General features: G+C 68.0%; 50 protein-coding genes and 1 other RNA gene (2 of these 51 running past the window's edge). 32 read left to right on the top strand and 19 right to left on the bottom strand.

The genetic code is table 11. The features are described from left to right. Nucleotides 1-1321, bottom strand: the 5' end (the start) of a protein-coding gene (gene pepN / locus ASF34_RS13360) for an aminopeptidase N (protein ID WP_056161603.1). It extends 1322 nt beyond the left edge of the window; the window shows 1321 of its 2643 coding nt (coding positions 1-1321); the start codon lies at nucleotides 1319-1321; its stop codon lies beyond the left edge, outside the window. Between the two features lie 167 nt (nucleotides 1322-1488). Here pepN and ASF34_RS13365 point away from each other — a divergent pair, with 167 nt between their 5' ends. Further along, nucleotides 1489-1929, top strand: coding sequence for a VOC family protein (locus tag ASF34_RS13365; RefSeq protein ID WP_018045183.1), 441 nt, complete (start codon nucleotides 1489-1491; stop codon nucleotides 1927-1929). A gap of 54 nt (nucleotides 1930-1983) precedes the next feature. On the opposite strand, the gene ASF34_RS23140 is transcribed toward ASF34_RS13365, so the two are convergent. Beyond that, nucleotides 1984-2160 (bottom strand): hypothetical protein, encoded by a 177-nt coding sequence (locus tag ASF34_RS23140; protein ID WP_018045182.1) that lies wholly within the window; start codon nucleotides 2158-2160, stop codon nucleotides 1984-1986. A gap of 167 nt (nucleotides 2161-2327) precedes the next feature. On the opposite strand from ASF34_RS23140, the gene rnpB reads away from it, so the two are divergent. From rnpB to ASF34_RS13415, 11 genes are all read left to right on the top strand, one after another. Beyond that, nucleotides 2328-2721: RNase P RNA component class A (gene rnpB / locus ASF34_RS15360), an RNA gene on the top strand. A gap of 418 nt (nucleotides 2722-3139) precedes the next feature. Beyond that, on the top strand, nucleotides 3140-4207 hold the full coding sequence (gene rsmH, locus ASF34_RS13370) for a 16S rRNA (cytosine(1402)-N(4))-methyltransferase RsmH (RefSeq protein WP_018045181.1): 1068 nt from the start codon (nucleotides 3140-3142) through the stop codon (nucleotides 4205-4207). Further along, complete coding sequence (gene ftsL / locus ASF34_RS13375; protein WP_018045180.1) at nucleotides 4204-4680, top strand: cell division protein FtsL; 477 nt, start codon at nucleotides 4204-4206, stop codon at nucleotides 4678-4680. Before rsmH ends, ftsL begins: the two co-directional genes overlap by 4 nt. Before the next feature lie 4 nt (nucleotides 4681-4684). Then, nucleotides 4685-6517: a peptidoglycan D,D-transpeptidase FtsI family protein gene (locus ASF34_RS13380; protein WP_018045179.1), complete on the top strand. Its 1833-nt coding sequence runs from the start codon at nucleotides 4685-4687 to the stop codon at nucleotides 6515-6517. After that, nucleotides 6514-7983: a UDP-N-acetylmuramoyl-L-alanyl-D-glutamate--2,6-diaminopimelate ligase gene (locus ASF34_RS13385; RefSeq protein ID WP_056161605.1), complete on the top strand. Its 1470-nt coding sequence runs from the start codon at nucleotides 6514-6516 to the stop codon at nucleotides 7981-7983. Before ASF34_RS13380 ends, ASF34_RS13385 begins: the two co-directional genes overlap by 4 nt. Nucleotides 7984-8242: 259 nt before the next feature. Next, nucleotides 8243-9706, top strand: a complete 1464-nt coding sequence (locus ASF34_RS13390) for a UDP-N-acetylmuramoylalanyl-D-glutamyl-2,6-diaminopimelate--D-alanyl-D-alanine ligase (protein WP_056161607.1) — start codon at nucleotides 8243-8245, stop codon at nucleotides 9704-9706. A 126-nt stretch (nucleotides 9707-9832) separates the two neighbouring features. Then, nucleotides 9833-10915, top strand: a complete 1083-nt coding sequence (gene mraY, locus ASF34_RS13395; RefSeq protein WP_018045176.1) for a phospho-N-acetylmuramoyl-pentapeptide-transferase — start codon at nucleotides 9833-9835, stop codon at nucleotides 10913-10915. 135 nt (nucleotides 10916-11050) lie between these two features. Then, nucleotides 11051-12409 (top strand): UDP-N-acetylmuramoyl-L-alanine--D-glutamate ligase, encoded by a 1359-nt coding sequence (murD, locus tag ASF34_RS13400; protein ID WP_056161609.1) that lies wholly within the window; start codon nucleotides 11051-11053, stop codon nucleotides 12407-12409. Between the two features lie 107 nt (nucleotides 12410-12516). Further along, on the top strand, nucleotides 12517-13620 hold the full coding sequence (locus ASF34_RS13405; protein WP_274533757.1) for an acyltransferase family protein: 1104 nt from the start codon (nucleotides 12517-12519) through the stop codon (nucleotides 13618-13620). A 166-nt stretch (nucleotides 13621-13786) separates the two neighbouring features. Further along, the gene (locus tag ASF34_RS13410; RefSeq protein WP_056161613.1) at nucleotides 13787-15013 is read left to right on the top strand and encodes an O-antigen ligase family protein; all 1227 of its coding nucleotides are present in this window, start codon (nucleotides 13787-13789) and stop codon (nucleotides 15011-15013) included. Between the two features lie 184 nt (nucleotides 15014-15197). Further along, a complete protein-coding gene (locus ASF34_RS13415) occupies nucleotides 15198-18857 on the top strand; it encodes a PAS domain S-box protein (RefSeq protein ID WP_056161615.1) in 3660 nt (1219 codons plus the stop codon). A gap of 10 nt (nucleotides 18858-18867) precedes the next feature. Here ASF34_RS13415 and ASF34_RS13420 read toward each other — a convergent pair whose 3' ends face one another. The 3 genes from ASF34_RS13420 to maiA form a co-directional block, all read right to left on the bottom strand. After that, complete coding sequence (locus tag ASF34_RS13420) at nucleotides 18868-19191, bottom strand: hypothetical protein (protein WP_018045172.1); 324 nt, start codon at nucleotides 19189-19191, stop codon at nucleotides 18868-18870. Nucleotides 19192-19251: 60 nt separating this feature from the next. Then, nucleotides 19252-20583: an NAD(P)/FAD-dependent oxidoreductase gene (locus tag ASF34_RS13425; RefSeq protein ID WP_018045171.1), complete on the bottom strand. Its 1332-nt coding sequence runs from the start codon at nucleotides 20581-20583 to the stop codon at nucleotides 19252-19254. A 116-nt stretch (nucleotides 20584-20699) separates the two neighbouring features. Further along, the gene (gene maiA, locus ASF34_RS13430; protein ID WP_056161616.1) at nucleotides 20700-21344 is read right to left on the bottom strand and encodes a maleylacetoacetate isomerase; all 645 of its coding nucleotides are present in this window, start codon (nucleotides 21342-21344) and stop codon (nucleotides 20700-20702) included. Between the two features lie 184 nt (nucleotides 21345-21528). On the opposite strand from maiA, the gene dgcN reads away from it, so the two are divergent. From dgcN to coaA, 5 genes are all read left to right on the top strand, one after another. Next, entirely contained in the window at nucleotides 21529-22551 is a 1023-nt protein-coding gene (dgcN, locus tag ASF34_RS13435) for an N-acetyltransferase DgcN (protein WP_056161618.1), read from the top strand. Further along, complete coding sequence (dgcA, locus tag ASF34_RS13440; RefSeq protein ID WP_056161620.1) at nucleotides 22548-23537, top strand: N-acetyl-D-Glu racemase DgcA; 990 nt, start codon at nucleotides 22548-22550, stop codon at nucleotides 23535-23537. The genes dgcN and dgcA overlap by 4 nt, the downstream gene beginning before the upstream one ends. 156 nt (nucleotides 23538-23693) lie before the next feature. After that, nucleotides 23694-24470, top strand: a complete 777-nt coding sequence (hisF, locus tag ASF34_RS13445; RefSeq protein ID WP_026176174.1) for an imidazole glycerol phosphate synthase subunit HisF — start codon at nucleotides 23694-23696, stop codon at nucleotides 24468-24470. 101 nt (nucleotides 24471-24571) lie between these two features. Next, nucleotides 24572-24895 (top strand): phosphoribosyl-ATP diphosphatase, encoded by a 324-nt coding sequence (locus ASF34_RS13450; RefSeq protein WP_056161621.1) that lies wholly within the window; start codon nucleotides 24572-24574, stop codon nucleotides 24893-24895. Nucleotides 24896-24924: 29 nt separating this feature from the next. After that, nucleotides 24925-25917: a type I pantothenate kinase gene (coaA, locus tag ASF34_RS13455; RefSeq protein WP_147832479.1), complete on the top strand. Its 993-nt coding sequence runs from the start codon at nucleotides 24925-24927 to the stop codon at nucleotides 25915-25917. A 15-nt stretch (nucleotides 25918-25932) separates the two neighbouring features. Here coaA and thpR read toward each other — a convergent pair whose 3' ends face one another. Then, nucleotides 25933-26475: an RNA 2',3'-cyclic phosphodiesterase gene (gene thpR / locus ASF34_RS13460; RefSeq protein WP_056161623.1), complete on the bottom strand. Its 543-nt coding sequence runs from the start codon at nucleotides 26473-26475 to the stop codon at nucleotides 25933-25935. Between the two features lie 4 nt (nucleotides 26476-26479). Beyond that, on the bottom strand, nucleotides 26480-27148 hold the full coding sequence (locus tag ASF34_RS13465; RefSeq protein ID WP_443136538.1) for an arylesterase: 669 nt from the start codon (nucleotides 27146-27148) through the stop codon (nucleotides 26480-26482). Nucleotides 27149-27247: 99 nt separating this feature from the next. On the opposite strand from ASF34_RS13465, the gene ASF34_RS13470 reads away from it, so the two are divergent. The 4 genes from ASF34_RS13470 to ASF34_RS13485 all read left to right on the top strand — a co-directional run bounded on the left by ASF34_RS13470 (nucleotide 27248) and on the right by ASF34_RS13485 (nucleotide 32002). Then, on the top strand, nucleotides 27248-27943 hold the full coding sequence (locus tag ASF34_RS13470; protein ID WP_056162066.1) for an ABC transporter ATP-binding protein: 696 nt from the start codon (nucleotides 27248-27250) through the stop codon (nucleotides 27941-27943). Nucleotides 27944-27982: 39 nt separating this feature from the next. Continuing rightward, on the top strand, nucleotides 27983-30553 hold the full coding sequence (locus tag ASF34_RS13475) for an ABC transporter permease (protein ID WP_056161627.1): 2571 nt from the start codon (nucleotides 27983-27985) through the stop codon (nucleotides 30551-30553). Between the two features lie 300 nt (nucleotides 30554-30853). Beyond that, nucleotides 30854-31621: a Bax inhibitor-1/YccA family protein gene (locus ASF34_RS13480; RefSeq protein ID WP_027172050.1), complete on the top strand. Its 768-nt coding sequence runs from the start codon at nucleotides 30854-30856 to the stop codon at nucleotides 31619-31621. Between the two features lie 123 nt (nucleotides 31622-31744). Beyond that, nucleotides 31745-32002, top strand: coding sequence for a hypothetical protein (locus ASF34_RS13485; RefSeq protein WP_244478991.1), 258 nt, complete (start codon nucleotides 31745-31747; stop codon nucleotides 32000-32002). A gap of 8 nt (nucleotides 32003-32010) precedes the next feature. Here the strand turns inward: ASF34_RS13485 and ASF34_RS13490 are convergent, their stop codons facing one another. Next, nucleotides 32011-32385: a DUF2794 domain-containing protein gene (locus ASF34_RS13490; protein WP_018045158.1), complete on the bottom strand. Its 375-nt coding sequence runs from the start codon at nucleotides 32383-32385 to the stop codon at nucleotides 32011-32013. Between the two features lie 479 nt (nucleotides 32386-32864). Between ASF34_RS13490 and bluB the strand changes: the two genes are divergently transcribed. Together bluB and ASF34_RS13500 are read left to right on the top strand one after the other, a co-directional pair. Further along, nucleotides 32865-33521: a 5,6-dimethylbenzimidazole synthase gene (gene bluB, locus ASF34_RS13495; RefSeq protein WP_056161629.1), complete on the top strand. Its 657-nt coding sequence runs from the start codon at nucleotides 32865-32867 to the stop codon at nucleotides 33519-33521. 188 nt (nucleotides 33522-33709) lie between these two features. Further along, complete coding sequence (locus tag ASF34_RS13500; RefSeq protein ID WP_026176170.1) at nucleotides 33710-34225, top strand: L,D-transpeptidase; 516 nt, start codon at nucleotides 33710-33712, stop codon at nucleotides 34223-34225. Nucleotides 34226-34233: 8 nt separating this feature from the next. Here the strand turns inward: ASF34_RS13500 and ASF34_RS13505 are convergent, their stop codons facing one another. After that, nucleotides 34234-34452 (bottom strand): DUF1674 domain-containing protein, encoded by a 219-nt coding sequence (locus tag ASF34_RS13505; protein WP_018045155.1) that lies wholly within the window; start codon nucleotides 34450-34452, stop codon nucleotides 34234-34236. 86 nt (nucleotides 34453-34538) lie between these two features. On the opposite strand from ASF34_RS13505, the gene ASF34_RS13510 reads away from it, so the two are divergent. Together ASF34_RS13510 and ASF34_RS13515 are read left to right on the top strand one after the other, a co-directional pair. Then, the gene (locus ASF34_RS13510; RefSeq protein WP_056161631.1) at nucleotides 34539-35936 is read left to right on the top strand and encodes an RsmB/NOP family class I SAM-dependent RNA methyltransferase; all 1398 of its coding nucleotides are present in this window, start codon (nucleotides 34539-34541) and stop codon (nucleotides 35934-35936) included. A gap of 50 nt (nucleotides 35937-35986) precedes the next feature. Further along, nucleotides 35987-37087: a hypothetical protein gene (locus ASF34_RS13515; protein WP_244478992.1), complete on the top strand. Its 1101-nt coding sequence runs from the start codon at nucleotides 35987-35989 to the stop codon at nucleotides 37085-37087. 9 nt (nucleotides 37088-37096) lie between these two features. Here ASF34_RS13515 and ASF34_RS13520 read toward each other — a convergent pair whose 3' ends face one another. Then, nucleotides 37097-37651: a hypothetical protein gene (locus ASF34_RS13520; protein WP_056161635.1), complete on the bottom strand. Its 555-nt coding sequence runs from the start codon at nucleotides 37649-37651 to the stop codon at nucleotides 37097-37099. A 385-nt stretch (nucleotides 37652-38036) separates the two neighbouring features. Between ASF34_RS13520 and ASF34_RS13525 the strand changes: the two genes are divergently transcribed. From ASF34_RS13525 to ASF34_RS13535, 3 genes are all read left to right on the top strand, one after another. After that, entirely contained in the window at nucleotides 38037-39821 is a 1785-nt protein-coding gene (locus ASF34_RS13525; protein ID WP_056161637.1) for a heparinase II/III family protein, read from the top strand. A 74-nt stretch (nucleotides 39822-39895) separates the two neighbouring features. Further along, entirely contained in the window at nucleotides 39896-41494 is a 1599-nt protein-coding gene (purH, locus tag ASF34_RS13530; protein WP_056161639.1) for a bifunctional phosphoribosylaminoimidazolecarboxamide formyltransferase/IMP cyclohydrolase, read from the top strand. Nucleotides 41495-41551: 57 nt separating this feature from the next. Continuing rightward, nucleotides 41552-42922, top strand: coding sequence for a DUF2252 domain-containing protein (locus ASF34_RS13535; protein ID WP_056161641.1), 1371 nt, complete (start codon nucleotides 41552-41554; stop codon nucleotides 42920-42922). Nucleotides 42923-43065: 143 nt separating this feature from the next. Here ASF34_RS13535 and ASF34_RS13540 read toward each other — a convergent pair whose 3' ends face one another. From ASF34_RS13540 to ASF34_RS13570, 7 genes are all read right to left on the bottom strand, one after another. Then, on the bottom strand, nucleotides 43066-44805 hold the full coding sequence (locus ASF34_RS13540; protein WP_082494167.1) for an MFS transporter: 1740 nt from the start codon (nucleotides 44803-44805) through the stop codon (nucleotides 43066-43068). Nucleotides 44806-45190: 385 nt separating this feature from the next. Further along, on the bottom strand, nucleotides 45191-46885 hold the full coding sequence (locus tag ASF34_RS13545) for a cation acetate symporter (RefSeq protein WP_056140331.1): 1695 nt from the start codon (nucleotides 46883-46885) through the stop codon (nucleotides 45191-45193). Next, the gene (locus ASF34_RS13550) at nucleotides 46882-47190 is read right to left on the bottom strand and encodes a DUF485 domain-containing protein (protein WP_018045146.1); all 309 of its coding nucleotides are present in this window, start codon (nucleotides 47188-47190) and stop codon (nucleotides 46882-46884) included. The genes ASF34_RS13545 and ASF34_RS13550 overlap by 4 nt, the downstream gene beginning before the upstream one ends. A gap of 246 nt (nucleotides 47191-47436) precedes the next feature. After that, nucleotides 47437-49386, bottom strand: coding sequence for an acetate--CoA ligase (gene acs / locus ASF34_RS13555; protein WP_056161645.1), 1950 nt, complete (start codon nucleotides 49384-49386; stop codon nucleotides 47437-47439). Between the two features lie 168 nt (nucleotides 49387-49554). After that, nucleotides 49555-49815, bottom strand: coding sequence for a hypothetical protein (locus ASF34_RS13560; RefSeq protein WP_018045144.1), 261 nt, complete (start codon nucleotides 49813-49815; stop codon nucleotides 49555-49557). Between the two features lie 113 nt (nucleotides 49816-49928). Further along, nucleotides 49929-51221 carry an ABC transporter substrate-binding protein gene (locus ASF34_RS13565; RefSeq protein ID WP_056161646.1) on the bottom strand — a complete coding sequence of 431 codons (1293 nt, stop codon included), beginning with the start codon at nucleotides 51219-51221 and terminating at the stop codon, nucleotides 49929-49931. A 141-nt stretch (nucleotides 51222-51362) separates the two neighbouring features. Then, a complete protein-coding gene (locus tag ASF34_RS13570) occupies nucleotides 51363-53999 on the bottom strand; it encodes a sensor histidine kinase (RefSeq protein ID WP_156465718.1) in 2637 nt (878 codons plus the stop codon). A 484-nt stretch (nucleotides 54000-54483) separates the two neighbouring features. Between ASF34_RS13570 and ASF34_RS13575 the strand changes: the two genes are divergently transcribed. From ASF34_RS13575 to ASF34_RS13585, 4 genes are all read left to right on the top strand, one after another. Continuing rightward, complete coding sequence (locus tag ASF34_RS13575) at nucleotides 54484-54972, top strand: phasin (protein ID WP_026176167.1); 489 nt, start codon at nucleotides 54484-54486, stop codon at nucleotides 54970-54972. Between the two features lie 269 nt (nucleotides 54973-55241). Then, nucleotides 55242-55502 (top strand): DUF2798 domain-containing protein, encoded by a 261-nt coding sequence (locus tag ASF34_RS13580; RefSeq protein ID WP_056161650.1) that lies wholly within the window; start codon nucleotides 55242-55244, stop codon nucleotides 55500-55502. A gap of 218 nt (nucleotides 55503-55720) precedes the next feature. Beyond that, entirely contained in the window at nucleotides 55721-55888 is a 168-nt protein-coding gene (locus ASF34_RS23145; RefSeq protein WP_018045140.1) for a hypothetical protein, read from the top strand. 141 nt (nucleotides 55889-56029) lie between these two features. Further along, the gene (locus ASF34_RS13585; protein ID WP_018045139.1) at nucleotides 56030-56362 is read left to right on the top strand and encodes a hypothetical protein; all 333 of its coding nucleotides are present in this window, start codon (nucleotides 56030-56032) and stop codon (nucleotides 56360-56362) included. A gap of 73 nt (nucleotides 56363-56435) precedes the next feature. Here the strand turns inward: ASF34_RS13585 and ASF34_RS13590 are convergent, their stop codons facing one another. Both ASF34_RS13590 and ASF34_RS13595 read right to left on the bottom strand, forming a co-directional pair. Then, the gene (locus tag ASF34_RS13590) at nucleotides 56436-57089 is read right to left on the bottom strand and encodes a L,D-transpeptidase (protein WP_056161651.1); all 654 of its coding nucleotides are present in this window, start codon (nucleotides 57087-57089) and stop codon (nucleotides 56436-56438) included. Nucleotides 57090-57199: 110 nt separating this feature from the next. Then, a protein-coding gene (locus ASF34_RS13595) for a transglutaminase-like domain-containing protein (protein WP_018045137.1) crosses the window boundary here: on the bottom strand, nucleotides 57200-57671 show its 3' portion. The gene runs 335 nt beyond the window's last position; only the last 472 of its 807 coding nucleotides appear in the window; its start codon lies off the right edge, out of view — the gene reads right to left on this strand; the stop codon is at nucleotides 57200-57202.

The raw sequence follows: 57671 nt of genomic DNA on the forward strand, positions 1-57671 counted from the left end.
CCGACAGGTCGCGCCCGGTCTCGGCACTGAACGCGGCGAGGAAATCCTCCACCGTGGCGGCCCGCCCGTCATTGTCGGCGAAGTAGCGGTCCATCCCGGCCCGGAAGGCGGCGGCGCCGATCAGGCTACGCAGCATGCGCACGATCTCCGCGCCCTTCTCGTAGACGGTGGCGGTGTAGAAGTTGTTGATCTCGGCATAGGCTCGGGGCCGGACCGGATGGGCCAGCGGCCCGGCATCCTCCGGGAACTGGCGGGCACGCAGCGTCCTGACCTCACCGATGCGATGGACCGCGCGCGAGCGCATGTCCGACGAAAATTCCTGGTCGCGGAAGACCGTGAGGCCCTCCTTCAGGCAGAGCTGGAACCAGTCGCGGCAGGTGACGCGGTTGCCCGACCAATTGTGGAAATACTCATGGGCGATGATCCGCTCGATCGCCGCGTAATCGGCATCGGTGGCGGTGTCGGGCGAGGCGAGGACGTATTTGTCGTTGAAGATGTTGAGGCCCTTGTTCTCCATGGCGCCCATGTTGAAATCGGACACCGCCACGACGTTGAAGACGTCGAGATCGTAGGCGCGGCCGAACGCCTCCTCGTCCCAGGTCATGGAGCGGGCGATGGCGTCGAGGGCATAGGAGGCCCGGTCCGACTTGCCCGGCTCCACGTAGACGGCGAGGGAAACGGGGCGGCCCTCCATCGTGGTGAACTCAGCGGACACCCGGTCGAGGCGGCCGCCGACGAGGGCGAAGAGATAGGCGGGCTTCGGGTGCGGATCGTGCCAGATGGCATAATGCCGGCCCGGGCCGGCGGGCCCGGCTTCCGTCAGGTTGCCGTTGCCGAGAAGGACCGGCGCTTCGTCGGCATCGGCTTCGATCCGGGTCGTATAGACCGACATCACGTCGGGCCGGTCGAGGAAGTAGGTGATCCGGCGGAAGCCGTCGGCCTCGCACTGGGTGCAGTAGACGCCGCTCGACCGGTAGAGGCCCATGAGCTTGGTGTTGGCGGTCGGGTCGACCCGCGTCTCGATCGCCAGCGTGAAGGGCTGTCGCGGCGGCTCATGCACCGTCAGCGCCGAGGCCGTGGCGGAATAGGCCGCCGGATCGAGGATTTCGCCGTCGAGCGACAGCCGCGTCAGCGTGAGATCGTCACCGTCCAGCACCAGGGGCGCGTCGGAGCGTCCGTCCGGGTTCGGGCGCAGGGCCAGGGTCGCGACGATCCTGGTCTCGCGGGGATGGAGCCGGACGTCGAGTTCCACCGTGTCGATGAGGTGGTCGCTCGGCCGGTAATCTTCGAGACGGATCAGGGTCGGGCTTTCGGTACGCATGCGGTCGGTCCTGATCGGGAGCGAGGATTGAGAACGGCTCCGTGTCGCCGGTCCGCCCGGCTTCCACCCTCGGGGCGTGAGGGGGCGGGAGCGTCGGGGGCATCGCGGCGTTGACGTCCGGCATAGCCGGGCCACATAGGCGGCATCAACCGGAGACGACCCAGCTCATGGAATACCTGCACACGATGGTCCGCGTGGCGGATCTCGACAAGGCGCTCGCTTTCTACGTGGATACGTTCGGCCTGCGCGAGACCCGCCGCGTGGAGAACGAGAAGGGCCGCTTCACCCTCGTCTTCCTCGCGGCCCCCGGCGATTACGACACGGCCCTGGAGACGAAGGCGCCCCAGGTGGAGCTCACCTACAACTGGGATCCGGAGACCTATTCCGGCGGGCGCAATTTCGGTCACCTCGCCTATCAGGTGGACGACATCTACGCCTTCTGCGCGCGCCTGCAGGACAAGGGCGTGACCATCAACCGGCCGCCGCGCGACGGCTACATGGCGTTCGTGAAGTCGCCGGACGGGATCTCCATCGAGATCCTGCAGAAGGGCGAGGCGAAGGCCCCGCAGGAGCCTTGGGCCTCCATGGAGAATACCGGCTCCTGGTAGGACGGCGCAATCGCGGGGCGCGTCATAGCGCGCCCCGCGCACCGGGTCATGAACCTATGCGCCGCCCAATTCATTGGCCGGCGTGATGCCGAGTTCGGCGAGCTTGGCGGAGACGGCTTCGATCGGCCGCTTGAGCTTCAGGCTGATGATGGAGACCGGCACGCGCTCGCGCGCCAGCGTCCGGAGTTCGGATACGTTTTCGAGCGTCCAGGCCGAATCGCTCGTTGCCATGGTCACCTCCTCACGTTGGCGGGCCGCCGCGACGGGCGTGGCCCATCGGGTGAGCTAGGGCCGCCTGGATCGTCGAGCAAGCCGCCGAACAAAATCCCGCCATGGCGCCCGGATGGTCATCCGGCTCCTTGACCTCGGGCGCGATGGCGGCGCACATCCGCGCCGGATCAGTCGGCCGGGCGGCCGCTCCGGTGCGAACCGGGGAGGAAAGTCCGGGCTCCATGGAGAGACGGTGCCGGATAACGTCCGGCGGGGGCGACCCCAGGGACAGTGCCACAGAGAGCAGACCGCCCTGCTTCATGCAGGGTAAGGGTGAAAGGGTGCGGTAAGAGCGCACCGCGGACGCGGCAACGCGGACGGCACGGCAAACCCCACCGGGAGCAAAACCGAATAGGGGCGACACGCTCGGTCCGACAGGACGGGGCAAGCCCTCTCTCCAGGCTCGTCGCCCGGGTTGGTTGCTCGAGGCGTTCGGTAACGATCGTCCCAGAGGAATGGCCGCCACGTCCGGGAGTTCGCTCCCGGGCCCTACAGAACCCGGCTTAAAGGCCGGCTGATCCGCTTCCCGCCGGCACCCGGCGAGCGTCGTTCCACGCATCGAATAGGCTGCATAAAACCGACGAAACTTACCGTCGGTTAACCTTGCTGAGGTCTGATCGGTCTCGACGGAGCCCATGCGGGTCCGCGCGTTGACGGTGCTCAGAGGCTCATGTTACCCGGAATCACTTCGTCAGCGGCGATTTTGGGAACGGCGGACGCACAGGGCGCTCGTCTGGGGCGAAGTGCGGGCCGCGTCCGCGACGTCCCGTCTTCCTTTGCCGTTCCGTCTCTTCCGGCCGCCTCGGAGCGGTCGATGCCCGCCGCAGGGACGCATGCGTCACATCCTTTCTTCCGTCGCCGTCCGGCGTCCTCGACCCGTTCCGCTTCGGCGCGCTTCGCCCCGGTCCGTCTCGCACGTCGCCATCGACCGGTTCGCGGCATGACGGTCCTTCATGACGGCGCCCCCGACGGCCCGGCGGCGACCCCGCCCCACATTCCCGTGCTGCTCGCGGAGGTGGTGGCCTCGCTCGGGCTGACCGGCGCGTCCCTGGCCGTCGACGGCACCTTCGGTGCGGGCGGCTACACCCGTGCGATGCTGCAGGCCGATCCGGGCGTTCGCGTGCTGGCCATCGACCGCGATCCCAACGCCATCGCCGGCGGCGCGGCCCTCGTGGCCGCCTCCGAAGGGCGCCTGACCCTGGTGCCGGGCCGGTTCGGCACGCTCGACGCCCTCGTCCGGGACCAGGGTACTGAGACGGCTGACGCCGTCGTCCTCGATATCGGCGTCTCCTCGATGCAGATCGACCAGGCCGACCGCGGCTTCTCGTTCCGCAACGACGGCCCCCTCGACATGCGCATGGAGCGCGCCGGCCAGAGCGCCGCCGACCTCGTCAACGGCGCCGAGGAGGCGACGCTGGCCGACATCATCTACCATTACGGCGAGGAGCGCCGCTCGCGGGCCGTGGCCCGGGCCATCATCGAGGCGCGGCGGAAAGGCCCGATCGAGACCACGGCGGCGCTGGCCGAGGTCGTGTCGAGCGTGGTCTGGGCGGACCCCGCCAGCGGCATCCATCCGGCGACGCGGACCTTCCAGGGGCTGCGCATCGCCGTGAACGACGAACTCGGCGAACTCGTCCAGGCGCTTCATGCCGCCGAGCGGATCCTCCGGCCGGGCGGGCGCCTCGCCGTGGTGACCTTCCATTCGCTGGAAGACCGCATCGTCAAGCAGTTCTTCTCCGCGCGCAGCGGCCGGGCGGCCCAGGCCTCCCGCCACCTGCCGAGCGCCGATGCGCCGACCCCGCGCAGCTTCACCATGGTGACGAAGGGGCCGGTGACGGCGTCGGATTCCGAGATCCATGCCAACCCGCGCTCGCGCTCGGCCAAGCTCCGGGCCGCCGAGCGCACCATGGCGCCCGTCGCGCCGCCGCTGGCCGCCATCGAAGCGCTGGCGGCCCTTCCCGCCCAGCGCGGTCACCTCGTCTCGAAGAGCGGTGGAGTGCGTCGGTGATCCGTCTGCTGAACGTCCTCGCCATCCTCGGCCTGATCGGCTCGGCGATCTACGCCTACTCGATCAAGTACGACACGCTGTACCAGGCCGGTCAGGTCTCGAAGGCCAAGAGCCAGCTCCACAAGGAGCGGCAGGCCATCGCGGTGCTGCGGGCCGAGTGGCAGCTCCTGACCCGCCCCGACCGCCTGCAGGCGGCGGTGGAGCGCCATCTCGCCCTGGAGCCCATCGGCGTGAACCATCTCGGACGCCTCTCCGACCTGCCGATGCGTCCCGACCGCGGCGACGAGATCGGCCGCCTGCTGGCCGCCACCGCGACGCCCAAGGAGAAGTCGGCGGCGAAGTCCTCCGACGAGCCGAGGACGACCGGTTCGATCACCACGCGCACCACGACCACCAAGCCGACGACCACCGCGTCGGCGACCAAGACGACCACCGTCCAAACCACCAGAACGCCCAATACGGTTTCGAGGTAGTCCCGTGTCAGACGAGACCGTTCACGATCACGCGCCCCACACCGCCGAAGAGGCCGGGGACGCCCACCACCCCGAGAGCGCTCCGCAGCCGGCGCCAGCCGCGCGTCCGACCTGGACGGTGATGGGCGTGGTGCGGGCGATGTTCCATCTGGCCATCGAGCGGTCCTATGCCCGCGTCGGCCTCGTCGGTCTCGGCTTCGCGGTGGTGTTCCTCACCATCGCCGGCCGGCTCGTGGCGATGGCGGCCTTCCCCCAGGCCGATAACGGCGACAACCGCGTCGCCGCCGCGGCCACCACCGCGATCCGGCCCGACATCGTCGACCGCAACGGCGAGATCCTCGCCACCGACATCCGCACCGTCTCGGTCTTCGCCGAGCCGAAGAACATCTACGACAAGGACGAGGCGGTGGAGCTCCTCACCGCCGTCCTGCCCGAGCTCAACGCCACCGACCTGCGCGCCAAGCTCTCGACGAAGAAGGGCTTCGTCTGGGTCAAGCGCGAGATCACCCCGAAGCAGCAACTCGAAGTGCATCGCCTCGGCATTCCGGGCGTCGGCTTCCTGCCGGACCACAAGCGCGTCTACCCCAACGGCACGGCGGCGGCCCATATCCTGGGCGTGACCAACCTCGACAATATCGGCATCGCCGGCATCGAGAAGTACATCGACAATACCGGCCTGAAGGACCTCAACAGCCTCGGCTTCGTCGCCAAATCCACCGACCTCCGGCCGGTCCAGCTTTCCATCGACCTGCGGGCGCAATTCGCCCTGCGCGACGAGCTCGCCTGGGGCCTCGACCACTTCAAGGCCAAGGCCGCGGCGGGCATGATCCTCGACGTGACCACCGGCGAGGTGATCGCGCTCGCCTCCCTGCCGGATTTCGACCCGAACAACCCGGCCGAGGCGAACAATCCCGACCGGATCAACCGGATGAATGTCGGCGTCTACGAGATGGGCTCGACCTTCAAGGCGATGACGCTGGCCATGGCGCTCGATTCCGGCAAGTACAACGTCAATTCCACCTTCGACACCCGCGGCGGCGTGCTCACCTGGGGCCGGCAGAAGATCCACGAATATCACGGCACCAACCGCACCATCACCATGCCGGAGGTGTTCACCCACTCCTCCAACATCGGCTCGGCCAAGATGGCGCTCGGCATCGGCGTGCCCGGCCACAAGGCCTTCCTGAAGAAGATGGGCCTCACCGACCGGATGCGGACGGAACTGCCCGAGAGCGCGGAGCCCATCGTTCCCTCGCGCTGGACCGAGATCAACACCATCACCATCGCCTTCGGACACGGCCTTGCGGTCGCCCCCCTCCAGGCGGCGGCGGCGGTGGGCGCCATCACCAACGGCGGCAACCTCATCGTGCCGACCTTCCTCAAGACCACCGAGGCCGAGGCGCTGAAGAAGGCGACCCGCGTGCTCAAGCCCGAGACCAGCGAGGCGATGCGCTTCATCATGCGCCTCAACGCGGTGGAGGGCTCGGCCAAGAAGGCCTCGATCCCGCTCTACTACGTGGGCGGCAAGACCGGCACCGCCGAGAAGGTGATCCACGGCCGCTACGTGAAGAACCGCCTGTTCACGACCTTCATGGCCGCCGCGCCCATGAACAACCCGAAATACCTGTTCGTCACCATCATGGACGAGCCGCAGGGCCTGCCGGAATCCGGCGGCTACGCCACCGCTGCCTGGAACTCGGGCGTCGTCACCGGGCGGGTGATCGAGCGCGTCGCCCCGATCATCGGTCTGCCGCCGCAATTCGATCCGCCGGTGAAGCCGTTCCCCCTCATGGTGAAGCTCGGCGCGTATCACGCGACGATGCTCGACGGGCGATGAGCGGCATGACCCTCGGCGAATTGTTTCCCGAGGCCGACCTTGGTGCTGCGGCGGGAAACGCCGCGCATGACATCACCGCCGATAGCCGCCGGGTCGTTCCCGGCGGCGTCTTCGTGGCGGTGCCGGGAACGCGGGTGGACGGCAAGGTCTTCGCGGCCAAGGCCTTCGCGGATGGCGCCGTCGCCATCCTGGGGGAGGGCGATCGGCCCGCCGACCTGCCGGCAGAGGCTCTCTGGATCGCCGTTCCCGACGTGCGACGGGCCCTGGCGCTCGCCGCCGCGCGCTTCTCCGGCCGCCAGCCGCAGACCGTGATCGCGGTCACCGGGACCAGCGGCAAGAGTTCGGTGGCCGATTTCGTCCGTCAGATCCTGTCGCGTATGGGATTCGCTTCGGCGAGCCTCGGCACGGTCGGCATCGTCACCGATCGCGGCGCGCAATACGGCTCGCTGACCACGCCCGATCCGGTCTCGCTGCACGAGACCCTGGCGCGGCTGGCGGATGACGGCATCACCCATCTCGCCATGGAGGCGTCGTCCCACGGGATCGAGCAGCGCCGCCTCGACGGCGTGACGCTCACTGTGGCCGGTTTCACCAATCTCGGCCGCGACCACCTCGATTATCACGCCACCATCGAGGAGTATCTCCAGGCCAAGCTGCGGCTGTTCACGACGCTCCTGCCGGACGGCCGGCCCGTGATCGTCAATGCCGATGGTCCCTACGCCGACCGGGTCATCGAGGCCGCGCGCGCTGCCGGGCACGATGTCCTGACGACCGGCATGAAGGGCGATGCCATCCGCCTCGTCGACGCCCGGACCGAAGGCTTCGCCCAAGTCCTGACGATCCGGCTCGGAGACGAGCCGGGGACGCACCGGGTCGACCTGCCCCTCGTCGGCGCCTTCCAGGTGGAGAACGCGCTCCTCGCCGCCGGCCTCGTCGGCGCCGCCATCGGACGCGACCGCATGGCGGACATTCTCGCCACCCTCGAACACCTCACCGGCGTGCCCGGCCGCATGGAGCGGATCGGCGAGGTCAACGGCGCCCTCTGCCTCGTGGATTACGCTCACAAGCCCGAAGCCCTGGAGAGCGTGCTCGACGCGCTCCGCCCCTTCGCGACAGGTCGCCTGACCTGCGTCTTCGGCTGTGGCGGCGACCGCGACACCGGCAAGCGCCCGCTCATGGGCGCCATCGCGGCACGCAAAGCCGACCTCGTCATCGTCACCGACGACAATCCGCGCAGCGAGGATCCGGCCTCGATCCGCGCCGCCATCCTCGCCGCCTCTCCCGGCGCCATCGAGATCGGCGACCGGGCCGAGGCGATCCGCACCGCCATGCGCGGGCTCCGGCCCGGCGACGTGCTGGTGGTGGCCGGCAAGGGTCATGAAACCGGCCAGATCGTGGGCGCACAGGTGCTCCCGTTCTCGGATCACGAGGTGATCCGGTCTGCGATCGCGGAGGTGGGGGCGTGAAACGGTCGTCGGTCGATCCGATGCGAAGGGTGTGCGTCCCCCTCTCCCCGCAGGCGGGGAGAGGGCTTCCTGCACCTCGCCGTGCAGGAAGCGAGCGGAGCGACGGTGAGGGGGGATCTCCGGAGGAGACTCGTCCGTCGTCGCCCCCTCACCATCGGCTGCCGCCTCGCCGTGCTCCCCGACAGGGTGGAGACACGGCCCTCTCCCCGCAGGCGGGGAGAGGGGATGCGTCCGACCGTTCATTACGAGTGACTCGCCGATGACGACGCCCCTCTGGACCCCCGAGGCCCTGGAAGCCGCCACCGGCGGCAGCCTGCTCGGCAATCCGAAGCCGATCACCGGTGCCTCCATCGACACGCGGACGCTGCAGCCGGGCGACCTGTTCTTCGCCATTCGCGGCGAGGCGCGGGACGGCCATGATTTCGTTCGCGATGCCCTGGCGCGCGGTGCCGGAGCGGCCGTGGTCGCCGCCGACCGGGCCGAGGAATTCGCCGGGGCGGGCGGCGTCCTTGCCGTGTCGGGAGCGGGCGAGGATCCGATCCTCGAGGCCATGCGTGCCCTCGGTGCGGCCTCGCGCCGGCGCACGGATGCCGGCATCGTCGCCGTCACCGGCTCCGTCGGCAAGACCGGCACGAAGGAGGCCCTGCTCCACGTCCTGTCCGCGCAGGGGCGGACCCATGCGTCCATCGCCTCCTACAACAACCATTGGGGCGTGCCGCTGACCCTGGCGCGGATGCCCGCCGACAGCGATTACGGCGTGTTCGAGATCGGCATGAACCACGCGCGCGAGATCGTGCCGCTGACGGCCATGGTCCGGCCGGACATCGCGCTGATCACCACCGTCGAGCCGGTGCATATCGAGCATTTCGCCTCGCTCTCGGCCATCGCCGATGCCAAGGGCGAGATCTTCTCCGGCCTGAGCGCCGGCGGGACCGCGATCATCAACCGCGACAACCCGAACTTTTCGCGCCTGCTCGCCCATGCCCATGCCTCGCAGGCGGGGCGGGTCGTCACGTTCGGCGAGCACGAGGAGGCCGATGTCCGCGCCCTTCGCATCGTCATGCGGCCCGATCTCTCCGTGGTGGACGCATCGGTGATGGGTATCCCCGTGACGTACCAGCTCGGAACGCCCGGCCGGCACACGGCGATGAACTCGCTGGGCGTCATGGCGGTGGTCCATGCCCTGGGCGCCGACCTGGCGCGAGCCGCCCTGTCCCTGGCCGCGTTGAAGCCCCCTGTCGGGCGCGGCGAGCGCACGGCGCTCAAGCTCAAGGACGGCGAGGCCTTCCTGGTGGACGAAAGCTACAACGCCAACCCGGCCTCGGTGCGCGCGGCCCTGGCCACCCTGTCCGGCATCGAGACCGGATCGCGCGGGCGCCGCATCGCGGTCCTCGGCGACATGCTGGAGCTCGGAGCGGCGGCGGAAGAGCACCATCGCTCCCTCGCCTCGGCCGTGGAAGAGGCCGGGATCGATCTCGTCTTCACCGCCGGCCCGATGATGCGCCACCTGTTCGAGGCGCTGCCGGTGAGCCGGCGCGGCGTCTCGGCCGGAGCGTCGTCGGATCTCGTCGATCCGCTCCTGGGTGCCCTGCGCGCCGGAGACGCCGTGATGGTCAAGGGATCGAACAGCATCCGCATGGGCCGCATTGTCGAAGCCCTCAAAGCCCGCTACGCGGGCGCCGTGGACCGCGCCGAGTCGGCGCAGGCCGCGATCCGCCAATAGACCTCCGTGTCAGGCCCGGCTCGCCGGGAGAGCCCGCGAGCCGGGCGGCATGGCGGGGATGGAAAGGCGCGCGGCCTCCTCCAACCCCGACGATCCATTCCCAGACAAACCGCGACCGGGTGTCGGATGCTGTATCTCCTGTCGGACCTGAGCGGCACGCTCTCGCCCCTCAACGTCTTCCGCTACATCACCTTCCGTACCGGCGGCGCGCTGTTCACGGCGGGCTTGTTCGTGTTCTGGTTCGGGCCGCTCATCATCTCGCTGCTGCGCCTGCGCCAGGGCAAGGGGCAGCCGATCCGCGAGGACGGGCCTCAGACCCACCTGACCAAGCGCGGCACGCCGACCATGGGCGGGCTCATGATCCTGGCCGGCGCCATCGTGGCGATCCTGCTCTGGGCCAATCCGCGCAATCACTTCGTCTGGGTGACGCTGGCCGTGACCCTCGGATTCGGCGCCATCGGCTTCTACGACGACTACCTCAAGGTGACGAAACAGTCGCATAAGGGGTTCTCGGGCAAGTTCCGGCTGCTGCTCGAAGCCTCCATCGCCATCTCGGCCTGCACCCTGATCTCGTATTATTCGGCGCCCGCGCTCCAGAACCAGCTCGCCTTCCCGGTCTTCAAGGATGCGCTCCTCAACCTCGGCTGGTTCTACGTCCTGTTCGCCGGCTTCGTCATCGTCGGCGCCGGCAACGCGGTGAACATCACGGACGGCCTCGACGGCCTCGCCATCGTGCCGGTGATGATCGCCTGCGGCACGTTCGGGGTCATCGCCTATCTCGTCGGCAACGTCTTCACCGCCAACTACCTCCAGGTGAATTACGTCCGCGACACCGGCGAACTCGCCGTCGTCTGCGGCGCGGTGATCGGCGCCGGGCTCGGCTTTCTATGGTTCAACGCCCCGCCGGCGCAGATCTTCATGGGCGATACCGGGTCGCTCGCCCTCGGTGGCCTCCTCGGCACCGTGGCTGTCGCCACGAAGCACGAGATCGTGCTGGCCATCGTCGGCGGCCTGTTCGTCCTGGAGATCATGTCGGTGATCATCCAGGTCGCCTCGTTCAAGCTCACCGGCAAGCGCGTCTTCCGCATGGCGCCGATCCACCACCATTTCGAACAGAAGGGCTGGAAGGAGCCGCAGGTCGTGATCCGGTTCTGGATCATCGCCGTGATCCTGGCGCTGGCCGGCCTCGCGACGCTGAAGCTGCGCTGAGCGTCGTATGATGGTCCGCCACAACCGGTCTCCTCCCGCCGATCACCTCGTCCCGAGGCCCGCTCGCGCGGGCACCTCAGGATGAGGTAGAGGGAGGGGGACAGAGATCAGAGCATTGGCGAGTTCGAGACCCGCATGACCCCCGCTACCACCTTCGCCAGCCGCACGGTCGCCCTGTTCGGCCTCGGCGGCTCCGGCCTCGTCACGGCGGTCTCGCTCCAGGCCGGGGGCGCCCGCGTCGTCGCCTGGGACGACAGCCCCGAGAGCCGGGCCAGGGCGCGCGAACGGGGCATCGGCGTCGCGGATCTGCGCAGCGCCGACTGGTCGGGCTTCTCCGCCCTGATCCTGGCCCCCGGCGTCCCGCTGACCCATCCCGCGCCGCATTGGACCGTCGATCTCGCCAAGGCGGCCGGTATCGAGATCGTCGGCGACGTGGAGCTGTTCTGCCGTGAGCGAGCCAAGATCGCCCCCGATGCGCCGTTCGTCGCCATCACGGGCACCAACGGCAAGTCCACCACCACGGCGCTGATCGCGCATATCCTCAGCGACGCCGGCCTCGACGTTCAGATGGGCGGTAATATCGGCACGGCGATCCTGTCGCTGGAGCCGCCGGCTCCGGGGCGCTACCACGTCATCGAACTGTCCTCGTTCCAGATCGACCTGACGCCGTCCCTGAATCCGAGCGTCGGCGTGCTCCTCAACATCACGCCCGACCATCTCGACCGGCACGGGACGATGGAGAACTACGCGGCGATCAAGGAACGGCTGATCCGGGGCTCCGCTCTCGCGGTGGTCGGCGTCGACGACGAGCCGAGCCGCGCCATCGCCGACCGGCATCGGGGACCCCTCGTACGGATCGGTGTCGCGCGCCAGGACGTGGACGGGCTGACCGTCCGCGACGGGATCGTGGCCGGGCGCTCCGGCGAGGCCATCGCGGATGTCGCCGGCATCGGCTCGCTCCGGGGCGCGCATAACTGGCAGAACGCCGCCGTCGCCATCGCCGTGGCCCAGGCTCTCGCCGTGACCGACGGGCGGATCGCATCGGCACTCGTGAGTTTCCCCGGCCTGCCGCACCGGATGGAGGAGGTCGGCCGGAGCGGGCGGGTCCTGTTCGTCAACGATTCCAAGGCCACCAACGCGGATTCCACCGAGAAGGCCCTCACGGCCTTCCGCGACATCCACTGGATCCTCGGCGGCAAGCCGAAGGAGGGTGGCATCGACCTGCTCGCGCCGCTCTTCGACCGCGTCGCCCACGCCTACCTCATCGGCGCGGCCAGCGACGCCTTCGCCGCGACGCTGGAGGGGAGGGTGCCCTATACGCGCTGCGGCACCCTGGACGTGGCGACGAAGCAGGCGGCGGAGTCCGCTGCGAGATCAGAACCGTCGGAGCCGGTGGTCCTCCTCTCGCCGGCCTGTGCTTCCTACGACCAGTTCAAGAGTTTCGAAGATCGGGGCGACCAGTTCCGCGCGCTCGTGCGGGGGCTGATCGGATAATCCGACGCCGGACCCTATTTTCCGGCATCTGTTTTATCGGGATTTAACCGCCTCGGACCGACCATCCGCCGCGATCGGCATCATGCCGCCGGCGAGGCCGACCTCCTGTGAAACAGATCGCTTCCGTTCAGATCCTGCGAGGATTGGCGGCTCTCATGGTCGTTTTCGGCCATGCCCAGCATCACACTCTCGTCCAGTCGATGAAGCTCGGCGGTTCGTTCGAGCGCGTCCACCTGCTGCCTTGGGGTGCGGGTGTCGACATCTTCTTCGTCATCTCCGGTTTCATCATGGTCTACGCGTCCGAAGACCTATTTAGCCGCGAGGGTGCGTCGCGCGAGTTCCTTGCCCGGCGCGTGGCGCGGATCGTCCCGCTCTATTGGATGTTCACGGCGCTCTACATTCTGTTCCTCATGGTCGGGCTCGCGGGCACGACCAAGGACTTTCCAGGCTGGCAAAACGTCGTCGCATCCTTCGCCTTCTGGCCCGCCTACGCCGTGGGTCATGCGGCTCCCATGCCGGTCCTCGAACTGGGATGGACGCTGAATTACGAAATGTTCTTCTATGGTGTCTTCGCGGTCTTCATCGGCCTGCGACGCAACCAGGCCGGTATCGCTGTCGCAGCCCTGCTCGGCGGCCTCGTTCTCGCGGGAGCTGTCATGCAGCCGAGCGCCGCCGCCCCGTTCTTCTGGTCCCGCCCCATCGTTCTCGAATTCGCCCTCGGCATGGGGATCGCTCTGCTTCTCCGCCACGGCGTGGTTCTATCGGGACTGATCCGGGGAGCCTTTCTCGTCGGCGGGGTCGCAATCCTGATCGCCGACCCGATCGACTCGTCGCATCAGGCCGTCGATTGGACGACGCCCAACGACGCCTGGCGAGTGGTCGGCTGGGGACTTCCCGCCGCCTTGATCGTCGCCGCCGCCGTCCTCGGCCGTCAGGGGCAGACCTCGCGTCTCTCGAAGCTCGGGGTCCATCTCGGCGATGCATCGTATGTGCTCTATCTCAGCCATCCTTTCGTGATCGTCGGGATCCGTAAGGCCATGCAATGGACCGGCTTCGAGGAAACGACGAGGGCGTGGCCGATGCTGGCCTTCACCGTCGTATCGTGCTGTGTCTTCGCAGTGATCGCGCACAGGTTCGTGGAACGGCCGATGACCCGCGCGATCCAGGCAATCCTGGTCCGCCCCCGGCCTCCCGGGACAGCGACGGCCTGACGCTCGGGCGACCGCTCTCGGCGTGCGAGGGACGGTGAGACCGTCGGTTTAAGTCTTCGCTGACGGGGAGTGCCTCATGCTGAGGCCGGGCGCGTATCCTGAGGCGGGTTGGACGGGCGGAATGGCGGCAGGCGGGAGATGGAGCGCGGATGAGGCGGGCGTCGCTATGGCGTCGGCCGATTCTCGCCGTGTCTCGTCGGGCCCGCTCCACACCCTCGGCTACGCGCTGTTGGCGCTCGTCATCTTCTTCACGTGCTTCACCTTCATGAAGCCGTCGCCCTATGATTTCCTGGCATTGCCGACGATCGCGTTGTGGTTCCTGCTGGGGATCAGGCTCTACCGCTCGACGATCCTCATCGTCGCACTTCTGCTGACCTATCTGTCGGCCATCGTCATCGCGTTGATCCCCTATCTCGACGAGACCAATTCGGTCGAGTGGACCTATCAGGCCATCTATCTCGGGCTGACCGGCATTTTCTTCGTGATGTTCTTCTCGGACGAGACCTCCGAAAGGGTCGGTTTCGTCCTCAAGGCCTATCTCGCGGGAGCGCTCTTCGCCGCGATCTGCGGCATCTTCAGCTATTTCGACGTGCTCGGCGAAGATGTGCTGTTCAAGATGGACGGACGCGCCTCGGGCGTGTTCCAGGACCCCAATCTGCTCGGATCCTTCCTCATCCTGTCGGTGCTGTATCTCATCCGCAGGATGCTGGTGGGGGAGACGCGGCGGAACTTCCTCTCCGCGACGGCACTGCTCGTCCTGCTGGCCTGCGTCTTCCTTTCGTTCTCGCGCGGTTCCTGGGGAGCCTGCCTCCTCGGCATCTGCCTGACGATCGGCCTGACATGGGCAACCTCACCATCGCGGGCCATTCGGCGGCGCATCGCCCGGCTGTCGGCCCTCACCGTCCTCGTCGGCGCGCTCCTGATCGGCGGCCTCCTGTCGATGGAGGGTGTCTCGGAGCGCTTCACCGATCGGGCGCAGGTCACGAAGGATTACGACGAAGGCGAGACCGGACGGTTCGGCAACCAGCGTCGCGGCATCCCGATGCTCATCGATCGCCCCCTCGGTTTCGGGCCTCTGAGATGGCGCGTGGTCTTCGATCTGGAGCCGCACAATTCCTATATCGGCGGGTTCGCGAATGGGGGATGGCTCGGAGGTTTCGCGTTCGTCTCCATCGTCCTGACATCCATCTTTGTCGGGTTTCGCCTGTGCCTCAAACCGTCGCCCTATCAGGGGCTCGCCCAGATCGTGTTTCCGGCCCTTCTGATGTTCTTCCTCCAGGCATTTCAGATCGATATCGAGAAGTGGCGTCACGTTTACATGATGCTCGGGATGCTATGGGGGCTCGAGGCCGCACGTATTCGCTGGGTGTTTCAACAGCGATCGACCACCTGACATCTCACGCTGGGGCCATCGCCGTGGCGTCGACGTCTCGCCGGCGAAGGAAATGATGCTGTGTGCCGTCGCAAATGAGGCGGCGGAGGGCGAAATTCTCACGCGAGACATAGAACGTTATCCTAGCGGCCTGCATATGTGATGCTCCGCAAGGCTGCCACCGCAGCGCAACGAGGCCCGATCCTTGATCACGCCGTCTCATGAAGCCGAGCGCGTCGCCGCGCTTCACGGCCTGGGTATCCTCGATACGCCCCCCGAAGAGCATTACGAGGCGGTGTCGCGCACGGCCAAACGCCTTTTCGGGGTCGAGAAGGCCTATGTCGCCCTCATCGATTCCGACCGGCAGTGGATCAAGTCGGACTGTGACCTCGCCAGCAAGGAGATGCCGCGCCTCGAATCGTTCTGCCATCACACCATCGCCGGTGGCGACATGCTCGTGGTGCCGGATGCGCGCCTCGATCCGCGCTTCGCCGGGAACCCCTTGGTGACCGGCCCCGATCCCATCGTCTTCTACGCCGGCGTGCCACTGTGCCTCGAATCGGGTTTCCGCGTCGGCTCGTTCTGTCTCATTCACAGCACGCCGCGCCCGTTCAGCGCGGAGGATGAAGCGGCTCTGCACGACCTCGCGGCCACCGTCACCGCCCATCTTCGCCTCGCGGACGCCCATGTGAGGCTGGTCCGCGAGGCCGAGGAACGCGCGGCCCATCAGGCGACGATCGCCGACCAGCGGGAAGAGTTGCAGCAGCGCCAGAGCGCGCTCGCCAGCGCGCATCACCTGCTCGCCATGGCGGAGGAGGTCGCCGGGATCGGCCATTGGCGCGTCCGGCTCGCCGATGGCCAGACCTTCTGGTCCACGGGCATCTACGGGATTGCCGGGCTCGATCCCGCGACCTCCGCGCCGACATTCGACGGGGCCCTCGATCTGCATCATCCCGACGACCGTGAACTGGTTCGGTCCAGCATTTCCGATGCGCTGGAGCGGAAAGGTGCTTTCGCCTTCGAAGCGAGGATGGTTCGTCCGAATGGGGAGGTCCGAACGATGGTCGTTCGCGGCATCTGCGAATGCGACGTGGCAGGTCTGGCCGTCGGGCTGGTCGGCACCGCCATCGACGTGACGGACGCCCGCAATTCCGACGCCGCCCTGCGGGAGCGGACGAGCCAGTTCCGCCGTCTCGTGGACGCGGTGAGCGATTGCGCCTTCGTCACCCTCGACCGGACCGGGCATGTCGCCAACTGGAACAGCGGGGCCGAGCGGATCACCGGCTATTCCGCGAAGGATGCCATCGGTCGCCACGTCTCTCGCTTCTATACCAGGGAGGGGCTCGAAGCGGGGGCGCCGCGCATCGCGCTCGCCACCGCCGCCTATGAGGGGCGGCTCAAGTTCGAGTGCTGGCGGGTTCGCCGCGACGGCTCGCAATTCTTCGCCAGCGTCGCCATCGATGCCATCCGCGACGACGAGGGGGCCGTGGTCGGCTATGCCGAGATCACCCGCGACATCACCGAGCGCCGCGCGGCGGAACTCGAACTCCAGCGCAGCGAGGATCGCTACCGCACCCTCGCGGAGGCCCTGCCCGCCCTGATCTGGACGACCCGCCCGCCGGACGGGACGGCGACCTATGTGAATCCGGCCTTCACCGATTTCTACGGTGATATCGGTCCCCAGCGGAGCGAGCGCACCGCGCGCAACCATCCCGACGATGCCGAACGCATGGAGGTCGCGTGGCGGAACGCCCATGCCTGGGGGCGGACCTTCACGGTTGAGGGACGCCTGTGCCGCCATGACGGCGTCTACCGCTGGCATAAGATCGTGATGATCCCGATCCCGACCCATGACGACCGGGCGCCCGATGCCGCCGAATGGCTCGGCACCGCCCTCGACATCGACGACATCATCACCGCACGCCAGCGGTTGGAGGAGACCACCGACCTGCTGCGCATCGCCCAGGACGCGGCCGATGCGGGCACCTGGGATCTCGACCTCTGGACGGATACCATCACCCTCAGCCCGAAAGCCGTCGGCCTGTTCGGCCTCCCCTGCGAGGGCGCCCGGGCCATGCCCGTCCAGGACTGGATCCCGCTGGTCCATCCCGATGACCGGCAGGCGGTCCGAGAGGAAGCAGCCAACGCGATCCGAAACCGGACCAACTACGTCGCCGAGTACCGCATTGTCGTGGACGCGGAGGAGCGCTGGATCTCGACCTGCGGTCGCGTGCTCTACGACGCGGCCGGCGCGCCCTATCGGATGGTGGGCCTGCATTTCGACATCACCGAGCGCAAGACGGTGGAGGCCGCGTTGCAGGCGGCCACAGTCAGGGCCGAGCAGGCCAGCGCTGCGAAAAGCGAATTCCTCGCCGCCATGAGCCACGAGATCCGGACGCCGCTCAACAGCATCCTCGGCTATGCCGACCTCCTGCTGGAGGAGCCGAGCCGGACGCCGGACGACAGGCACCGCCTCGAACTGATCGGAGGGGCGGGCGCCGCGCTTCTCACCATCGTCAACGACGTCCTCGACTTCTCGAAGATCGAGGCGGGGCAGTTCACCCTGGAACTGCTCCCCTTCCCGTTGCGCGACCTCATCGAGAATACGGTGGAGATCGTGCGCGGCAGCGCGCTCAAGAGCCCCGTGACCATCCTCTCGCGGCTCGACCCCGCGCTGCCGCCCTGGGCATTGGGGGATGCGAACCGGCTCCGGCAGGTGCTGCTCAATCTCCTCAACAACGCGGTGAAGTTCACCCCTGCGGGTTCCGTCACCCTGAACGTCAGACAATGCGGCGAGGAGGCGGGCGGCCCCGTCCTGCGCTTCGAGGTGGTGGATACCGGTATCGGCATCTCGGAGGAGGAGCAGATCCATCTGTTCCAGCGCTTCAGCCAGGTCGATTCCTCCATCAGCCGTCGCTTCGGCGGCACCGGACTCGGCCTCGCCATCTGCCGCCGTCTCGTCTCGATGATGGATGGGGAAATCGGGGTCACGAGCCGTCCCGGCGAAGGATCGACCTTCTGGTTCACCCTCGCCCTGCCGCGCGCGGAGGCGGCGAGCGGCCCCGCTGAGGCCGGGGAGGGGAGAGTGGTGGCGAGGAGCACCGTGGTCCCGAGGCCGGTGCGGATCCTCGTCGCCGAGGACGTTCCGGTGAACCAGACCCTGGCTCGGGCGGTCCTCGAACTCGCCGGCCACAGTGTCGACGTGGTGGGCAACGGTGCCGAGGCGGTGGCCGCGATCCAGGCCCATGCGGGCGGACCGCTCGCTTTCGATCTCGTCCTCATGGACGTCCAGATGCCCGGCATGGATGGGCTCGCCGCCACGCGCCTGATCCGCGCCCTGCCTGCCCCCGCCTGCGCGGTGCCGATCATCGCCATGACCGCCAACGTCCTGCCCGAGAAGGTCGCCTCGCTGACGGCCGCCGGGATGGACGACCATGTCGGCAAGCCGTTCAAGCGCGATGCGCTCTACGCGGCCATCGCCCGTTGGAGCGGCCCTGTGACTACCGGCGACGCGCCGGCCCTACCGACCATTCTCGATCTCGAGGTCTACGAGTCGCTGAGGGACATGGTGGGGCCGGAGCGGGCGACGGTCCTGCTGTCGATGCTGGCCGACGAACTCATCGACCGGTTCGGATCGTCGCCGCAGGCCGTGGATCTGTCGGGTATGGAGCCGGCGGATCTGGCCTACGACGCGCACGTCATGGTGTCGGCCGCCGGGCTGCTCGGCTTCGTCGGTCTGTCGGATCTCTGCCGCGAGATCGAAACAGCCTGCCGCAACGGGGACGACCTCGCTCTGCTGGTCCAGCGTCTCGTCGTCGTCCGGGACGGTACCCTTGGAACGATCAGGATGCTGCAAGCCGCCTGACCGTTCGGTCTCATTCGGTCTCGGGCGTCGGCTCGTCTTCCGGCTCGGGTTCCGCCGTCCAGGCCGTGGCGAAGGCGGCGAGCTGCATGGCATCCTTGAAGGCCATCACCGAGACACTGCGCTCGGTGGGCATTCCACCCGGATAAGGAGCGATCAGGACGGTCTCCTGGGACAGACGCGCGCCGGGGGTCTTCTCGGCGATCCAGGCCTCCGCCTCGGCGCAGAGACGTGCCGGGTCGGAGGGATCTCGTGCGCGGGAATCCGAGCGCAGCACGAGGACGTAGGGGCCGAGCGTCGGATTGCGCTGCTGCAGGCCCTGGATGATGTCGATCATGATCGTGTCTCGTCACGTTCCTGCCGGGGGCGCGGCACGGCCCCCGGCGAATCCGGTCGTTCAATGAAGCTTGACCCGCGGCTCCGTGCGCCGCGTCAGGGCGCGGGCCGTGGCGTCGAGGGCGGTCTTGATCGTGCCGTGCAGGGCGCGCTCGTGCATCTTGTAGAGCGACCAGTACATCATCCGCGCGAACAGCCCGGCGATGAACATGTTCTTTCCCTGGATGAAGCCCATCAGGTTGCCCACCGTGGAATATTCCCCGAGGGACACCAGCGAGCCGAAATCCCGGTACTTGAACGGCTTCAGGGGCTCCCCGGCCATCTTGATCGGGATCTGCTTGATGAGATGGCTCGCCTGCTGGTGCGCCGCCTGCGCACGCGGCGGGATCGGCGTGTCCGAGCCCTGCTCCACCAGATAGGCGCAATCGCCCATGGCGAAGATGTCGGGATCGCGCGTGGTCTGGAGCGTCGGCGTGACCACGAGCTGATTGTTGCGCGTGGTCTCGAGGCCGCCGATCTCCTGCAGGAAGGGCGGCGCCTTCACGCCGGCCGCCCAGACCACGAGTTCGGAGGGGATGAACCCGCCATCGGCGAGCTGGACGCCGTCGGCTCGGACTTCCGTCACCCGTGCCTGAGTGCGGACCTCGACGCCGATCTTGTTCAGCAGCGCCATCACCTCCGCCGAGAGACGCTCGGGGACGGCCGGCAGGATCCGGCTCGCCGCCTCGACGAGGGTGATCTTCAGGTCCTTGGCGGGGTCGATCTTGTCGAGGCCGGTGGAGGCCACGTCGCGGGTGGTGCGATGAAGCTCCGCCGCCAGTTCGGTGCCGGTGGCGCCGGCCCCGATCACCGTCACGTGGAGCTGGCCGGGGCGCACCGGCCCGACCTGGGTGTGCGCGCGCAGCATGCCGTTGACGAGGCGCTGGTGGAACCGCACCGCCTGGTCCGGTGTGTCCAGGGCGATGGCGTTCTCCTTCACCCCCGGCGTGCCGAAATCGTTGGTGGTCGAGCCCACTGCCAGGACCAGCGTGTCGTAGGGGATCGAGCGGACGGGCGTGACCTCGCGGCCCTCGGCATCGTGGCTCGCGGCGAGCTGGATCGTGCGCGCGGACCGGTCGAGCCCCGTCATCGAGCCGATGCGATAGCGGAAATGATGCTGATGCGCGTGGTGGAGATAGTCCACGGCGTGGTGACCGACATCGAGGCTGCCCGCGGCGACCTCGTGCAGCAGCGGCTTCCAGATATGGGTCCGCGCCCTGTCCACGAGGGTGACGTGCGCCTTGCCCTTCCGGCCCAGCGTGTCGCCGAGCTTGGTAGCGAGCTGAAGCCCAGCCGCGCCTCCACCGACGACCACGATGCGATGGAGGTTATCCACGGTTTCGCCCGGTACCATGCGTCCCTCGTCCCTTGAACTTGAGCGGCAGGCGGCCCGCCTTTTTCTCCGCTCGGGTCTTATAGGCAAAATCTTTTTTGAACGGCAGCCTCAGCTACGCGGCCCGGCCGATATTCTCACGCGGGCGCGCCGGGCTGGCGCAGGGGGTGCGCCCTGGCGAACGCCTCCTGCCCCAGGCAATCCTCGGCGATCCGCCTCACGGTGGGATAGGGCGCGGTCTCGACGCCGAAGATGCCGGTGCCGACCCAGAGGCTCACGAGGCAGAGGTCGGCATGGCTGATCGCGTCTCCCTGCGCATAGCGGCCGGTACCGGGCTCGTGGGCGAGGCGGGTCTCCAGGGTCTTGAGCCCGGTCTCGAACCAATGCCGCACGAACTCCATCATGCCGTCCTTCGGGATGTCGTAGGCCGACATCAGGTAGTTGCGCACCCGCGGAACATAGAGCGGATGAGTATCGCACGCGACCACCTGCGCCAGGGACCGCGCGCGCGCCCGGGCTTTCGGATCGCTCGGCAGCAGGGCCGGCTCGGGATGGATGTCCTCGAGATAGTCGAGGATCGCCAGCGATTGGGTGAGGGGAGGGCCGTCGCCGTCGAAGAAGGCCGGCACGGCGCCCTGCGGGTTGATGGCGAGATACTCGGGCTCGAACTGGTCGCCGGCATCGAGATCGATGAAGGTCTCCTCGCAGGCGAGGCCCTTGAGGTTGAGGGCGATGCGCACCCGGAAAGCGGCGGCCGAGCGCCAGTTGCCGTACATCTTCATGGCCGTCTCCCCTTCAGCCTTTGGTCGCCGGGGACCACACCCGACAACGATGCCGACCGCAAGTGCCGATTCCGTCAGAGGGACCCGGACGTCCTGGCCATGATCGTGCATTTGGCAGCGAGGCCGCCTTCGCGCATAGACGGAGCGAACCGGCCACCATCTCAGTCCGACGGGTGAATGCGAGATGCAGATCGAAACGCCCTACCTGATGTTCCTCGGCGACGTTCCCGATACGTTGGCAGCCAAGACCGCCTACGGCATCGCCGACTGGCGGCCGGACTGGTGCGTCGGCCAGTTGCGCCTGCCCGGCTGCGCCGCCGATCTCGGCATCCCGGACCTCACCCTGGACGAGGCCGTGGCCCAGGGCTGCAGGACCATGGTCATCGGCGTCGCCAATGCCGGCGGTGTGCTCCCGACGCATTGGGTGTCGGAGGTCGTGGCCGCCCTGAATGCGGGGCTCGACATCGCCAGCGGCCTTCACGTGCGCCTCGGCTCGCTGCCGGAGATCGCCGAGGCGGCCGAGAAGAACGGGCGCCAGTTGCACGACGTGCGCCACACCACCGAGACCTTCGACACCGGCAAGGGCATCCGGCGGCCGGGACGTCGCTTGCTGAGCGTCGGCACCGATTGCTCCGTGGGGAAGAAATACACCGTCCTCGCCCTGGAGCGCGGCATGCGCGAGCGCGGCCTCGATGCGGATTTCCGGGCCACCGGCCAGACCGGCGTGTTCATCTCCGGGCGCGGTGTCGCCATCGATGCGGTGGTGGCCGACTTCATCTCCGGCGCCGTGGAATGGATCGCTCCCGCGGCCGACCCGGACCATTGGGACCTGATCGAGGGTCAGGGCTCGCTCTACCACCCGTCCTTCGCCGGCGTCAGCCTCGGCCTGCTCCACGGTGCCCAGGCCGATGCCTTCGTCGTCTGTCACGAGCCGAGCCGCAAAGCCATGCGCGGCGTGGCGCATCCGCTGCCTTCGATCCAGCAGGTGATCGACCTCACGATCCAGCTCGGAAGCCTCACCAATCCCGGCATCTGCCCGGTGGGGATCGCGGTGAACACGCAGAAGCTCGGGGAGGACGAGGCCCGCACCCTGCTCCAGGATCTGACCAAGGAGCACGGGTTGCCCGCCACCGATCCGGTCCGCTTCGGCGTCGACGGGATCATCGACCGTCTGCTGGCGGAGTTCCCCGCCGGGAGCGCCGCATGACCCGCCGCCTCACGGTCGCGGTGGAGCGCTTCCCCATCGCCGGGGCCTTCACCATTGCGCGGGGCAGCCGCACGGAAGCGGTGGTGGTGCTCGCCACCATCACGGACGATGCCGACGGCCATCTGGGCCGGGGCGAATGCGTGCCCTATCCGCGCTACGGCGAATCCCCCGAGAGCGTCTGCGCCTTGATTTCCGAACAGGCCGACGCGATCGCGGCGGGGGCCACGCGCACCGATCTGCTCACGCTGATGAAAGCGGGAGCGGCGCGCAACGCCGTCGATTGCGCCCTGCTCGATCTGGAGGCCAAGCAGCGCGGCCGCCCGGCCTGGGAAATCGCGGGCCTGAGCCCGCCGCAGGTCGCCACCACCGCCTATACGCTGAGCCTCGGCACGCCGGAGAGCATGGAGGAGGCCGCACGCGGCGCGGCGCACCGGCCCCTGCTCAAGGTCAAGCTCGGCGGAGAAGGCGATCCCGAGCGCATCGCCGCCGTCCGTCGCGGCGCGCCGGAATCGCGCCTGATCGTCGATGCCAACGAGGCGTGGAGCGGAGAGACCATCGAGGCGAATCTGGCCGCCTGCCTCGCCGCGGGGGTCGGCCTCATCGAGCAGCCGCTCCCGGCCGGCGAGGACGAGTTGCTCGCCCGTATCGCCCGGCCGATCCCGATCTGCGCCGACGAGAGCCTGCACGACCGCGCCGGCCTCGACGCGCTCTCCGACCGCTACGACGCCATCAACATCAAGCTCGACAAGGCCGGCGGCCTCACCGAGGCGGTGATGCTGGCGCACGAGGCAAAGGCGCGGGGGCTCTCGCTGATGATCGGCTGCATGGTCGGCACGTCGCTGGCCATGGCGCCCGCCATGCTGCTCGCCCATCACGCCGATTATGTCGATCTCGACGGGCCCCTGCTGCTGGCGCGGGACCGCGAGCCGGCCCTGCGCTTCGACGGCAGCCTGATCCATCCGCCGACGCCGGACCTCTGGGGATAGGGCTGGAGCTCTCTTCGACCGGTTCGGGTTTCAAATTCCGGCGAACGACCCTGCAAAATGGTGCCGATCCCCGTCGCCGAGTTGACGGAATGGTGCAGGGACGGGCATGGCCCGATGCGTGCGACCCGGATCGGCCGCAAGCGTGACAGGTCCACCATGTTGAAGACCCGAATCATTCCCTGCCTCGACGTGAAGGACGGGCGCGTCGTCAAGGGCGTCCAGTTCCTGGAACTGCGCGATGCCGGCGACCCGGTGGAGGCGGCCAAGGCCTATGACGCCGCCGGCGCCGACGAACTCTGCTTTCTCGACATCACCGCGAGCCACGAGGCCCGCGGCACCCTGCTCGACGTGGTGAGCCGCACGGCCGAGGCCTGTTTCATGCCGCTCACGGTCGGGGGCGGCGTGCGCACGGTGGAGGATATCCGCACCCTGCTCCTCGCCGGGGCCGACAAGGTCTCGATCAACACGGCGGCGGTGAACGACCCCTCCTTCGTGGAGCGCGGCGCCCTCAAGTTCGGCAGCCAGTGCATCGTCGTCGCCATCGACGCCAAGCGGACCTCCGCCCCGGGCGAGCCGGATGCCTGGCAGATCTTCACCCATGGCGGGCGCAAGCCCACCGGGCTCGACGCCATCGACTTCGCCCGGACCGTGGCGGCGCGCGGTGCCGGTGAACTCCTCGTCACCTCCATGGACCGGGACGGGATGCGCTCCGGCTACGACATCGCTCTGACGCGGGCGATCTCGGACGCCGTCTCGGTGCCGGTCATCGCCTCGGGCGGCGTCGGTGGCCTCGACGACCTCGTGGCGGGCGTGCGCGACGGTGGCGCCAGCGCGGTGCTGGCCGCCTCGATCTTCCATTTCGGCCAGCACACCGTCGCCGAGGCCAAGGCGCATATGGCGAAGGCCGGCTTGCACATGCGGCTCGACCCGTGACGGGGCGCGGCGCCGAGGTCCGACCCTTGCCCAATCCCTTCCCGTGCCGCAGGCTCGTCGCCGTTGCGTGCATCGTCCGGCCTGCCGAGAGCTAGGATCGCATGACCGATTTCACCCTGAGCGACCTGGACGCCCTCATCGCCGACCGTGCCGCCGCGCCGCCGGACCAGTCCTACACGGCCAAGCTCCTGGCCGGCGGGCCGGCCAAGCCCGCCAAGAAGCTCGGCGAGGAAGCGGTCGAGGCCGCCATCGCCGCCGTGCAGGGCGATCGTGACGGGCTCGTGAGCGAGGCGGCGGACGTGCTCTACCACCTCCTCGTGGTGCTGCGCGCCGGCGGCGTCGCCCTGCCGGAGGTGATGGCGGAACTCGAGCGCCGCACCGCCCAGAGCGGCATCGCCGAGAAAGCGGCCCGGAGGCACACGTGACCGCCGAGCCGTCACGGCCCATCGCCATCGTGTCCGAGCGCGATCCCGCCCTCGGCCAGGACCCGGTGACGGGGATCGGCCCCGAGCGCCTGTCGCCCTATCGCCTGTTTTCCCGTGAGGAATGGGCGCAGTTGCGGGCCGACACCCCGCTGACCCTGACGGGGGACGATGTCAGCCGCCTGCAATCGCTCAACGATCCCATCTCCATTGAGGAGGTGGTAGCGATCTATCTCCCGCTGTCGCGGCTGCTCTCCCTCTACGTCGCGGCGACGCAGGGGCTGTTCAAGGCGACCCAGCGCTTCCTGCTGGCCGAGCGCGAGGCGAAGGTCCCCTACATCATCGGGGTGGCCGGCTCGGTGGCGGTGGGCAAATCCACCACCGCCCGCGTCCTCAAGGCGCTGCTCGCCCGCTGGCCGAACACGCCGAAGGTCGACCTCATCACCACCGACGGGTTCCTGCTGCCCAATGCCGAATTGAAGCGCATGGGCGCGATGGAGCGCAAGGGCTTTCCCGAGAGCTACGACACCGCCGCCCTCCTGCGCTTCCTCACCGACATCAAGGCCGGCAAGAAGAGCGTGGCGGCGCCGCTCTATTCCCACCTCGTCTACGACGTGGTGGCGGGCGAGGAGCGGGTGGTGGAATCCCCCGATATCCTCATCGTCGAGGGGCTCAACGTCCTCCAGCCGGCGCGCCTGCCGCGCGACGGCACCGCGATCCCCTTCGTCTCCGACTTCTTCGACTTCTCGATCTATCTCGACGGGCACGAGGACGACCTGCACCGCTGGTACGTCAACCGCTTCCTGCGCCTGCGCCAGACCGCCTTCCGTGATCCGCTCTCGTATTTCCGCAAATACGCCGAGGTTACGGAGGCCGAGGCCCTGGAGATCGCCGACAACCTCTGGACCACGATCAACCTGCCGAACCTGCGCGACAACATCCTGCCGACGCGCCAGCGCGCGAGTCTGATCCTGGCCAAGGGCGCGAGCCATCGAATCGAGAGCGTGGCGCTGCGGCGGTTGTGAGCCGGAGCGTATCCCTCAGCCCAGAGGATACGCCGCCTCCACCACATACGGCCCGCCGCCCCGCGATTCCCGCGCCGAGAACAGGGCCACCCGCGTCGCGGTGAACCGCAAAGCCGGAAACAGGCCTCTCTCGGCGAAATACTCCGCCACGTCCGGTGCCTGGGTGTCGCGCTTGGCGAGACGAGCCAGGGTCACGTGGGGCGTGAACTTGCGTCGCTCCGGCTCGGCACCGGCGGCGCGGGCGATGCGCTCGTGCTCCTCCTGCAGGTCGAGGAGATCCGCGCCGGCAGTCACGCTTGCGATGATCGCGCGGGGCCTGTCGCCGCCGAACGCGTCGAGGCCGGACAGCGTCACGTCGAGAGGCGGGCGCGGGCGCGCTTCGACGAGGCCGGCATGGAACGCCTCGGCCACCTCGTCGTCCACGTCGCCGAGGAAGCGCAGGGTGATGTGGAGGTCGCCGCGCTCGATCCAGCGCGCGCCGCGCAGGCCGCATTGATAGCGCGACACGGCCTCGGCGATGTCGTCGGGGAGTTCGAGGGCGGTGAACAGGCGCGGCATCGGTCTATTTCTGCGCCGCGCCGAGCCGGTCGAGGAAGCTCTCCACCGTGGGCAGGATGCCGGCGACGATGGTCTCGACGCCCTTCACGTTGGGGTGGAGCCCGTCCTCCAGGTTGAAGCGCCGGTCGTTGAGGATGCCTTCCAGAAAGAACGGATAGAGGACGAGGCCGTGTTGCCGGGCGAGATCGGGATAGATCGCGTCGAACCGCGCGACGTAGTCCGGTCCGAGATTGGTCGAGGCCTTCATGCCGGCGAGCAGGACCGGGATGTTGCGGGCCTTGAGCCGGGAAACGATGGTGTCGAGGGCCTTTCTCGTCACGGCGGGGTCGGTGCCGCGCAGCATGTCGTTGGCACCGAGTTCGAGGATGACCCCGTCGGTCCCGTCGGGGACCGACCAGTCGAGCCGGTCGAGCCCGCCGGTGCTGGTATCGCCGGAAACGCCCGCATTGGCGATCGACACGGCGCGGCCCCTGGCCTTCAGTTCGCGTTCCAGCACGGAGGGGAAGGCCGCGGCCGAGGGCAGGCGGTACCCGGCGGTCAGGCTGTCGCCGAAGGCCACGAGGTTGAGGGGACGTGCGGCGGCGTGGCCGATTCCCGTACCCAATGCGGCAAAGAGTGCCATCACCAGCGTCGCCCGGCGGGAATGCTGGCGTGGTGGGGCGGGACGAACCATATCGACCTCATCGCGTGACGTATGACACAGACCCATTCCCGCACAGCCTCGACCTATGGTGTTCATGACGATGGTCTCACACAGATCGGTCCTGCCGTGATGCCCGGCAAGGTGGACGCTCCAGCGATCGCCCTGTCGCGGATCGATCTCAGCCTCGGCCGGGGGGCGGCGCGGGTCCATGTCCTGCGTGGCATCTCCCTCGATGTGGCGCGCGGCGAGGCGGTCGGCCTCGTCGGCCCCTCCGGCTCGGGCAAGTCGACCCTGCTGATGGTGATGGCGGGCCTGGAGCGGCCGGAATCGGGAACGATCCATGTGGAGGGCACCGATCTCGGCGCACTCGACGAGGATGCCCTGGCGCGGTTTCGCGGCCGGCGCATCGGCATCGTGTTCCAGGCCTTCCACCTTGTGCCGACGATGACGGCCCTGGAGAACGTCGCGCTGCCCCTCGAACTCGCCGACAAGCCGGGTGCGCACGAGCGGGCGCGGACGGAACTGGAAGCGGTCGGCCTCGGCCACCGGCTGCACCACTACCCCGCCCAGCTCTCGGGCGGCGAGCAGCAGCGCGTCGCCATCGCCCGCGCCATCGCGCCCGACCCGGCGATCCTGGTGGCCGACGAACCCACCGGCAATCTCGACGAGGCCACGGGCCGGCAGATCGTGGACCTTCTCTTCGCCTTGAAGCGCGATCGCGGCGCGACCCTCGTCCTCGTCACCCACGATCCCGGCCTCGCCAAGCTCTGCGACCGCACCGTGCGTCTGCGCTCGGGGCTTGTGGACGAGGCGGTGGCGGCGTGATCCGGCTGAACCCGCGCGTTCGGCGGAAGGCCTGACCCCATGCATGGCACCCTGCCTCGTCTTACTCCGCGCCCCAGCCGCGTCCCGCTCACCCTGCGCCTCGCCTTCCGCGAGCTGCGCGCCGGGCTCGCCGGTTTCGTCGTGTTCCTCGCCTGCATCGCGCTCGGCGTCGCGGCCATTGCCGGGGTCGCCTCGATCTCGCGCTCGCTCACGGATGGTCTCGGCCGAGAGGGCAAGCGCATCCTCGGCGGCGATCTCACCTACAGTCTGATCAACCGCGAGGCGACACCCGACGAGCGGGCCGCCCTCGACGCGCAGGGCAAGGTCTCGGTGGTGACGACCCTGCGGGCCATGGCTCTGGCCGGGGACAAGGGCGCGGCCCTGGTGGAACTCAAGGCGGTGGACGGTGCCTATCCCGCCGCCGGGGACCTCGTCACCGACCCGGCCTTGCCGCTCCCCGATCTGCTGGCCGAGAGGGATGGGGTGTTCGGCGCCGTCGCCGATCCGGTCCTGCTGACGCGCCTCGACCTCACGGTCGGCGACCGGATCGAGATCGCCGGCAAGCCGATCGCCATCCGGGCAACGCTGGTCTCCGAGCCGGACAAGATCGCCAACGGCATCGGCTTTGGCCCGCGCCTCCTCGTCTCCGCCGCGACGCTTCAGGCGACGGGGCTGATCCGCCCGGGCAGCCTCAACCGGTGGAGCTATCGCATCCAGGCCCCCGCCGCCGACGATGCGGAGTTGGAGCGGCGGATCGCGGCCGTCGCCCGTGCGGCGCCGGATGCCGGCTGGGAGATGCGCTCGCGGTCCAATGCCGATCCGCGTTTCGCCAAGAGCGTCGAGCGCTTCACCCAGTTCCTCACCCTGGTCGGGCTCACGGCGCTCATCGTCGGCGGGGTCGGGGTCGCCAATGCGGTGAACGCCTTCGTGGCGCGGAAGCGCGGGTCCATCGCCACCCTGAAGAGCGTCGGTGCGCCGGGAGGGCAGGTCGTCGCCATCTATCTCACACAGGTGATGCTGGTGGCCGGGCTCGGCACCGTGATCGGGCTCGCGATCGGGGCGGGCCTGCCATTCCTCCTCGATGCCCTCTTCCACGATGCGCTTCCGCTGCCGTTGAACCCGACCCTGGCTCCGGCGGAGCTGTTGTTGGCCGCCGCCTACGGACTGCTCACGGCGCTCGCCTTCGCCATCATTCCCCTGGGCCATGCCCATGACGTGCCGGTCTCCGGCCTGTTCCGGGACGTGGTCGATCCCGACACCCGCAAGACGCGGTTGCGCTACCGGCTCATCCTCGTCGCGGCGCTCGCCGCCCTGGTGGCGCTGGCGCTGGCCACGGCTTTCGACCGGAGGGTCGCGCTGATGTTCATCGTGGCGGCCGGCCTCGCCTTCGGGCTGCTGCGTCTCGTCGCCCTCGGCCTCATGGCCGGGGCGCGGCGCCTGCCCCGACCGCGCTCGGCGGCGCCCCGCATGGCGCTGGCCAACCTTCACCGCCCCGGCGCGCTCACCCCCGCCATCGTCCTGTCGCTCGGCCTCGGGGTGACCCTGCTGGTGACGCTGAGCCTGATCGACGCCAATGTCCGGCGAACGCTGACGAGCTCGCTGCCGGCCCGTGCACCGAACCTGTTTTTCCTCGACATCCCGGCGGCGGAGGCGGACGGGTTCCATGCGGAGCTGGGCAAGCTCGCGCCGGGGGGCAAAATCGAGCGCGTGCCGATGATGCGCGGGCGCATCGTCGGCATCAACGGCACCCCCGCCGCCGCGATCAAGCCGCCGGAAGATGCCGCCTGGGTGCTCGATGGCGACCGCGGGATCACCTATGCCGAGGATCTCCCGGAGGGATCGAACCTCGTCGCCGGCTCGTGGTGGAATGCGGAGGAGGGGGCGAAACCCCTGGTGTCCTTCGATGCGGAACTCGGCCGCGCGCTGAACCTGGCGGTCGGCGGCACCGTCACGGTCAACGTCCTGGGGCGGAATCTGACGGCCGAAGTCGCGAACCTGCGCAAGGTCGAATGGCGCAACCTCGGCATCAATTTCGTCATGGTCTTCTCGCCCGGCACGTTCCGGGGCGCGCCGCATTCGGATCTCGCCACCCTCACCCTGGCGGGCGGGCCGGATGCCAAGACCGAGGCCCTGATCCTGCGTGACGTCGCCCGCGCCTTTCCGTCGGTGACCAGCGTGCGGGTGAAGGACGCCCTCGACACGGTCAACGACATCGTCGGCAAGCTGGTCTTGGCGATTCGCGCCGCCAGCGGCGTCGCCGTGGTGGCGAGCCTGTTCGTGCTCGCCGGCGCCATCGCGGCGGGGCACCGCGCCCGGCTGTACGATGCCGTCGTGCTGAAGGTCCTGGGCGCCACGCGCGGGCGCCTGCTCCTGGCCTACACGCTGGAATACGGCGCCCTGGGTATCGCCACCGCTCTGTTCGGGCTTCTCGCCGGCACGCTCGCGGGCTGGACCATCGTGACCCGCGTGATGAAGCTCGACTTCGCCCTGGACCTCTCCGGTGCCCTCGTCGCATCCACCCTCGCGGTGGTCTTCGCGATCGTCCTCGGGCTGGCCGGGACATGGCGCATCCTCGGCCAGAAACCGGCTCCCTACCTGCGTCAATTCTGAGGCCGGAGGTCGTCCGCCTCCCAATCGACGGAGAAAGACGACGCCGAAGTCATGGTTTATGACTTGTCACTATAGCTCTGGTGCGCCGCGCGGATGATGAACGAGATTTAATCCGCCCTCATCCAAATAAAGATAGAGGTCAGAAGCGGTGATTCCCTGGCCGCAAAGCTCGGCCGCCCCCTTGTGCGGAGCGGCATGACGGAACATATTTCGGCTCAAGGCGCGGTCACGTGCCAGAGGTCCTGTGCGTGAGCCTCGGTTCCAAATCACACGCTGAGAGAGCTTCCAAGGGAATCTCCCATGGCATTCGATAACAGTCCTTTCCGCTACGGCGCCCAGCCCCAGGGCTATGCCGGCTCCCAGGTCGATGTCGATCAGGGGCTGCGCAGCTTCATGCTCGGCGTCTACAACAACATGATCGTCGGCCTCGGGATCTCCGGCCTCGTGGCCCTCGGCCTGAACATGGCCGCCACCGCGCAGACCGCTACGGGCAAGCTCGCGCTCACCCCGTTCGGCCAGATGCTCTACACCAGCCCCCTCAAGTGGGTTCTGATGCTGGCGCCCCTCGCGTTCATTTTCATCTTCACGATGCGCATGGACAAGATGTCGGCCTCCTCGGCGCGCATGACCTTCTTCGCCTTCGCGGCGGTGATGGGCGCGTCGATGTCGACCCTGCTGCTCGTGTTCACTGGCGCCAGCGTGGTCCGGGTCTTCTTCATCACGGCGGCGACGTTCGGCGGTCTCAGCCTCTACGGCTACACCACCAAGCGCAGCCTTTCGGGGATGGGCTCGTTCCTCATCATGGGCGTGATCGGCCTCTTCATCGCATCGATCGTGAACATCTTCCTGGCCTCGAGCGCGCTTCAGTTCGCCATCTCGGTGCTCGGCGTCCTGATCTTCGCAGGCCTCACCGCCTACGACACGCAGAAGCTCAAGGAGATGTTCCTCTACAGTGGAGCCGATGCCGAAGGCGCGGCCAAGCTGTCGGTGAACGGCGCTCTGACCCTCTACCTGGACTTCATCAACATGTTCCAGTTCCTGCTCCAGCTCCTCGGCGATCGCCGCTAAGCGAGCCATCGGAACGCGGATCGAAAGGCCTCGGCGGAAACGCCGGGGCCTTTTTTCGTTTCCGCTGCTGCGAACCTGCGAACCTGCGAACCTGCGAACCTGCGAACCTGCGAGGATGTCGCGGTGGGTAAACCGGTGGTGCCGAAAATCGGGCGTGGCCCAGAGCGGGAGACGCCGCAGCCCAGCGACGTGCCGACCTACGCCATCGTCGGCGTGAGCGTCGCCGCAACGATCGTCGCCGGCGCATGGGCCGGCATCGGTGCAGCCATCATCGCCGGCATCGCTACGCTGTTCGTGATCGGCGCCCTGTATTCCATCGGCGCGCGGCGATGGGGTTGGCCTCCTATCCGTTGGGAGGCGCTCCCGTTCTTCATCCCGTGACGGGGCGATCACACCACGCGAAGAGGCTTTTCCAGCGCCGCCAGGACACGGGCGAGGTCGTGCCCTCGCTTCAGCACGATGCCGGCGGCGGAAATTACCGCGAAGGCGCCCTGGCGTCGCGCGAGTTTGGGATCCTTCTCCACCCGGAACAGGGGGGTCTCGGATGAGCGGCGGTAGATCGAGAACACCGCCTTGTCGCGGCGGAAGTCGAGGGCGTAGTCACGCCATTCGCCGGCCGAGACCATGCGGCCGTAGAGGTTGAACAGGGTCCTGAGTTCGGAACGGTCGAAGGCGACCTGTGGCACCACCGGAGCCGTCGGGAACGGCACGACGCGGCCGGTGGAATCCTTCGATCGCGGCTCGGCTCCGGTCCCCTCGTCCATCCTCGCTCCTCGGTTCCGGCGACGCGACGAGCGCCGCCAAGGAGGAATGATGGGCCTCCCACTCCGAGCCTGCAAGCCCGGTCGACCGCCGCGTGCGCACCGGCACCAGCCACGGACCGGCAACACAACATCACGATTTCGCCCCGTTATCGCCCATCGTCGGCCGCGATAGAAGATGATACCTGTGGCCGAACCTCGTCGGTTCCGTGCTCGGTCGGGCGGCCGATATCCATGCTCCCCAGCTTTCGGGAGTCTGCCGATGTCACGGGAGCGACACTCCAGAGGTTTCGAGACCCAAGGACTTCAGGCCGCCTCTCCGGAGTGCGGCCTTTTTTTCTGCCATGACGGTCCGCTCTGGTCTAAAAATCCTTTTCGATGGCCTCGGCCCCTCTTCGCATTCTACCGCCGCTTTGGTGGACTGCCGGATTCCGGCGGTGGCCGACAGGGGCGGGCGGCAGAGGCGGCCTCGTCGACAAGGGATGGCAGTGATTGGACGGCAGGTCTTGGTGAGGTTCGATCCCGGCTTTCGCGAGACGCTCGGCGACCTGTTCGCCTGGCGTCGTGACGTGCGCCGCTTTCGCAGCGATCCCGTCGATGAGGCCGTGTTTCAGCGCTGCCTGGCCCTGGCGATGCTGAGCCCGTCCGTGGGCAACAGCCAGCCCTGGCGTTTCGTCCGTGTCGCCGACCCGGCGCGGCGCAGCGTGGTCACCGCGAGTTTCGAGCGCTGCAACGATGCTGCGGCCGAGACCTACGATTGCGAGCGCCGCGAAGCCTATACCCGCCTGAAGCTCGCGGGCTTGCGCGAGGCACCCATCCATCTCGCGATCTTCTGCGATGAGGATACGAAGAACGGGTTCGGCCTCGGCCGCGCCACCATGCCGGAAATGCTGCGCTATTCGGTGGTCACGGCGGTGCATACCTTCTGGCTCGCCGCGCGGGCGCACGGCCTCGGCGTCGGCTGGGTGTCGATCATCGAGCCCGATTGCGTCACGTCGCATCTCGACGTTCCCGCCTCCTGGCGCCTCGTCGCCTATCTCTGCGTCGGCTATCCGGTGGAAGAGCACGATGATCCCGAACTCGTCCGGCATGGCTGGCAGGAGCGCGACAAGACGGCTTCCGTCCTGCTGGAGCGGTGAGCGAGGTGAGCCTTTATCAAAGCCTAATCGGACCGTTCGCCTTTAGCGCGAGTGTGAGGGGCGCCGTTTAACCGCGCTCCATCATTCCGGTGCGTATCCGGCCGATGACCCCCACCGGTAACCGGAACGGCAATCTCGATCGCTGCTTATCGTGAAGCTCACGGTCTCGCTTTCGGGGATGACGACAGATGTTCGCGCGTAATGGGTTCGCCGCTTGTTTGGCCGCAACGGTCTTGAGTGTGGGGTTTGCCGCGTCACCGGCCGCGTCCCGCGAACTCGTGGCCTTCGACCAGGCCGTCATGCCCGGTACCGTGGTGGTCCGCACCTCGGAGCGCCGGCTCTACCTCGTCAACGGCGACGGCACGGCGATCCGCTATCCCGTGGCGGTGGGCAAGCCCGGCAAGCAATGGACCGGCGCCACCAAGATCGACGGCAAATATGTCGAGCCGGCCTGGTCGCCGCCGCGCGAGGTCAAGCGTGACAACCCGCGCCTGCCCGACGTGATCGCCGGCGGCTCGCCGCACAACCCGATGGGCGCGGCGGCGATGACCCTGGCGGGCGGCGAATATGCCATCCACGGCACCAACCGCCCGAATTCGGTGGGCACCTACGCGTCCTATGGCTGCATCCGCATGTACAATCAGGACGTTGTCGATCTCTACGGGCGCGTCTCGGTGGGCACGCAGGTCTACGTCACGCGCTGAGCCCGCTCTCAGAAGTCGACGGCGATGCCTTTGACTTCCCAATCGTCGTAGCGGACGGGCTCCAGGCCACCACGGCCCTGGCGCTCGCGGGCGGCGGAGATCTCCGCCGCCTTCGCGTCGATGGCAGCGCGTCGGTCGGCGGCCTCGGCCAGAGCCCGCTCTGCGGCGGGCGTCAAGGCGGGGCGGGGCGGGATCTCGGCGTTTTCCGCGTCGTCGGATGTCGTCATGGCTTGCATCTCGGTGGGCCGGATGGGAGGGCATCCGTTGGGATTGGCTCCGGGTGACCGGGCCTCGGACACGGAAAGTGGCATTCATGGCGACACGCCGCAACGCGGATGGGCCGGCGACGACGATCGACCGCACGGTTCCGGGCCTCGCCGCCCGGCAGGTGGCCCATGCCGCCGTGGCCGATCTCCTCGTGCAGGGCCGCGCCTTCGCCCTCGAGGACGCCCTGGCCAAGGCGGGCGTCGACGCCGGCCTCGACGCCGCCGACGCATCGCTGGCGCGGGCCATCGCCACCGCCACCTTCCGCCGCCTCGGCTTCCTGCGGCGGATGCTGGCCGCCCGCATGACTCAGGGCCTGCCGCCGGACCAGCCGAGGCTGGTGGCCCTCCTCGTCACCGGCGCCGTGCAGATCCTCGATCTCAACGTGCCGGACCATGCCGCCGTCGATCTCTCGGTCCGCCTCGCCAAGGGCGACCCCTACCTGCAGCACACGCCCGGCCTCGTGAACGCCATCCTGCGCCGGGTGATCCGTGAGCGGGACGCCATCGCGGCCGAAGCGTCCGATCCCCTGGCGCAGAACACCCCGGACTGGCTCGCCGCCCGCTGGAGCGCCGCTTATGGACCCGACACGGCCCGGGCCATCGCCTCGGCCCATCTCTCGGGCGCTGCCCTCGACATCACACCGCGCGGCAGCGCGACGGAATGGGCCGAGCGCCTCGGCGGCGTCGCCCTGCCCACCGGCAGCATCCGCCTGCACGAGGTGCGCTCGGCGGTCTCGGATTTGCCCGGCTACGGCGAGGGCGCGTGGTGGGTGCAGGACGCCGCCGCCGCCATCCCCGCCCGCCTGCTCGCGGCCGGGCCGGGGCAGCGCGTGGCCGATCTCTGCGCCGCGCCCGGCGGCAAGACCGCCCAGCTCGCCGCTACGGGGGCGGAGGTGGTGGCCGTGGACCGTTCGGCCCCGCGCCTCGAACGTCTGACGGAGAACCTCGCCCGCCTCGGGCTGGAGGCAGAGATCCGCGTCGGCGATGCCACCCAATTGCCCGAGACCGACGCCGGCACGTTCGACGCCGTGCTCCTCGACGCGCCCTGTTCGGCCACCGGCACCATCCGCCGCCATCCCGATGTCGCCTGGACCAAGGCCGGCGGGGATGTCGGTCGCCTCGGCGGGCTGCAGCGCCGCCTCCTCGACCGTGCCGCCACACTGGTGAAGCCGGGAGGGCGTCTCGTCTATTGCACCTGCTCGCTGGAGCCCGAGGAAGGCGAGGGGCAGGTCGCCGCCTTCCTCGCCCGCAATCCGGCTTTCGAACGGCTCGCGATCCGCTCGGAGGAGGTCGGCGGCCTCGGCGAGCTCATCAACGGCGACGGCGACCTTCGGACGCTGCCCTCGCATCTGTCCGGCGATGGGGTCGTAGGCGAAGGAGCCCCCCCGGCGGTCCGTGGCGGGATCGACGGGTTCTTCGCGAGCCGTCTGGTTCGGAAAGCCTAAGGCGCACGGTGCGGGGCTTCCGCCATGCCATTGCCGGACTGTTCGCGGTCTTGCCTCTCGTCGGCCAAGCCGGGGCCGACGGGATCGACCGCCGCATCCTGCCGGTGGCGCCGGCCTATGCCCGCAATCCCGCCTGCGCCCCTGTCTCGCTGACGATCCCGTTCGAGATCCATACCGGCACCCGCGACGTGGGGATTTCGCCCTCGCCGAAAGACCTGCCCCTGAACCAGGGCGAGAGCGCGATCTGCTTTGCCTACGCCACGGCGGACATGATCTCGCACCGAGTCGGCAAATCGGTCTCGCCCCTCGACGTGGCGACGAAATTCTACTTCGCCGACCCGGCGCGCCTGGAGGCGATCGCGGACCCGCATCTGAACCGCCATCTTCGCGCGCACCCTGCCTACCGGGCCGACATCGCCTGGAGCCGCAACAATGCGGAGGCGACCAAGGACGGTAACCCGAGCCTGGAACCGTATTTCGACAAGATCGAGGGCGGTGAGGAGGATACGGCGGCGCTCCTCTACAATATCGGCGGGTATTGCGAGGACCGTGACCTGCCGTCCAACGACGGCTATCGCTACGTGCTGCCGACATTGCGCTCGCTGCGCTACCGGACGAAGCTTCGCCCGACGCGCCAGAGCTTTCGCGCCGTAGCCGCCACCGCGACCCATCTGCGCGGGCGATGGGCCGATCCGTTCAACGCGGCCTGGATCGCCCATGTGGAGGCGGCCTGCCGCCGGACGCCGCTGCCGGTGCCGCTCCTGCCGGTCTCCTACCGCGTGGCGGCGAGCCAGGCCGATTTCGCCGACATGCTCGAATCCGGCCGCCATCCGAGCAAGCCGAAGCTCGACCGCATCCTGGCCATGGTGGACTACGCGCTCGACCATGGCCGCGTGCCGACCGTGGGCTACAGCTGGTATCTCCTGGAGGACCGAGACCCGAAGGATCCCGACCTGTTCGCCGACCATGCGAGCCCGGTCATCGGCCGCCGCAAGGCGGGCGATGTGTGCCAGTATCGAATCCAGGACAATACCGGCGAATATTGCGGCCGCATGCGCGACGGCATCCGCGAGCGCTGCGACAATGGTCGCATCTGGGTGACGGAGAGCGAGTTGCGACGAACTTTGTATAGCGTCACGTATCTGCGGTAGGCGCCCGCCCTACGGCGTGATCACCCGCATGGAGACGGTCTGAATCTGCGCCGCGCCGTTCACGTCGCTCGCGGGTGTCGACTTCTTCAGCCGGGCCATGAACTTGCGCACCTCGTCGGGCGGCAGTGCGCCCACCGGGGCGATCATCATGGACAGGAGCGCCTTGGTCTTGCGATCGACCGAAGCGGAGCGGCTCACCGGCTCAAAATCCCGCACGGTATGGGTCCTGTCCTCGTTGCCGGTGAAGACGCGGGCACCGTCCTTCAGCACGACGATGTCGCCGGGGCGCAGGGTCGGATCCTTGAGGAGGGCGGCCATCGGCCCGGAGGAGAGCGGGATGGGCGTCTGGCGATCGCCGATCTGCAACTGCAGCGGCTCGCTCTTCGGCAGGGCGGCGTAACGGATCTTCGGGCGCGGGCGGTTCGCCTCGCGCCGGATCGTCAGGGACCTTTGCGGCAACTCGATCGCGGGAGCGGGCTGCTGCGCTTCCACCGCTGGGCGGGCCGGAGTGAATAACGCCTCGAACAGGCCGCCGAGGCCACGGTCTTGAGCGTTCTGGGCCATCGCAGCGCCAGACGTGCATAATAACGCTGCGGCGGACATCAAGAGACCGGCGCGCTTAAAGGCGGGGATGACAGTCACAGGCACACTGCCATTGCTGGAGGCTGCAGGAACGAAACTCGCTGGCGCTGTGTATAACCTGTGCAGCATTCAACCGTTCCGGCCGAGTTCGCCAAAAAATACAGTTTGCCGGGCCGTGGGGGTGCCCAACCTTTCCCCTGTGCGCGGCGCCACTCGGGAGGGGGAAATCCCGAGCGGAGAGGCCACGAGGCGGCGCGATGAGTATCGGCATCCTTAATTGTTGGTTAATAGGCACGGCTTAGCTTCCAGATGGGACGACATCCGGCACGATGGCCATCCGGGTCGCGGTGCTGGAGGAAAGGCGTGCGTGGGTTGGGGGGCTGATCGTTGGCGTTTCTATCGGCTCGTCGGGCGTGAGATCGCGCGCTCGGCGCGGGGCGTCTCCGCACGCCTCACCGCGAGCCCGGACCTGCTCGCGCGCGCCCGTGTCAGCGCTCTGGTGATCGCCCCGCACGATCTGCGCACCAGCGACGCCACCTTCGCCGACGATATCTATGCCGGCCTGTTCGTCTTCGCGGGGCGCTCGCTCTCGGTGAGCGGCCGCTCGCCCTTCGATTACGCGCCGCCCTCGCCGGAATGGGCGGATGCGTTCTACGGTTTCGGCTGGCTGCGCCACCTGCGCGCCGCCGACACGGCGCTGGCACGCGCCAATGCCCGCGCCTTCGTGGCGGATTTCATCGCCGGCCGTGGCGACGAGGCCCTGGCCGCGCCCGTGCCCGTGGCGGCACGGCGGCTGATCTCCTTCCTGTGCCAGTCGCCCCTCGTGCTGGAAGGGGCGGACCACGCCTTCTACCAAGCCTTTCTCAAGGCGATCGGACGCGGCGCCAGAGACCTCGAACGCTCCCTGCGCCGGGGCCTGCCACCGCAATCGCGGCTCCTGGCGGTGGTGGCCCTGTGCTATGCCGGATTGTGCTGCGAGGGCATTCAACCGATCCTGCGCCGGGCCACGCGCATCCTGTCGCGCGAGCTCGACCGGCAGATCATGGCGGATGGCGGCCCTCGTAGCCGCGACCCGCGCTTCGCCATGGAGCTCCTCCTCGACCTTCTGCCCCTGCGCCAGAGCTTCCTCAGCCGCAGCCTCGATCCGCCGGTGGCCTTGCTCCATGCCATCGACCGCATGCTGCCCCTGCTGCGCCTCCTGCGCCACGGCGATGCGTCCCTGAGCCATTTCAACGGCATGGGCGCCACGGCGGCGGACCATCTCGCCACCTTGCTGGTCTATGACGGCGCCCTGGCGCAGCCGATGATGCACGCGCCGAATTCCGGCTACGAGCGGCTGGAGAGCGGCCGGGTCGTCGTGGTCGCCGATGTGGGGGCGCCGCCGCCGCTGCCCTTCTCGATGAATGCCGGGGCCGGCTGCCTTTCCTTCGAGATGTCGAGCGGCCCCCAGCGGGTGGTGATCAATTGCGGCCTGCCGGCGAGCGGTCCGGAGCTGCGGCGCCTTGCCCGCAGCACCGCCGCCCATTCCACCGCGACGGTGGGAGATTCCTCGTCCTGCCGGTTCCTCGGCGCCAGCGAGGGGGTGGGAAGTCGCTGGGCGTCGGACTGGCTCATCGGACGGATCGGACCCGTTCTGGTGCGCGGCCCGCGTGCGGTCAAATCCGAGCGGACGAGCGATGGCGGCTCGCTGATCCTCGCCGGCCGCCATGACGGCTATGCCGCGGAATTCGGGATCGTCCACGAGCGGCGCTGGTGCCTCCTCCCGGACGGCGCCGGGCTCGAAGGCGAGGATGCCTTCGTGTCGGTGGCCCACAAGGGGAATCGCATCCGGCTGCGCCCGCCGGAGGCGGCGATCCGGTTCCACCTCCATCCCGCCATCGCGGCCAATGCGGCCGAGGGCGGAGGGATCGATCTGGCCTCGCCCCTGGGAGAGGTCTGGCGGTTCGAGGCCGACGGTGCGGCCCTGGCCCTGGAGGAGAGCGTGTATTTCGCGGGGCTGACGGGTGCGCGTCGGACCGACCAGATCGTCCTCTATGTCACGGCGGGGGAGGGCACGCGGGTGCGATGGCGATTCCTGCACCTCGCGCAGGCGCCGGGGCGGAACGATCCCGCCCGAAGCGAGGCTGCGGTGGCCGATGAGGCGGCCCGGTAGCCGATAGGGCGCCATCTGTGGTACCCGCCGCGTTTCAGGGGCAGAGTCTGCCCTGTGCCGGACGGTTCTCGACGATGTCGCATGATCAGGCGCGGGTTGCCCGCGCACTCCTTTCCGTCTCCGACAAGACGGGCCTCGTGGATTTCGCCCGCGCGCTGTCCCAGCGCGGCGTCGCCCTGGTCTCCACCGGCGGCACGCACCGGGCCTTGAGCGAGGCGGGATTGCCGGTCACGGAAGTCGCGGAGATCACCGGCTTTCCCGAGATGATGGACGGGCGGGTGAAGACCCTGCACCCGGCGGTGCATGGCGGCCTCCTCGCGGTGCGCGACGATCCCGAGCACCAGGCGGCGCTGGCCGCCCACGGCATCGGCGCCATCGACCTCCTCGTGGTCAATCTCTATCCGTTCGAGGCGACGATCGCGAAACCCTGCGCCTATGACGACGCGGTCGAGAACATCGATGTGGGCGGCCCGGCGATGATCCGCGCCGCGGCCAAGAACCATGCCGACGTGGCGGTGGTGGTGGATGTGGCCGATTACGGCGCGATCCTCTCGGAGCTCGAAGCCGGCAACGGCACGCTGGGAGCCGCGACCCGCAGGCGGCTGGCGCAGAAGGCCTTCGCCCGCACCGCTTCCTACGATTCCGCCATCGCCTCCTGGCTCGCCGACCATGTGGAGATGGAGGCGGCCCCCGCCTTCCGCGCTTTCGGCGGCACGCTCGCCCAATCCCTGCGCTACGGCGAGAACCCCCACCAATCGGCGGCCTTCTACCGCACGCCCGGCCTCGTTCGGCCCGGTGTGGCGAGCGCCCGCCAGCTCCAGGGCAAGGAACTGTCCTTCAACAACCTCAACGATACCGACGCGGCCTACGAATGTGTCGCCGAGTTCGACCCGGCCCGCGCCGCCGCGGTGGCGATCATCAAGCACGCCAACCCGTGCGGCGTCGCCGAAGGCGACACCCTGGCAGAGGCCTACGAGCGGGCGCTGGCTTGCGACCCGACTTCGGCCTTCGGCGGCATCGTCGCCCTCAATCGCACGCTGGATGCCGAATCGGCCGCGCGGATCGTCGAGATCTTCACCGAGGTGATCATTGCTCCGGACGCCACCGATGAGGCGATCGCCCTCGTCGCGGCCAAGAAGAACCTGCGCCTCCTCCTCGCGGGCGGCCTGCCCGACCCGCGCGCCAAGGGCTTCGCCATGCGCAACCTCGCCGGCGGCATCTTGGTCCAGGGCCGCGACGCGGCCGTGGTCGACGACATGACGCTGAAGGTGGTGACGAAGCGCGAGCCCACGGCTCAGGAATACGCCGACCTGCGCTTCGCCTACCGCGTCGCCAAGCACGTCAAGTCGAATGCCATCGTCTACGCCAGGAACGGTGCCACGGTGGGCATCGGCGCCGGGCAGATGTCGCGGGTGGATTCCTCGCGCATCGCCGCCTGGAAGGCGGCGGAGGGCGCCAAGCGCATCGGCGCCGCGGAGAGCCTGGCCAAGGGCTCGGTGGTGGCCTCGGACGCTTTCTTCCCCTTCGCCGACGGCCTGATCGCGGCGGCGGAGGCCGGCGCCACGGCGGTGATTCAGCCCGGCGGATCGATGCGGGACGCCGACGTGATCAAGGTCGCCGACGAGGCCGGGCTCGCCATGGTGTTTACAGGACATCGCCACTTCCGGCACTGATGCCGCGCGGTGTGCGGCGAACGGCCTGCGCGCATCGCCCTGTCGAGGCTATCTTCCATGAGCAACACGTATCTTTCCTCCAATCGCGCGGAGCGCCGGGCGGCCGGCAAGCGCCTGCGCGATTCGGTCCCCCGGGAGTCGCATGCCGATTGGTACCCGGCCGAAGACCGCGATCCGCTGGCTGTCTTGCGGGCGAACGATGCCGGCCGGCTGCTCGAGCTGATCCCCCTGCGCCACGAGCGGATGCGGGCCAGTCCCTTCGCCTTCCTGCGCGGTGCCGCCGCCGTGATGGCCTCCGATCTCGCGGGCGTTCCGGTTCCGGGCATCCCGGTCCAGGCCTGCGGCGATTGCCACATCGGCAACTTCGGCGTGTATCGCAGCGCCGAGGGCCAGACCCTGTTCGACATCAACGACTTCGACGAGACGCTCTGGAACGTCGATTTCACCATCGACGTGAAGCGCCTCGCCGCCAGCGTCGCCGTCGCCGCCTTCGCCCAGGGTGAGGACAAGGCGTATCGCGCGGCTCGCGCCAGCGTCTGCGCCTATCGCGAGCACATTCGCGAGTTGTCCTATCTCTCGCCCCTGGCCATCTGGCACAGCCGCATCGACCTCGATGACGAGATCGGCCGCCTCGGCGATGGGGACCTGTGCCGGCGCCTCCTGGCCGATGCGGCCTCCGAGACCGCCGACGGTCTGAGCCATGGCGACGCCCCGGACCTCGACCCGGCGACCTTCCATTCGGACCCGGCCCAGTGGCGCATCGCCGACAAGGACCCGACGATCTTCCACGAAGGGCCGAATGGCCTGACCGAGGCGGTGCAGGAAGCGGCCGCCGCGTTGCTCGCCTATCCGCAGAGCCTCCAGGCCGACCGCAACTTGTTGACCCTGCGCTACATGCAGCGCGACGTCGCCTTCAAGGTGGTGGGCATCGGCTCGGTGGGCACGGTCTGCGCCGTGGGGCTCTACTCCGACGCGGATGGCGCGCCGCTCTTCCTGCAGATCAAGGAAGCCCGGCCTTCGGTCCTGGGTCAGCTCGCCCTGAGCCCGTTCTTCCTCGCATCCGAGGGTCAGCGGGTGATCGACGGCCAGCGCATCATGCAGGCGGCCAGCGACATGTTCCTCGGCACCGCTCATTCCGAGGTGAGCGGGCGCTCCTATTACGTGCGCCAGCTCAAGAACAAGAAGCTCTCGGCCGTCGCCGAGATCCTCGCCGAGAGCGGCCCCAAAGCCTATGCCCGGCTCTGCGGCACCACGCTCGCCCGTGCCCATGCCCGCTCCGGGGACGCGGCGATGATCGCCGGCTATCTCGGCAAGGGCGACGCCTTCGACGAGGCGGTGGCCGAGTTCGCCATGCGCTATGCCTGGCAGACGATGGCCGATCATCACGCCCTGCAGGCGGCCCATGCGGAGACCGTCGAGGCCGCTTGACGACACACGGGCTTCGCGCGCGGACGACACGAGAAAGGGCCCCGGAGCGATCCGGGGCCCTTTTTTCATGGCGGAACATCAGGGGCTTCACGTCCGGCGCCGGACCGTGGCGGAGAGCCCGGTCCGGCGCCCCCGTTCGAGGACTACCGCGCCGGGCGGTCGTCCCAGGTGAAGATGTCCCTGTCCTTGGTCTCGGGGATGAACAGGGCACCGATGACGGCCGTCGCGAGGGCGATGACGATCGGGTACCAGAGGCCGAAATAGATGTCGCCGGTCTGGGCCACCATGGCGAAGGCCGTGGCCGGCAGAAGGCCGCCGAACCAGCCGTTGCCGATATGGTAGGGCAGCGACATCGAGGTGTAGCGGATGCGCGTCGGGAACAGTTCGACGAGGGCCGCCGCGATCGGGCCGTAGACCATCGTCACGTAGAGGACGAGGATCGTCAGGATACCGATGATCGTCAGCTTCTGGACCGAGAAGATGTCGATCATCTTGGCGAAGTTGGACAGGCCGTCCTTTGGTTCGATGGCGATCTTCACGATGCTCGGGTTGGTGGCGGTCGGGTAGCCGGAGGCGGTGAGGGCCGCGCCGATATCCTTGGCGAAGGCCGGATCGGCGGCGGCGAACTCCTTGCCGGCGACGGTGACGGTGGCCTTGGTGCCGGGAGCGGCGGGCTCGGTGGTGTAGTTCACGGCCGAGCGCGCGAGCAGCGCCTTGGCGATGTCGCAGGAATTGGTGAACTTGGCCGTTCCCACCGGATTGAACTGGAACGAGCAATCCGCCGGATCGGCCTTGACCACCACCTGCGTGCTCTGCTGGGCCGCGTGCAGGGCCGGGTTGGCGGCCGCGGTCAGCGCCTTGAACAGCGGGAAGAAGGTCAGTGCCGCGATCACGCAACCGCCGAGGATGATCGGCTTGCGGCCGATCTTGTCGGAGAGTGCGCCGAAGAACAGGAACCCGCCGGTGCCGAGGATGAGCGACCAGGCGATGAGCACGTTGGCCGTGAACTGATCGACCTTCAGGATCGTCTGGAGGAAGAACAGCGCGTAGAACTGGCCGGTGTACCAGACCACGGCCTGGCCGGCGGTGAGGCCGAGAAGCGCGAGGAGCGCCCACTTGGCGTTGCGCCACTGGCCGAACGCCTCGGACAACGGTGCCTTCGAGCCGGTGCCCTCGTCCTTCATCTTCTTGAAGGCCGGGCTCTCCTGCATCTGCAGACGGATCCAGACCGAGACGCCGAGCAGCACGATCGAGACCAGGAACGGAATGCGCCAGCCCCAGGCGGCGAAGGGCGTGATCGTCCCGGCCGAACCATCGGCGAGGGTGGTGGCGACGGGTGCATAGTTCGCGTTGACGTAGATCTGGGTGAAAAGGATCACCATCAGCGACAGCAGCAGCCCGAGGGTCGCCGTGGTCTGGATGAAGGCGGTGTAGAAGCCGCGACGCCCAGGAGGAGCGTGCTCGGCCACGTAGACCGCCGCGCCGCCGTATTCTCCGCCGAGCGCGAGGCCCTGGAGCATGCGCAACGCCAGCAGCGCCACGGGTGCGACCCAGCCGACGCCGTACTCGTTCATCGTGGCGTAGGACGGCAGCAGGCCGACCACGAAGGTCGATATGCCCATGATCAGGATAGTGACGAGGAAGGTATACTTGCGGCCCACCAGGTCGCCGAGACGTCCGAACACCAGCGCGCCGAAGGGGCGGACCAGGAAGCCGGCGGCGAAGGCCATCAGGGCGAAGATGTTGCGCGTGGCTTCCGGATAGGCCGAGAAGAACTGGGCGCCGATGATCGCGGCGAGCGATCCGTAGAGATAGAAATCATACCACTCGAACACGGTGCCGAGCGAGGAGGCCAGGATGACCTTCTTCTCGCCGGCACTCATGGGCCGTGCGGCATCCTTTGGTAATGGGACCGCTGACGTTGCAGACATGGGGGGAACCTCCAAAATTTTTTATACTTCCAGGCTTTTGCAGGCCTGGCTTTCATCACTTCAGAGACTTGGGCACTGCGTCGGCGTTCGCAGTCGCCCCAGTCCTGGCGCGCGCTGGTCTTACCGCTCACGGAAAAGAGAGCGATCGACGCTACCTCACGCCATGATTTCGCCCAAGAGTGAAAAAGCTGACGGCACAAGGATACTCACGTTTTTATGCAAACGTGTCACTTTGGTGCCGATTGATCGGGCCGCCGCCCGGCGGGATGCCATGAATGAGAAAGGGCGCGGCTTCCGCCGCGCCCTTTCAAGCATTTGTCGAATGATCTTGAAACCGTCAGTGAGCGTGAGCGCCGTCGGCTCCGATCCCGGTCTCCGAGCGCACGAACTGCTGTTCGAACAATGCGCGCTCGCGCTTGGCCCTTGCAGTATTGTCGAGCTTCGACACCACATAGATCGTGAGGAAAGCGAGCGGCATCGAGAACAGGGCCGGGTTGTCGTAGGGGAAGATCGCCACCGGATTGCCGAAGGTCGTCACCCACACCGCCTTCGACAGGATCACCATGCCGACCGCCGCGAAAAGGCCGACGAAGCCGCCGATGAGGGCACCCCAGGTGGTCGTGCCCCGCCACAGGATCGACATGGTGAGGATCGGAAAGTTGCAGCTCGCCGCCACCGAGAAGGCGAGGCCCACCATGAAGGCGACGTTCTGGTTCTCGAAGACGTAGCCGAGATAGATCGCCACGATGCCGATGACGACCGCCGAGATCTTCGAGAGCCGGACCTCGGAGGTCTCGTTGCTGCGCCCGCGGGCGATGACGCTGGCATAAAGGTCGTGGCTTACCGCCGATGCGCCGGCGAGGGTCAGGCCGGCCACCACCGCGAGGATCGTGGCGAAGGCCACCGCCGAGATGAAGCCGAGGAAGTACGGTCCACCCACGGCATTGGCGAGGTTCACGGCGACCATGTTGGTGCCGCCGACCATGCCCTTGAGCTTGTCGAAGGCGCCGGCCGGATCGAGTTTGAAATAGGCCGGGTCGGACATCAGCAGGGCGATGCCGCCGAAGCCGATGATGAAGGTGAGAATGTAGAAGTAGCCGATCAGGCCGGTGGCATAGAACACCGACTTGCGGGCGGCCTGGGCGTCGGAGACCGTGAAGAACCGCATCAGGATATGCGGCAGGCCGGCGGTGCCGAACATCAGGCCGACGCCGAGGGAAATCGCCTCGATCGGGTTCGAGACGAGGCCGCCGGGCGCCATGATGGCGTCGCCCTTCGGGTGCGTGGCGACGGCCGCCGAGAACAGGGCCTCCGGGTTGAAGCCGTATTTGTAGAGGACCGCGCCGGCCATGAAGGTGGCGCCGCCCAGCAGCAGGCAGGCCTTGATCACCTGGACCCAGGTCGTCGCCTTCATGCCGCCGAAGGCCACGTAGACGATCATCAGCACGCCGACGATGACCACGGCGTAGAGGTATTCGAGCCCGAACAGGAGCTGGATCAGCTTTCCCGCTCCGACCATCTGGGCGATCAGGTAGAAGGCCACCACGACGAGGGTGCCCACCGCCGAGATGATGCGGATCGAGGTCTGGTCGAGGCGGAAGCTCGCCACGTCGGCGAAGGTGAACTTGCCGAGATTGCGCAGGCGCTCGGCGATGAGGAACAGCACGATCGGCCAGCCCACGAGGAAGCCGGTGGAGTAGATCAGCCCGTCGAAGCCGGAGGTGTAGACGAGGCCGGAGATACCGAGGAACGAGGCGGCCGACATGTAGTCGCCGGCGATGGCCAGCGAGTTGGTGCCGGCCGATATGCCGCCGCCGGCGGCGTAGAAGTCGGAGGCCGATTTGGTGCCCTTGGCCGCCTTGTAGGTGATGCCGAGGGTGAAGAGCACGAAGAACGCGAACATGCCGATGGCCGGCCAGTTCGTCTGGGCCTTCGTGACGGCGCCGATATCCGGGCCGGCCGCATAGGCGGCACCCGCGAGAATGACCGCGAGGGTGGTGCCGAGGGCGATGGGGTGGGCGGAGCGGATCATCGGCCGAGGTCCCGCTTGAGCGCGGCGGTCAGTTCGTCGAAGCGGCCGTTGGCGCGCTGGACGTAGATGCCGGTGAGGATGAAGGCGAAGACGATCACGGCGACACCGAGGATCAGGCCCAGGGACGTCGTGGCGCTCCCGATCTTCAGGGCGAGCAAAGACTTGTCGAAGGCGATGAGGCCGATGAAGCCGAAATAGACCAGCAGCATCAGGATGGTCAGCGTCCAGCCGAAGCGGGTGCGTTCGTGCACGAGCTCCTTGAACCGCGGGTTCTGCGCAATCCGCGCAGTCTCGATATCGGACATGGCGTACCTTTCCCTGGAGCGTCGACCCTTCTGAACGGGGTCTCGGTCTCGACGAATACTGTAGCGATGAAGGAGCGGGCGCGCTTAAGTCTGCCGATCTTGTCTCATGTCCCGAGGCGCGTCAGCGCAAGCGTCGCAGGGTCACGATATCGTCAGGTCAAACGGAAGCGACGGCTCGGGATCCGGCCAGGACGCGATCGGCGCATCTCCTTCGAGATGCGCCGCTTCGTTGCGGGAGTTTGGCGATCAGGACGCGCGGTTCTGCCGGTTCTCGATCAGGTCGTCGACCACGGCCGGCTCGGCCAGGGTCGATGTGTCGCCGAGCGACGAGAACTCGTCCTCGGCGATCTTGCGCAGGATGCGGCGCATGATCTTGCCGGAGCGGGTCTTGGGCAGGCCGGGGGCGAACTGGATCAGGTCCGGCGAGGCGATGGGGCCGATATCCTTGCGGACCCAGGCCACCAATTCCTTGCGCAGCTCGTCCGAACCGTCCTCGCCTTCCATCAGGGTGACGTAGGCGTAGATGCCCTGTCCCTTCATGGAATGCGGGTAGCCGACGACGGCCGCTTCCGACACCTTCGGATGGGCGACGAGGGAGGATTCGACCTCCGCGGTGCCCATGCGGTGGCCCGAGACGTTGATGACGTCGTCGACGCGACCGGTGATCCAGTAATAACCGTCCGCATCACGGCGGCAGCCGTCACCGGTGAAGTAGAGATTCGGATAGGTGGAGAAGTAGGTCTGCTCGAACCGCTCATGGTCGCCATAGACCGTGCGCATCTGGCCAGGCCAGGAATCCGCGATGCAGAGATTGCCCTCGCAGGCGCCATCAAGGGGCTTACCCTCGGCATCGACAATGAGCGGCTGCACGCCGAAGAACGGGCGCGTGGCCGAGCCGGGCTTCAGCTTGGTGGCGCCGGGAAGCGGGGTGATGAGGATGCCGCCGGTCTCGGTCTGCCACCAGGTGTCGACGATGGGGCAACGGCTGTCGCCGACCACGCGGTAGTACCAGTCCCAGGCTTCCGGGTTGATCGGCTCGCCCACCGAGCCGAGGACGCGCAAGCTGGCCCGCGACGTCTTCTTCACCGGGCCTTCGCCGCCACCCATGAGGGAGCGGATCGCCGTGGGGGCAGTGTAGAAGATGTTGACCTTGTGCTTGTCCACTACGTCCCAGAACCGCGACGTCGACGGGTAGGTCGGGATACCCTCGAACATCAGGGTCGTGGCGCCATTGGCCAGCGGCCCGTAGACGATATAGCTGTGGCCCGTGACCCAGCCCACATCGGCCGTGCACCAGTAGACTTCGCCCTCGCGGTAATCGAAGACGTATTGATGCGTCATGGCGGCGTAGACGAGATAGCCGCCGGTGGTGTGGACCACGCCCTTGGGCTGGCCCGTCGAGCCTGATGTGTAGAGGATGAAGAGCGGGTGCTCTGCTTCTACGGCCACGGCCGGGCAATCATCGGTGACCTGGGCGGCGGCCTCGTCGTAATAGACGTCGCGGCCGGGCTCCATCGGCACGGCAGTGCCGGTGCGGCGCACGACGATCACATGGTCCACCGCATCCTTGCCGAGCCGCGCGATGGCGGCGTCGACATTGGCCTTCAACGCGACCTTGCGCCCGCCGCGCAGACCCTCGTCGGCGGTGATGACGAGCTTCGAGGCACAACCTTCGATGCGGCCGGCCAGGGAATCCGGCGAGAAGCCGCCGAAGACGATGGAGTGGATCGCGCCGAGCCGGGCGCAGGCCAGCATGGCATAGGCCGCTTCCGGGATCATCGGCAGGTAGAGGGTGACGCGGTCACCCTTGCCGACGCCGCGGTTGCGCAGCACGTTCGCCATCCGGCAGACTTCCGCATGAAGCTGGCGGTAGGTGATGTGCTTGGATTCGTTGGGGTCGTCACCTTCCCAGATGATCGCGACCTGATCGCCACGGGTGGCGAGGTGGCGGTCGATGCAATTGTAGGCGACGTTGGTCTTGCCGTCCTCGAACCATTTGATCGAGACGTTGCCCGGAGCAAAGCTCGTGTTCTTCACGGTGGAGTACGGCGTCGACCAGTCGATCCGCTTGCCGTGCTCGCCCCAGAACGCGGCCGGATCGTCGACCGAGGCCTTGTACATCGCCTGATACCCGGCATCGTCCACATGCGCGCCGTCTATCCAGGCCGCGCGGACGTCGACCACCTTCTCGTCCATGACGTTTTCCCTGCTGGTGCCCGATCGTATCGCGAAAACCGCGCAGCCGGGACTTCCACCTTGTTCTTATGCGCAGGAGCAGATTTACCGCAAGCGCGAAGGGGCATGATCCAACAGCGCCGGCACCCCCAATTGGGGGAATACTCCTCGCCAGCGGTGGCCTGCAGGTCAGTTGCAGCCGATACAGATCCCCTTGATGCCCGAACCTTCCGGTTTGGGCCGCTTGCCGTTGTCGTCACGCTTCACCGGCGTGTCGGGCGCGGCCGCGGCGCCGGGGGGCTTGGTGACGCCGGTGGGGGTGATGTTGCGGAAGGCGCCGGCCGAGTCGAGGTTCTGCCCGGTCGTCGAGGTGCCGCCCGTCTGGGCCAGGGCGCCGGTTGCTCCGGCCATGAAAAGTCCGGCGGCCAGAAGTCTCAGGGTTGTACGCATCGCGCTTCTCCATCTGTCGCGGAAGAACGGATGGGGTGCGCCGGGGTTGCTTACGGCCGGAGATCGGCGCCGTTGAAGTCGGTGCCGGAAGGCCTAGGCGAACCCAGGCCGTGTCAGGGAAGCGACCCGCAGGGCTCGGCGCGGGCCGGCAATGCCGGGTTGGCCGTCCGGAACTCAGCCACCACTGCATCGAGGCGCGCATCCACGATGTCGCTCATCTGCGGAACCCCCTCGGCCACCCGGAGCCATTTCGCGCCATCCCAGACCTGCACGAAGCCGGAAGGCCGTCCGCCGTGATCGCGGCAGGTGAAGGTGAGGGAATGGGCAAAGCCCGCCAGCCCGAGTCCTTTCCAGCGGCTGTCGTCGATCGACAGGCCCTCGAAGGCGAGGCGCACGTCCGCGCCGCGCAACGGTGCGCCGCGCCGCGCTCTCTGGGCCTCCGCGATGGCTTCGGCGGCGAGCACCGCGTTGTAGACGCCCCGGTTATAATGGGTCTCCCCCGAACCGTCCTTCGGCGTCGAGGACAATCCGCGATCGGCGACGAAGGTGTCGATGGCATCGAAGGCGGGGAAAGCATCGCCGAAAGCGTGGCGGCTCACCTCCTTGAAGCCGCGACTCGCCGAGCCGGTGCGGCGGATGCCGTCCTGATCGGGCCAGCGCAGGGCGATCATCCGGTCGGGCGGGAAGCCGACCTTCAGGGCCTCCTCGATGGAAACTCCACTCCGCGTGCCCTGGCCGAGGAGGATGACATGGTCAGGGCGCGCGGCGGCGATGCGTGTCCACAGGGCGGCCTTGCCAGCCTCGGTCTCGTCATCGGCGAAGAGCAGCGTCGAGAACCCATACCGGGTGCCGAGTTCCTGCAGGATGACGAGGGCGGACGGATCGGCGCCCGCATGGCTGTAGACGAGGCCGATGGAGAGGCCCTGCAGCTCGGACAGGCCACCGAGCCTATTGGCGAGATACCGGATCGCGATGGTGATGCCGCCGAGCACGGTGGAGGAGGGGTTGAACACCCATGGAAGCAGGTCGCCGCGCGTTCCGGCCGGGAAGCCGTCGGCGAGGGACAGGATCGGGATCCGGTCGCGCGCGGCCGGTTCCAGCAGGTCCTGGGTGATGCCCCGGTCCGGCGTCGTGATCAGGACCGTTCCGGACGCCTGCGCGGCGGCGTAGCAGGCCCGGGCGCGCTCGACCTCCGAGGCGACCTCGCATTCCTCCACCTGCAAGGGCACGCCGCCGATCCCGCCATCGCGCTGGTTCAGCATCTCCAGGTAATCGTGAACGCCATTGGCCACCCGCGCGCCGATGGCGGCGCCGGGACCCGTGCGGTTGGTGAGGAGGGTCATGCGGACGGGCTCGGCGGCTTCGGCCGACAGGCAGAACGCCAGGATCAGGGCCGTCACGGCCATCGGAGGCAGGCGTCTCGTCATGGAGAGTGCATGGGGCCCGGTCCTCCGCAGGCCGCGCGTCGCAGGCTCGACGCACGCCGCATGGCCCGCCGATGATGGCAGATGCCCGGCCGTGAGACGAGTCCGCGCCCGCCTCGACGGTCAGGCGGTCCTGACCGCCGCCTGGGGCGGGAACAGCATTTCCACCAATGTGCCCTCGTCCTTCCGGCTCTCGATGCGGAAGCTTCCGTGATTGGCCTCCACCAGGGCCTTCGTGAGCGGCAGGCCGAGGCCGGTGCCGGTGCTTCGCCCATCCGCCCGCCCCTTGGGCGAGGCCGCCACGGCGATCTGCCGGAACGGTTCGAGGGCGGTCTCCACCTCGTCCGGGCTCATCCCGATCCCGGTGTCGCGCACCCGGAGGGCGATCTCGCCCCGGTCCGCCAGTGTGGTGGAGACGATGACCTGCCCGCCGGCCTCGGTGAAGGCGATGGCGTTGGCGATGATGTTGAGGGCGGCCTGCCGCAACGAGCGCTCGTCGGCGACCAGGGGCGGCAGGTCGTGGGAGAAGCTCGTGCGCAGGACGATCCGGTCACGCATCGCCTGCGGCTGCAGCATCGCCACGCAATGGGTGACGACGTCGTTGAGGGGCACCTCCTCGAAGGACAGGTCGAGGCGCCCGGCCTCGATCTTTGCGAGGTCGAGCAGGTCGTTGACGAGGCTGAGGACGTGGGTGCCCGAGGCGTGGATATCGCCGAGATAGTCGCGGTAGCGCTCATGGCCGATGGGGCCGAACGGCTCGGCCAGCATCATGTCGGCAAAGCCGAGGATGCCGTTCATCGGCGTCCGGATCTCATGACTGATCCGGGCGAGGAAATCCGACTTGCGCGCGCTGGCATATTCCGCCGCGCGCCGGGCGTTCGAGGATTCAGCTTCGACGCTTCTGGTAGCGCGCACGTCCCGGACGGTCATCACCATGCGGCCGTCGTCCCGCCCGGCGAGAGGCGCCACATGGATCAGCATCGGCAGCATGCCGGCGGCCGCCCGGGCGATGACATCGGGCACCGGTTGCGACTGAGCCGCCTGTGCCGGGCCGGCGATGCCATGGACGCTGGCGAGCACGGCCACGGCGCTTTCCGGCGCGAACAGGCTGAGAATGCCGGCACCGACGACCTCGCGCGGGTCGAGACCGAACGTCGCCGCCGCGCTGCGGTTGAGCCCGATGATCCGGGCATTCCGGTCGAGGGTGACGACGCCGTCTTCCAGGCTGTCGAGCACGGCCTGCGCGTCGGCGGCGCGGGCACCGGCGAAGGCATCGGCGATCTGCATCGCCGCGCGCTCGCGGGCCGGCTCCCCCGCGACCGCATCGCGGACGAGGAGCAGCTGGGCCGGCGCGCCGGTCCAGTCGACTTCGGACGCCTGGATATCGACGCTCAGGCGGTCACCGGCCTGGGTGGTGAGCAGAGCGGGCGCGCCATCCGCCGACCGCTCGTGTGGGATGAGCCCTCCGAACAGCCTGTCGAGGCCACCCGACGCGGTGAGCTCGGCGAGATCGGCGAACCCTGCCATGGTCAGCAGGCGACCATTGGCGAACAGGACGCTGTCGTCGCGATAGATCATCACGCCGCCGGGCAACCGTTCGAGCGTCGCCGCCACGGCGGCGTTCGGGCCTTCCGGAGCCGGTTCTACATTGCGCGCCATCGCGGAGGGGAACGGGGTCACCGATCCGCTGGCCGGCCGTTCGTCGTCCGTCGTGACCTCTTCATCGGATTCGGAATCGCCCGCAAAGCGCGCGCCCAGGGCGCGGGCGATCTCGCGGAACGCCGCATGCTCGTGGCTCGACAGATGAGAGTCCTGGAGCGTCGGCCAACCGCTCTGGGCGTCGGACGAAGGCTCGGTGGCGAACTCGACCGGTTCCGGCGGCGCGTCGGCCTCCGAAACGAGCGGCGGCGGGGCGGGGGGGGCATCCGCGTCCACCACCGGGCTCGCCGCGTCGGCGACGAGACCGGGCGAGGGTTCGGCGACGGGCGGTAGCGCCGCCGCCTCGATTGCCGGAACCCCGGAGGAAACGGGCGACCCGGTGCCATTGGATAGAGTGGCGACGGGGGCCGTCACCTCGGCTGGATCGGCAACGGTGCCGATGCCGCCTGCCGCCTCCGGGACGGGTCGCTCGCTCGGAGACTGATCGGGGGACGCTTCCGCATCGCCCGTGCTCGTCACGACATCCTCTGCCGAGGGGGACACGGAGGGGCGGACCATGGCGAAGCCGTTGAATCCGGAGAACTCGTCTCCGGCGCGCCGGGTCGGCGTACCGGAGATGTCGAGATCCATCGCATCCGGCGCCCCGTCCGGCTGCAGGGTGACGGAGATCGCCCGGAAGGTGCGGCGCTGGGCGAGGGCGAGCAGGAGCCCCTCCGCATCGAGGAGCGTACGGGTCTGTGACAGGGCGGACCATGTCCGGCCGAGCATCGCCGGTTTGACCGACGCGGCGGCAGCCCCGGAAATGTCGGTGAGCCTGTCGTCGGCATCGCTGCGCCATACCAGGCGGCCGGTCTGCATCGAAGGATTGTCCTGCGGCGAAGGCACGCCTTCCGCGACCGGGGACAGGCGCGCAGGCTCTGGCGCCTCCTCGGCCTGCGGGAGGGCGGGCTCCACGACGGCTTTCTGTGGCGATGCGCGGTGGTTCGGCAAGCGGTCGAGAAGCGCCACGATCAGGAGGTTGCGCCCCGACTTGTCCTTCGTCCGCAATACGAGGCACGTCGTGGCCGCTCCGAGACGGCGCGTTTCGAACCGAAGCTTCATCAGCGTCGGCCGATCCAATGGGAGACGGCGCGGGCGAACCTGGTCGCACAGGCGAATTGCATCGACCCGGCCCGATTCGTCGGTGCCGATCGCACGGCCGAGGCCGTTTGCCGCCGTCGAAGCCAGCAGGACTCGCTCCGCTGTCCCGTCCAACACGAGCCAAACGGCATCCGGGGCGCTCAGACGAAGCCCGAACCGCGAATCACCACTCCAGTGTCTGACGAGGTCGCCGAGGTCCGGGTCGGGGCCGGACGTCGGTTCTTCAGCCCCTTTTTCGAACATCCGTACCCGTTTCGCCTGGCATGTAAGTGATTCGCGCTCTTTTTTACCCGCAACGCGCCGCCGATATAGACACCAAGCGCTGCCGGTGCGCGTTTACCTTTTGTCATCCTTAATGCCACGCACGAGGGTGGCATAGGGCAGGCGATGTGTTATTGTGCAGCGCACAACAAACGATCAACAAGCAAGTTCAGAGGAGACGGACATGAGCAACACCCCGAACTATGAAGTGCCTGCTGAAATGCGCGATTTTGCCGAAAAGAGCGTCGATCAGGCCCGCAAGGCTTTCGATTCGTTCATCGGTGCGGCCCGCCGCACCGCCGACACGGTTCATGGCTCGGCCGATACGGCCCGCACGAGCGCGCATGACGTCTCCGCTCGCGGCTTCGAGTTCGCCGAGCAGAACGTGAATGCCGCCTTCGACCTCGCCCAGAAGCTGGTTCGCTCGCGCGACCTGCAGGAGGCCATGCAGCATCAAGCCGAGTTCGTCCGCAGCCAGTTCGCTGCGATCCAGGCCCAGGCCAAGGAGTTCGGTGGCCTAGCGCAGAGCGCCATGCAGCAGGGTGCCGAGAAGGCCAAGGCCGCTATGCAGGAGACTGCCGAGAACACCCGCAAGGCGATGGAACAAGGTACGGAAGCCGCTCGCAAGGCCGGCGCCGATGCCGAGCAGGCCATTCGCAACGCAAATTCCTGATAGTTTCGAAATGCGACGGATCTGATCCGTCCGACGGTAGAGGCCCGCCCCGCCCGCACGGTGAGGCGGGCCTCGCTGTTTTTCGGAAGACGGGCTCGATGATCCGGCTCGATATTCGGTTGTTGACGGTCCCGGCCAAGCTGTCTTAGTCAAGTTTCGCCGCGCCGAGCGCGTGCCGTAAGCGTCTGACGTCAAGCAACGCATTTTCCGATCCGTCATCCGGTCGGTGTCAGTGCTGCCCCGGATTACGGTCCAGACGTCGGGTTATCATGAACCGCCTGCAATCGTTCCGTCTCCGCGGATGCCTGCCACAGAGCAGTCAGTGGCTCCTCATGCCTCTGGTGCTCTCCGTCCTGATGACGCTCGTCGTCTCGGCGATCGCCACCTACAAGACTTCGGGGGCCGACGCGGCTTTCCTCGACCATTGGCCGCCGGCCTGGGCTTTGTCCTGGGTGGTGGCGTTCCCGACGCTTCTCCTGGTCCTGCCCCTGGTCCGCCGGATCGTCGGGTTCCTGGTTAGATCAGCCTGACGCGCGCCCGCCTTGGCCTACGAACATCAGATGTCCGGAAGGACGATCCGGACCGAGCCAGAGAGGGCTAAGGCAGTTCTCAAACGAACCGGCACGGCATAAGAAACTCCCGCATCGCTCCCGAGGCCATGCCCTGTGCGGTGCGGGAGCCTTGCTCGAGAGGCTCGAGACTAAAGCTCAGGATCGACAGGCGGCGCAGATCGGGGGAATGGGGATCGATGACCATCAAGCCGGGTGATTACGTGGGGTCGGACGACAACGAGGCGACCATGACCGTCGTCGAGATCGTGGACGACAGGGCCCTGTGCCGCTGGTTCGTGGATGGCGACGTCGACGGCGACGAACTGGAAGCGTGGCTGCCGATCGCCTCCCTCACGGTTCTTTGAAAGGCGCGCGATCGCCGGTGCCGTAGTCCCGTCGGCGACGGCAGCGAACGACGTGCGACACGGCGCTTGCACCGCGGCGAGCGGTCTCCTAACCCTGGCGCCCCGCCCGGATTTCGGGCTCGTCGAAGAGGGCGATCCTCCATGCGACCTGGTTTTTCGCGCTCCGCCCAGCGTTTCGGCCTGTTGGCCCTCACTCTGGCTGGTGTGCTCTCCGCTGGCGCCGCCAGCGCGCAATACGATGACGAGGGCTATTACCGTCCGCCGCCGCGCCGTGATTACTACGACGATCGCGGCCCCCCGCCCCGCCGGGCCGTGGGCCTGAACTGCGATGCGGTTCAATCGGGCATCACCGGGCCGCAGCCTTATTCCTGTCCCCTGCCGGGGCCGCGTCCGCTCGGCGCGCGCTGCTTCTGCGACATGCCAATCGCGTCCTTCAGCGCACCTCAGACGGCAGTGGGGCGCGTCGTCCCGTAAGGGTCGAGCCGACGACGAAGAACGCCGCGCCATCCAGCGATGACGCGGCGTTGTATCTTGAGCCGGATGTCGTTCAGTTGAGGACGACGACCTTAGCGCCGACCTTCACACGCTCGTAGAGATCGGTGACGTCGTCGTTGGTCATGCGGATGCAGCCGGAGGAAACGGCCTGACCAATCGTGTCGGGCTCGTTCGAGCCGTGGATCCGGTACTCGGTGTTGCCGATATACATGGCACGTGCGCCGAGCGGGTTCTCAACACCACCGGCCATGTAGCGCGGCAGGTCGGGGCGACGAGCGATCATCGCGGCCGGGGGAGTCCACGACGGCCACTCGCGCTTGGCGGTGACGGTCTTGGTGCCCGACCAGGTGAAGCCCGGGCGGCCGACACCGACGCCGTAGCGGATGGCTTCGCCGTTCGGCAGGACGAAGTAGAGACGTCGCTCGGCGGTCGAGACGACGATGGTTCCCGGCTTGTATGCGCCGTTGAAGCCGACGATCTCGCGCGGGATCGGCGCGACCTGGGCCTGGGGAGCGGCCTGAGCGCCCTGGCCGACGGTGCCCTGATAGCCATAGGGATCGTAGGAGGGCTGAGCGTACTCGGTCTCGGGGTAGTAATCGTCGCCACCCGTTCCGAACGGATCGTAGGAGGAAGCGGCGAGGACGGGGGTGGAAGCGAGGATGCAAGCACCCATCATGCCTGCAAGAGCGGTCGCCAACGTCTTCATGGTCGGATGCCTTGGCTGTGCGGTAACCTTTGCTATACAAGCGTAAGCGTAGGGCGGTGGTTCCACCCCCCGATGCAGATTTCACATCTCGTTAACGTGAGCTTCCAAAATCAGTACACCTCGTCGGTATGCACGTCGAAGCGGGCGAGGTGCGAGTATCCGAAGTTGGTGGTGATCGCGACGTCGGTGGCGTCGCGACCCCGCGCCATGACGATGCGGCCGATGCGCGGCGTATTGTGGCGGGCGTCGAACGTGTACCAGCGCCCGTCGAGATAGACTTCGAACCAGGCCGAGAAATCCATCGGGTCGGGGACGGGCGGGATGCCGATATCGCCGAGATAGCCGGTGCAGTAGCGCGCGGGAATGTTCATGCAGCGGCAGAAGGCGACGGCGAGATGCGCGAAATCGCGGCACACGCCCTGCCTCTGCATGAAGCCGTCCCATGCGGTGCGCGTGGCGTCGGCGAGCATATAGTCGAAGCGGATGCGGTCATGGACGTAGTCGCAGATCGCCTGGACCCGTGACCAGCCCGGCATCGTTCCGCCGAACAACGACCACGCGGTCTCCGAGAGCTTGTCGGTG

Source organism: Methylobacterium sp. Leaf106 (assembly GCF_001422895.1).
Lineage (GTDB): Bacteria > Pseudomonadota > Alphaproteobacteria > Rhizobiales > Beijerinckiaceae > Methylobacterium > Methylobacterium bullatum.

Coding starts and splice junctions, on each gene's coding strand:
- ASF34_RS23140 (WP_018045182.1), bottom strand. CDS start 2,160: ATGGCAACGAGCGATTCGGCCTGGACGCTCGAAAACGTATCCGAACTC.
- ASF34_RS13575 (WP_026176167.1), top strand. CDS start 54,484: ATGAGCAACACCCCGAACTATGAAGTGCCTGCTGAAATGCGCGATTTT.
- ASF34_RS13420 (WP_018045172.1), bottom strand. CDS start 19,191: ATGATCGACATCATCCAGGGCCTGCAGCAGCGCAATCCGACGCTCGGC.
- rsmH (WP_018045181.1), top strand. CDS start 3,140: ATGACGGTCCTTCATGACGGCGCCCCCGACGGCCCGGCGGCGACCCCG.
- ASF34_RS13480 (WP_027172050.1), top strand. CDS start 30,854: ATGGCATTCGATAACAGTCCTTTCCGCTACGGCGCCCAGCCCCAGGGC.
- ASF34_RS13505 (WP_018045155.1), bottom strand. CDS start 34,452: ATGACGACATCCGACGACGCGGAAAACGCCGAGATCCCGCCCCGCCCC.
- ASF34_RS13520 (WP_056161635.1), bottom strand. CDS start 37,651: ATGGCCCAGAACGCTCAAGACCGTGGCCTCGGCGGCCTGTTCGAGGCG.
- ASF34_RS13550 (WP_018045146.1), bottom strand. CDS start 47,190: ATGTCCGATATCGAGACTGCGCGGATTGCGCAGAACCCGCGGTTCAAG.
- dgcA (WP_056161620.1), top strand. CDS start 22,548: ATGACCCGCCGCCTCACGGTCGCGGTGGAGCGCTTCCCCATCGCCGGG.
- ASF34_RS13490 (WP_018045158.1), bottom strand. CDS start 32,385: ATGGACGAGGGGACCGGAGCCGAGCCGCGATCGAAGGATTCCACCGGC.
- ASF34_RS13570 (WP_156465718.1), bottom strand. CDS start 53,999: ATGAAGCTTCGGTTCGAAACGCGCCGTCTCGGAGCGGCCACGACGTGC.
- acs (WP_056161645.1), bottom strand. CDS start 49,386: ATGGACGAGAAGGTGGTCGACGTCCGCGCGGCCTGGATAGACGGCGCG.
- purH (WP_056161639.1), top strand. CDS start 39,896: ATGTCGCATGATCAGGCGCGGGTTGCCCGCGCACTCCTTTCCGTCTCC.
- ASF34_RS13540 (WP_082494167.1), bottom strand. CDS start 44,805: ATGAGTGCCGGCGAGAAGAAGGTCATCCTGGCCTCCTCGCTCGGCACC.
- ASF34_RS13535 (WP_056161641.1), top strand. CDS start 41,552: ATGAGCAACACGTATCTTTCCTCCAATCGCGCGGAGCGCCGGGCGGCC.
- ASF34_RS13425 (WP_018045171.1), bottom strand. CDS start 20,583: ATGGTACCGGGCGAAACCGTGGATAACCTCCATCGCATCGTGGTCGTC.
- maiA (WP_056161616.1), bottom strand. CDS start 21,344: ATGAAGATGTACGGCAACTGGCGCTCGGCCGCCGCTTTCCGGGTGCGC.
- bluB (WP_056161629.1), top strand. CDS start 32,865: ATGGCAGTGATTGGACGGCAGGTCTTGGTGAGGTTCGATCCCGGCTTT.
- murD (WP_056161609.1), top strand. CDS start 11,051: ATGACCCCCGCTACCACCTTCGCCAGCCGCACGGTCGCCCTGTTCGGC.
- hisF (WP_026176174.1), top strand. CDS start 23,694: ATGTTGAAGACCCGAATCATTCCCTGCCTCGACGTGAAGGACGGGCGC.
- ASF34_RS23145 (WP_018045140.1), top strand. CDS start 55,721: ATGACCATCAAGCCGGGTGATTACGTGGGGTCGGACGACAACGAGGCG.
- ASF34_RS13545 (WP_056140331.1), bottom strand. CDS start 46,885: ATGATCCGCTCCGCCCACCCCATCGCCCTCGGCACCACCCTCGCGGTC.
- ASF34_RS13475 (WP_056161627.1), top strand. CDS start 27,983: ATGCATGGCACCCTGCCTCGTCTTACTCCGCGCCCCAGCCGCGTCCCG.
- ASF34_RS13580 (WP_056161650.1), top strand. CDS start 55,242: ATGAACCGCCTGCAATCGTTCCGTCTCCGCGGATGCCTGCCACAGAGC.
- ASF34_RS13470 (WP_056162066.1), top strand. CDS start 27,248: ATGCCCGGCAAGGTGGACGCTCCAGCGATCGCCCTGTCGCGGATCGAT.
- ASF34_RS13390 (WP_056161607.1), top strand. CDS start 8,243: ATGACGACGCCCCTCTGGACCCCCGAGGCCCTGGAAGCCGCCACCGGC.
- mraY (WP_018045176.1), top strand. CDS start 9,833: ATGCTGTATCTCCTGTCGGACCTGAGCGGCACGCTCTCGCCCCTCAAC.
- ASF34_RS13590 (WP_056161651.1), bottom strand. CDS start 57,089: ATGAAGACGTTGGCGACCGCTCTTGCAGGCATGATGGGTGCTTGCATC.
- dgcN (WP_056161618.1), top strand. CDS start 21,529: ATGCAGATCGAAACGCCCTACCTGATGTTCCTCGGCGACGTTCCCGAT.
- ASF34_RS13500 (WP_026176170.1), top strand. CDS start 33,710: ATGTTCGCGCGTAATGGGTTCGCCGCTTGTTTGGCCGCAACGGTCTTG.
- ASF34_RS13465 (WP_443136538.1), bottom strand. CDS start 27,148: ATGGTTCGTCCCGCCCCACCACGCCAGCATTCCCGCCGGGCGACGCTG.
- ASF34_RS13585 (WP_018045139.1), top strand. CDS start 56,030: ATGCGACCTGGTTTTTCGCGCTCCGCCCAGCGTTTCGGCCTGTTGGCC.
- ASF34_RS13385 (WP_056161605.1), top strand. CDS start 6,514: ATGAGCGGCATGACCCTCGGCGAATTGTTTCCCGAGGCCGACCTTGGT.
- ASF34_RS13560 (WP_018045144.1), bottom strand. CDS start 49,815: ATGCGTACAACCCTGAGACTTCTGGCCGCCGGACTTTTCATGGCCGGA.
- ASF34_RS13565 (WP_056161646.1), bottom strand. CDS start 51,221: ATGGCCGTGACGGCCCTGATCCTGGCGTTCTGCCTGTCGGCCGAAGCC.
- ASF34_RS13365 (WP_018045183.1), top strand. CDS start 1,489: ATGGAATACCTGCACACGATGGTCCGCGTGGCGGATCTCGACAAGGCG.
- thpR (WP_056161623.1), bottom strand. CDS start 26,475: ATGCCGCGCCTGTTCACCGCCCTCGAACTCCCCGACGACATCGCCGAG.
- ASF34_RS13510 (WP_056161631.1), top strand. CDS start 34,539: ATGGCGACACGCCGCAACGCGGATGGGCCGGCGACGACGATCGACCGC.
- ASF34_RS13410 (WP_056161613.1), top strand. CDS start 13,787: ATGGCGTCGGCCGATTCTCGCCGTGTCTCGTCGGGCCCGCTCCACACC.
- ASF34_RS13450 (WP_056161621.1), top strand. CDS start 24,572: ATGACCGATTTCACCCTGAGCGACCTGGACGCCCTCATCGCCGACCGT.